Genomic DNA, 57089 nt, shown 5'->3' with positions numbered 1-57089 from the left:
TCGCGATCGTAGGAGCGCCGGGGCCCGGCCGCGCGCGGGACCTGCGGCGGCGTCGCGGGGGTCGTGGTTGTCGCGGGTGTCGCGTCAGCCGAGCTCGAGGTCGCGGGTCACCTCGACCATGGCGTCGACGACGGCGCGCACGGCCGGGCCCGGCTCGTGCCGGGTGGCGCGGTGCCGGGCGACGATCCGGCGCGTGCCGAGGCCGGCGAGGCGCGCGACCTCGACCCCCTCCGGGACGTCGCCGCCCTGCAGCGCGAGCGCCGGCAGCATGGCCACGCCCTGGTTGGCCGCGACGAGCGCGAGCGCGGTGTCGAAGTCGAAGAACGCGTGCCGCTGGCTGACGGTGGTGCCCAACGTGCGCGCCAGACGCCGCAGGGCACGGTCGGACGCCGTGTCGGCCTCCGCGCCCACCCATTGCAGGTTCGCCAGGTCGTCGAGGCGCTCGGGCATGGGCAGGCCGGCCGGGACGACGACGCACCAGGGCTCGTCGAGCAGGGGCACGTCGTGCACGCCGCGGGGCGCGGGGGAGTCCATGTCGGAGTCGCGCTCGAGGAGGATCACGTCGAGGTCGCCGGCGCGCAGCATGCGGATCGCCTCGGCCGGCTCGTGCTCGCGCACGTCCACCTCGACGCCCGGGTACTGCTCGGCGAGGTCCAGCAGCATCGGCGCCACCACGGCGCGGATCCCCGTCTGGAAGGCGCCGAGCACGACCTTGCCGCTCACCCCTTCGCCGAGGGCCGCGATCGCCTGCCGCGCCTCGAGCAGCTCGGCCTCGATGCGCTCGCCCGCCTCGGCCAGCACGCGGCCCGCCGGGGTGAGGGTGACGCCGCGCGGGCCGCGGTCGAGGACGGCGATGCCCTCCTCGGACTCGATCCGAGCGATCTGCTGGGACACCGCCGACGGGGTGACATGCAGAAGATCTGCTGCCGCGAGGACGCCTCCGGCACGGTGCACGGCAAGGAGGAAGGCAAGTCTCCGTGGGTCTGTGGCCATGTAGTGATACTAACTGCCCGTCGGAGAAGGATTTGATTGTGCTGAAGGCAGATCGTGCTGCAGAATCGTTTCGACGCCAGCCGGATCTCTCCGGTTCCCGGTTCTCGGGGCGGCGCCCACATCCCTCAGTTCCTTCCTTCGTGTGGCACACCTGTGCCGCGCCGACACCCCCGGAGGTGCCGTCATGACGATCTCCCTGCTGACCGTGATTACTGCCTTCGGGTGGATCGGCGCCATCGCCGTCGTCCTCGCCTACGGCATGGTGAGCAAGGGCCGCTGGACCGCCGACTCGCTCCCGTTCCAGCTGTCCAACTTCGCCGGCGCGGCCGTGATGCTCGTCATCGCGATCGCGAACGGCATCTGGCCGTCCGCCCTGGCGAACGTCGCCGCCGTCGTCATCGGCGCCGCGGCGATGCGCACCATCGCCCGCGCCCGCCGCGCCGAGCGTGCCGCCACCGCGCAGCTCGCCGCCGTCCGGGCGACCGGCGACCCGCGCGCCGTCGCCGTCGTCGACGGGTCCGCCGACCCGACCGCCGGCGTCCTCGTCGCCGAGCCCGCGGGCGACGCCGAGCCCGTGGCTGACGTGGCCGAGCTGCCGCGCCAGGAGCGCGTCGACCTCGCCGCCTGACGGCGAGGTCGCGGCGGTCACGACCGCCGGCGCACCACGGCCGGCACCACGGCCCACAGGCCGAGCAGCACGACGGCCGACGCGGCCCCGACGACGATCCCCGCCGTCCGACCCATGACGACGTCGAACACCAGCTCCGCCGTGCCCGCCAGCGCGATCGCGAGGAGCACGAGCCCGGCGCGCGCCATCCGGTCCCCGCCGGTGACCACCGAGCGCTTGAGGTGCTGGCGGAACAGCCCCCGGTGCAGCGCGACCGGCGCCACGAGCAGGCCCGTCGTCGCCACGCACACGAGCACCAGCGCGAGGTACACCGCGCGCTGGAAGTCGTCGAGATCTCCGAAACGGCTCTGGAACGGCAGGATCAGCAGGAACCCGGTGAGGATCTGTACGCCCGTCTGCATGACGCGCAGCTCCTGCAGCAGCTCGTTCCAGTTCCGGTCCGAGCGCTGCTCCGGCGTCTCCGGGCGACCGTGCCCCCGGTCCGGCACGCCGCCGGCGGGCTCGTCCGTCATCACGCCCCCTCCCCGTCGCCCAGCACAACGTCGACCACGACAGCGCGGTGGTCGCTGACGCCGAGGTCGACCGCCCGCGCTGCGGCCGTCGCGACCACCGGACCGTCGGCGAGCACGTGGTCGATGCGGAGCCACGGGCGCCCGCGCGGGTAGGTCGGTACGTGCACCAGCTCCCGCCAGCCCGTGCGCCGGGCCGGCAGGTCGCCGCGCGTGTTGAGGTCGCCCAGCAGCACGAGCGGGCGTGGCGCGTGCCGCAGCCGGTACCGCAGCCGGCGCAGCTGCTCCCGCTTCCACGGCTCGCTCTTCGACAGGTGCGTCGTGACGACGGTCAGCGGCCCGTCGGGGGTCGCGACGGCCGCCGCGACCGCGACGCGCGGCTCGTCCACCCCGAGCGGCGGCAGGCCGGGCAGGTTGAGCCCCGGCAGCCGCATCGGGTGCCACGCCCGCACCGGGTGGCGCAAGAGCAGCGCGACGCCGTACCCGGGCGGGGCGGGCAGCCGGCCGTCGTCGCCCGTCGTCGTGCGCGGCGCACGACGACGCCGCCATGCCGGGTCGAGCGCGCCGCGGATCGCGGGGACGAACCGGTGCTCCGCCATCCCGAGCGCCGTGGCGAGCCGGTAGGTCTGGGCCTCGCCGTCGGACCGCGCCTGGCCGTGGTCCACCTCCTGCAGCGCGACGACGTCCCCGTCGAGGTCGGCCAGCGCCGCCCCGAGGCGGTCGAGGTCCACGTGGCGCCCGTCCACCAGCGCATGCTGGACGTTCGCCGTCACCAGCCGGATCATCCGCCCTCCGTCCGCGAGGTAGTCCGGGGCCTGCCGAGGTAGTTCAGTTCTCGCCGAGGTAGTTCGAGGCACCGCGAGGTAGTGCGAGCCTCCCGCACCACGACGCGTCTCGCACCCACGGCCAGGCCGAACTACCTCGGCGAGAACTGAACTACCTCGGCAGGATGCGGACTACCTCGCGACGATTCCGACTACCTCGGGGAGGTTCGAACTACCTCGGCGTCACAGGGTGCGGTGCCAGGCGACGATGCGGTCGACGGCGCGGGAGACGACCTCGGGCGCGGCGGCGAAGGAGAGGCGGACCCAGTCGCCGCCGCCCACGGTGTCGAAGTCCGCGCCAGGGGTGATCGCGACGTCGGCCTCGGCGAGCAGCCGGCGGCAGTACGTCACGGAGTCGCCTCCGACGGCGTCACGGAAGCCGGCCACGTTCCCGTACAGGTAGAACGCGCCGTCGGCGGGCGCGACGGGGCGCCAGCCGAGCTCGTCGACCCGGTCGAGCAGGGCGGCGCGCGACGTCGCGTACCGGGCGACGTTCTCGGCCGCCGCGGCGTAGCCGGCGGGGGAGAAGGCCGCGACGCCCGCGTGCTGCGCCAGCGCGGGCGGCGAGAGGGCCACGTTGCCCGCGAGCGCGTCGACCGGGCCGACCAGCTCGTCGGGGAGCACGAGCCAGCCCAGGCGCCAACCGGTCATGGCCCAGTACTTGGAGAACGAGTTCACCACGACAGCCCCGGAGTCCGCGTACATCGCCGCGGTGGCCTGCTGTACATCAGTCGAGTACGCGATGCCGTGGTAGATCTCGTCGCTGATCAGGCGGACGTCGTGCTCTTCGCACCACCGGGCGAGCGCGGCCAGCTCGGCGGGCGGCAGCATCGTGCCGGTCGGGTTGGCGGGGGAGGCGACCACCAGGCCGTCCAGACCGCCCGCGTAGTACGCCTCCATGAGCTGGGAGACCGTGGGCTGGTACCGGGTGTCCGGTCCGCAGTCGAGCTCCACGACCTCGCACCCCAGCGCCGCGAGGATGTTCTTGTACGCCGGGTATCCGGGCCGGGCGAGCGCCACCCGGTCCCCGACGTCGAACGCGGCGAGGAAGGCGAGCAGGAACCCGCCGCTCGACCCGGTCGTCACGGCGATCCGCGCCGGGTCGACGTCGACGTCGTACCAGCGCCGGTAGTGCCCGGCGATCTCCCGGCGCAGAGCGGGCACGCCCAGCGACTCCGTGTAGCCGAGGTCCGCGGTGCGCAGCAGCTCCGCCGCCTTCTCCCGCACGACGTCGGACGCCCCGGTGGACGGCTCGCCCGCGCACAGGTTGAGCACGTCGTGCCCCGCCGCGCGGCGCTCGTTCGCCGTGGCCAGGACCTGCATGACGGCGAACGGTGGCACGTGGCTGCGGCGCGAGACCTTCATACGGCCATCATGCCGGGTCACCCTGGCCGCGGCGTCGGCCCGTCCGCGCCTAGGCTGGGGACGAGCCGACCCCGGAGGGATGACGATGTTCCGACGCCGCCGTGACGACCAGAAGGACCCGGCCCGCCGAGCCGCGCAGTACCAGGTGGACCGCGAGATCGCCGCCGTGAGCGCCGACGGGGACGACCACGGCAAGGACTACGGCACGGACGGCTCGGCCGCGGCCGCCGCGCCCCGCAAGCGGATGGACGACCGCGCCCTGTGGGTGGACACCGTCGTCGACCAGGCGATCCGGCGCGGCGAGTTCGACGACCTGCCGCTGGCGGGCAAGCCGATCCCGGGGCTGCGCGGCACGCACGACCCGGACTGGTGGCTCAAGAACCTCGTGGAGCGCGAGCAGATCACCGGCGTCCTGCCGGCGGCGCAGCTGCGCCGGGACGACGCGGAGCTCGACGAGACGCTCGACCGCGAGCCCGAGGAGGCACGCGTGCGGGCGACCGTCGAGGAGTTCAACGCCCGGGTGGTCGACGCCCGCCGGCAGCTCCTCGGCGGCCCGCCCGTGGTGACGCCCACGCGTGACGTCGAGCGCGAGGTGCAGCGGTGGCGCGAGCGCCGCCGCGCCCACGGGATCTTCTGAGGCGGCCGTGGGAGACGTCGTCGTGGTGACGGGTCCGCCGGGGTCGGGCAAATCCGCGGTCGGCGCGGCCCTGGCCGCGCAGCTCGACCCGTCGGTGCTGGTCGAGGCCGACTGGTTCTTCGGCCGGTGGCGGCGCGGCGGCATCGCACCCTGGCTCCCGGAGGCCGCCCCGCAGACCGGTCCCGCCGGCCGCGCCGCGCTCGCCGCCACCGTGGAGTACGCCCGTTCGGACGCGTGGGTCGTGTACGACGGCGTCCTGCACCCCGCCGCCGCCCGGGAGCTCGCCGCGCTCGCCCGCGATGCGGGCGCCGTGGTGCACCGCGCCGTCCTGCTGCCGCCGCTCGAGGTGTGCCTCGCGCGGGTGGCGGCACGCACCGGGCACGGCTTCGACGACCCCGCCGCCACGCGCGCCATGCACGCGGCGTTCGCGGCGGAGGGGGACGGGCCGGGCGACGAGACCCTGCGGACCACGGACGAGACGCCGGGCGCCCTCGCCGCGCGCGTGCGCGACCTGCTGCGCGGAGGCGTTCTGCGGGTGCCGGCGCCGGACCGGGCACCGGCCGGGGGAGCGCGGCCGTGAACGGCCACGCGGTGCTCCTGGACCTGCAGGGCACGGTGTACGAGGGCGACGACCTGGTCGCGGGGGCGGACGACGCCGTCGCCGCGCTGCGCGAGGCGGGGCACGCGGTCCGGTTCGTCACCAACACGGACTCGCAGGACTCGGCGTCGATCGTCGCGAGGCTGCGGGGGATGGGCCTCCGGATCGAGCCCGCCGAGCTGTTCACCCCGGTGGACGCGGCGGTCGCGCTGCTCGCCGGCCCCGAGGCCCGCGTGCACGTGCTGGCCACGGGCGCCGTACGCGACCAGCTCACCGCGCGCCTCGCCGTCGTCGGCCCGGAGGACGGCCCGACGCACGTGCTCGTCGGCGACGTGCACGACGTGCTCGACTACCCGGCCCTCGACGCCGCGTTCCGCGCGGTCCTCGGCGGCGCGGAGCTGCTGGCGCTGCAGCACGGACGCTGGTTCCTGCGCGGCGGGCGGCCCGCCCTCGACACCGGGTCGGTGGTCGCCGCCATCGAGCACGGTGCCGAGGTGGCGGCCAGGACGCTGGGCAAGCCGAGCACCGGCTTCCTGCGGCTGGCGCTCGGCACGATCAGCCCGGCGCCGGGCCCGGACCGCACGTGGGTGGTGGGCGACGACCGCTCGTCGGACGTCGCGATGGGCCGTGCCGCCGGGGTCCGCACGGTGCTGGTGCGCACGGGCAAGTTCGCGCGGCAGGCCGACGACGACTCCCTGCCGCACGCGGAGCACGTGCTCGACGACCTCACCGGGCTGCCGGACCTGCTGGGCCGGGCCTGAGCCGGCCGAGCGGGCCCGGCGGCGGGTCAGTCGACGAAGGCGAGCGCGTCGATCTCGACGAGCATCTCCTCGCGGGGCAGGCCGACCATCACGGTGGTGCGCGACGGCAGCACGGCGTCCGGGCCGAGACGCTCGGCGAGGAAGGCGCCGTAGGCGTCGTTCATGGCGGCGAAGTCGTCGCGCGTCGTGAGGTACACGCGCAGCATGACGACGTTCGCCATCGTGCCGCCGCCGGCCTGCACGATCGCCTCGACGTTCTGCAGCGTGCGCGTGGTCTGCGCGGCGACGTCGCCGGGGTAGAGGTACTCGTTGGTCGCCGGGTCGACCGGGCCCTGCCCGGAGACCTGCAGCAGGTTGCCCACACGCACCCCTTGGGAGAAGGTGTGCGCCGGGGCGGGTGCCTGGTCGGTCGTGACGGCGGTCCTCGGGGTCTGCTCAGCCATGTGCTCGTCCTTTCGCGGGGTGTGACCGGCCTCCCCTGGACCCGGCGTGCATTTGGGCGGCCGGTGCGGCATCGTCGCACCGTCGACGGGGGAACGAGGAGGGCCTGACGATGGACGGTACCGGAGCCGAGGACACCTGTCGGATCGATCGAGGGCGGGTGGCCGCGCGGGACGACGAGCGCGTCGGCTGGCGCCACAAGGCGATTCCCCCCGAGCTGTGGGGCCTGACCGTGGCCGAGGTCCGCGAGCGCCGCCCGCGGCTGTCGCAGCTGCCGACCCCGCTGCTCACGCTGTCCCGCCCGGCGCTGGACACCAACCTGCGCGTGATGGCCGACTGGTGCGCCGCGCGCGGCCTCGACCTCGCCCCGCACGGCAAGACGACGATGGCGCCGCAGCTGTGGGCGGAGCAGGTCGACGCCGGCGCGTGGGCGATCACGGTCGCGAACCCGTTCCAGCTGGGCGTCGCCCTCGAGTTCGGCGTGAGCCGCGTGATGGTGGCGAACAGCGTGATCTCGCCCCTCGCGCTCCGCTGGATCGCCGACGAGCTCGCCGCCGACCGCGACCTGCGGGTGCTGGTCTGGGCGGACGCGCCGGCCACGGTGGACCTCATGCACGACGCGCTCGCGGCGCACGTGGACGCGTCGGGCTCGCGCCCGCCGATCGACGTGCTCGTCGAGCGCGGCGGCGCCGGCGGACGCACGGGCGCCCGGGACCTCGGGACGGCGCTGGCGACGGCGGAGCGCGTGGCCGCGTCCCCGCACCTGCGCCTCGCGGGCGTCGGCGGGTACGAGGGCGCGCTCGCCCACGACTCCGACACCGGCAGCCGGGACGTGGTGCGCGGCTACCTGCGCGACATGGTCGAGGTGCACGAGCGTCTCGCGGCCGACGGCCTGTACGAGGTCGACGCCCCGGTCGTGACGGCGGGCGGCAGCGCCTACTTCGACGTCGTCGACGAGGTGCTGTCGCCCCTGGTCGCGACGGGTGCCCGCGTCGTCCTGCGCAGCGGCGCCTACGTGGTGCACGACGACGGCTTCTACCGGCACATCTCGCCCCTGGGCGAGGAGCCGCGCACCGGCGGCCCGGGGTTCCGCAGCGCGATGCACGGCTGGGTCCGCGTGAGCTCGCAGCCCGAGCCGGGGCTGGCGCTGTTCGACGCCGGCAAGCGCGACCTGCCGTTCGACGAGGGCCTGCCGGAGGTGCAGCTGCGCCGCCCGCGGGCGGCGGGCGAGGTGCCGGCCCCGGTGACCGGCGTCCAGGTCACCGCCCTCAACGACCAGCACGGCTTCCTGCGCGGGGAGGGCGCCGCCGACCTGCGCATCGGCGACGAGCTGCGCCTCGGCCTGTCGCACCCGTGCACGGCGATGGACAAGTGGGTGCTCGTGCCGGTGGTCGACGACGCCGACGCGGCCGACCCGGTCGTCGTCGACCTCGTCCGGACCTGGTTCTGAGGGGGCGGGGATGACCGCCGACTGGCTGTTCCGCGACGCCCTGGTGCTCGACGGCACGGGCGCCCCGGGCGTCGTCGCCGACGTCACCGTGGCCGACGGCCGCGTCACGGCGGTCGACGAGAGCCGCTCCGACGCCCGCGCGGGCGGGGCGCACCGGACGGTCGACGCCGCGGGACGGGCGCTGACGCCCGGCTTCATCGACATGCACGCCCACTCGGACGTGCAGATCCTGGCCAACCCGGACCACACGGCGAAGGTGAGCCAGGGCGTGACGCTCGAGGTGCTGGGCCAGGACGGGCTGTCGTTCGCGCCGGTGGACGAGCGCACCCGCACCGCGATCCGCGCGCAGATCGCGGGCTGGAACGACGACCCGCCGGGCTTCGCCTGGGACTGGGAGTCCGTGGCCGGCTACCTGGACCGCCTGGACCGCGGGATCGCGTGCCATGCCGCCTACCTGGTGCCGCAGGGCACGCTGCGCCACCTCGTCGTCGGGCCGGACGAGCGCCCGGCCACGCCCGCGGAGGTCGCGCGCATGGGCGAGCTGCTCGCCCAGGGGATGCGGGAGGGCGCGCTCGGCATGAGCAGCGGCCTCACGTACACGCCCGGCATGTACGCCGACGACGACGAGCTCGCCGCGCTGCTGCGCGTCGTCGCCGCCCACGACGGTTACTACAGCCCGCACCACCGGTCGTACGGCAAGGGCGCGCTCGAGGCGTACGCGGAGATGATCGACCTCGCCAGGGCCACGGGCTGCGCCCTGCACCTCACGCACGCCACGATGAACTTCGGGCCCAACAAGGGCCGCGCGGGCGAGCTGCTCGACCTGATCGACGGGGCGCTGGACGACGGCGTCGACGTCACGCTCGACACGTACCCGTACCTGCCCGGCTCGACGACGCTCAGCGCGATCCTGCCGAGCTGGTCGTTCTCCGGCGGCCCGGACGCGCTGCTCGCACGGCTGGCCGACGCGGCCGACCGCGAGCGGATCCTGTTCGAGCTGGAGCACGTCGGCACGGACGGCTGCCACGGCTGCGTGGCCGAGTGGGACACCATCGAGATCAGCGGCGTGCAGCACCCCGAGCTCGAGGGCCGGGTGGGGCGGACGATCGCGGCGATCGCCCGCGACGAGGGCCGCGCGCCGAGCGACGTCTTCGTCGACCAGCTCGTGGCCGACCGCCTCGGCACCACGATCCTGCAGCACGTGGGGCACGAGGAGAACGTGCGCGCGATCATGCAGCACCGCACCCATACCGGCGGCTCGGACGCGATCCTCGTGGGCGGCCGCCCGCACCCGCGCGCGTGGGGCACGTTCCCGCGCTACCTCGCGCGGTACGTGCGCGAGCTCGGTGTCCTCACGCTCGAGGACTGCGTGCACCACCTCACCGGCCGCCCGGCGGCCCGGCTGAAGCTGACGGGCCGTGGCCTGGTCCGCCCCGGCTACGCCGCGGACCTCGTGCTGCTCGACCCCGACACCGTCCAGGACACCGCCACGTTCGAGAACCCCCGCCAGCAGGCCGCGGGCATCGACCTGGTCCTGGTCGACGGCGTCGCCGTCATGGACGACGGCGCCCGTACCGACGCCCTTCCCGGCCGTGCGCTGCGGCGCACCGGGAGCGGCACCCGCTGACGTCGACGCCGGCGCGGATCCTCACCGAGGCGGACCCCGACAGGAGGAGACCGGGATGCGAACGTTGCTGCAGGCCGCGCGGGACGACGACGACACGCTCGAGCTGATCAACCAGCCGTGGTCGGAGCACGACACGCAGGTGCTGGTGGTCACCGCCATCGGCATCGCGATCGTGGTGCTGCTCATCACGATGCTGAAGATGCACGGCTTCGTCGCCCTGACCCTCGGGTCGCTGTTCGTGGCGATCGGGTCGGGGATCCCGCTCGGCGACGTCGCCGGCGTGTTCGAGACCGGCGTCGGGGACGTGCTCGGCACCGTCGGCGTGCTGGTCGTGCTCGGCGCCATGCTCGGCAAGCTGCTCGCCGACTCCGGCGGAGCCGACGAGATCGTGGACAAGATCTTCCGCGGCTCCACCGGCAGCCTGCCGTGGCGGATGGCGCTCATCGCGTTCCTCATCGGCATCCCGATGTTCTTCGAGGTCGGCCTCGTGCTGCTGATCCCCGTCATCATGCTCGCGGTGCGCCGCTCCGGTCTGCCCGCCATGCTCCTGGCCATCCCCGCCCTGGCCGGCCTGTCCGTGCTGCACGGCTTCGTGCCGCCGCACCCCGGCCCCCTGGCCGCCATCGGCAACCTCGGCGCCGACGTCGGCATCACCATGGCCCTCGGCCTGCTCATCGCCGTGCCCACCGTGATCATCGCCGGGCCCGTGTGGGGCCGGTTCGCCGCGAAGCTGGTGCCGATCGGCGCCCAGGGCGGCGGCGGAGGCATCGTCGCCGGTGACACCGGCGGCTCGGGCGAGCCGGGCACGGTCACGACGCGCAACCCCACGTTCGTGCTCACCCTCGTGACCATCCTCAGCCCCGTGATCCTGATGCTGGTGCGCGCCGGAGTCGAGGTCTGGGCCAGCCCCGACGCCTGGTTCTTCCCCTTCGTGTCGTTCATCGGCGAGCCCCTGATCGCCCTGCTCATCGCCGTCCTGCTCGCCATGATCACGTTCGGCACCAGCGTCGGGTTCTCCCTCGGCACCCTCGGCTCCAAGATGACCGAGAGCCTCAAGCCCATCGCCAGCGCCACGATGATCGTCGGCGCCGGCGGCGGCTTCAAGGCCGTCCTCGTCGAGGGCGGCACCGGCATCGCGATCGGCAAGGCCGCCGTCGCGATGAGCCTGTCGGTGCTGCTGCTCGGCTGGCTCATCGCCGTCCTGGTGCGCATCGCCACCGGGTCCGCCACCGTCGCGATCGTCACCGCCTCCGGCATCGTCGCGCCGCTCGCCACCGGCCTCACGCCCACCCACCTCGCGCTCGTCGTGCTCGCCATCGGCGCCGGCTCGCTCATCCTGTCCCACGTCAACGACGCCGGGTTCTGGCTGGTCAAGGAGTACTTCGGCATGACCGTCGGCCAGACCTTCAAGACCTGGTCCGTGATGGAGACGATCATCGCCGTCCTCGGCCTGCTCTTCACCTGGCTGCTCTGGCTGGTGGTGTAGCCGCGCCGGCCGGGTCGCGGGCGGGCGCCGCGTTCCTTACCTTCGGGGCGTGGACGACGAGACCGGCACCGCGTGGCAGCCCGACGTGCTGCCCGGCTTCGAGCAGCTCACGCTGCCCCTGGAACAGGACTTCGAGGGCGACGTCGTCGCGACGCTCGTCCGCCGCGCCCCGGAGCCCGACGGCGGTGACACGGTGCCGGACGCCGGCGTCGACGTCCTGTACGTGCACGGCTGGGTCGACTACTTCTTCCAGACCCACCTCGCGGCGTTCTGGGAGCGCCAGGGCGCCCGGTTCTACGCCCTCGACCTGCGCAAGTACGGCCGCAGCCTGCGCGAGCACCAGACGCCCGGGTTCGTCACCGCGCTCGCGACGTACGACGAGGACGTCGAGGCCGCGCTGGCCGTCCTCGGGCACGGGCCGCGCCCGTCGTCAGACCGCCGCCTGGTGCTCATGGGCCACTCCACGGGCGGGCTGGTGCTCAGCCTGTGGGTGTCGCACCGGCCGGGCCGCGCCGACGCGCTCGTGCTCAACAGCCCGTGGCTCGAGTTCCAGACGCGCAGCGTGGGCCGGTGGGTGCTGGAGCCGGGCCTGCGCGCGCAGGCCGCGCTCGCGCCGCGCAGCCACCTGGTGAACGTGGACCTCGGGTACTACGTGCGCAGCGTCTCCCACCGGTACGACGGCGCGTGGGAGATCGACCCGGCCTGGCGCCCCGACATGGGCTGGCGCGCCACCCCGGCATGGCTGTCGGCGATCTTCCAGGGGCAGGAGCGGGTGTCCCGGGGGCTCGGCATCGACATACCGGTGCTGGTGCTGCTGTCGGCGCGCTCGACGACGCCCGTGCGGTGGAGCCCGGAGATGATGACCACCGACTCGGTGCTCGAGGTGGGCGGCGTCGCGCGGCGCGTCCCCGCGCTGGGCAGCCTCGTCACCCTGGTCCGGGTCGACGGCGCCCTGCACGACGTCACGCTGTCCGCCCCCGCCGTGCGCGACGTCGTGTGGCGCGAGATCTCCCGCTGGGCCGGCGCCTACGTGCCCGGCTCGCCGCCGGTCGCCGAGCCGGAGCCGTCGGGCGCCGCGGCCTGGTGGCGCCGCACCTTCGGCCGCGGGCGCCCGTCCCGGCGGGGCGTCACAGCGCCCGCACCAGCTCCAGCTCCTCGCCCTGCTCGAGGACGAAGCGTGAACCCGACGGTGTGAAGCCGAGCTTGCGGTAGGCGGCCTGCGCGCGCGGGTTGGCGACGTGCACGCACAGCCGGGCACGCTCGACGCCGAGCCCCCGCGCCCAGTCTTGCGCGCCGTCGAACAGCCGGCCCAGCAGCCCGGCGCCCCGGTGCTCGGGCCGTACGAACACGCCCACCAGGTGCACCTGCCGCTGCGCGACCGGGCCGCCGAGCACGTCGGTCGCGCCCGGCTCCTCGACGAGCCCGGTCGTGGTGCCGACCCAGCGCCCGTCCGCGCCGACGGCGACGAACGCCGCCACCGCCTCGCTCGTCGCGTTGCCCCGCGCCCGCTCCTGCCAGAACTCGTCCGGGCGGGCCGCCGCGACGTCGTACGTCTCGAGGAACGCCACCGGCGCGGCCGGGTCCTGCAGCGCCGCCAGCCGCAGGTCGCGGGTCTCGCGCCACTCGTCCTCCCGGGCGCGTCGGACGGTGAGCGGCGGGTGCGACGTGGTCATGCGCCGATCCTTCCACCCCGCGGGCGCGGACCGCCCCGGGTCCTCAGCGGTCCAGGAACGACCGCACGTGCTCCACGACGCCGTCGGCGGCGGCCTCGACCTCGGCCAGCGTCGTCTCGAACCCGGCCTGGTCGCCGTACCAGGGGTCGTCGACGTCGAGCAGGTGCTCGTCACCGCCCGGCTCGACGACGGGCGCGGCAGGGTCGAACGAGCGGTACATGCGGATCTCGGCGAGCCCGTCCGAGCCGGCGCCGCCGTCGGCGAGCCGCCGCAGGCGGCGCGCGTGCTGCGCCGTCATGGGCAGCAGCAGGTCGTGGCCGGCGAGGTCGGCGGCGGTGACCTGGCGGGCCCGGTGGCCGTCGCCGGTCGCGTAGCCGTGCGCGGCGAGCACCTGGCGGGCGCGCCGGTCCACGGGGTTGCCGTGCTCCTCGTCGCTGACGCCGGAGGAGTCCACGACCACACGGCCGCCGAGCCCCGCGGCCTCGAGCCGGTCGCGCAGCACGATCTCGGCCATGGGGGAGCGGCAGATGTTGCCGGTGCAGACGGTCATGACGCGGTACGGGGTGGCAGGCACCGGCCCATTGTCGCCTCTCGCCGGGCCCGGTCCTCGATCCGTGCCTACCGTGGGGCATGGCGAGATGGGCGGCGGACGGGCTGGTCGCCGTGACCGGGGCGAGCGGGCGGCTCGGGTCACGACTGGCGTTCCGGCTGGCGGCGGAGGGCGCGCGGCAGCGGCTGGTCGTGCGCGACCCGGCACGCGCGCCCCGCCTCAGCGACGGGCGGGCGCTGCCGCAGGGCGAGGTGGCCGTCGCCGACGGATACCGCGACACCGCCGCGATGCGCGCGGCGTTCGACGGCGTCCGCACGGTCTTCCTCGTGAGCGCGCGCGAAGCTCCCGATCGGGTCGCGCAGCACGCCGCCATGATCGACGCCGCGGCGGCGGCGGGCGTCGAGCGCCTCGTCTACACGTCGTTCGCGGGCGCCGCCCCGGACGCGGTGTTCACGTTCGCCCGCGACCACTGGCGCACCGAGCAGCACCTGGCCGACGTCGCGGCGCGCACCGGCCTGCGCTGGACGGTGCTGCGAGACAACCTGTACCTCCACGCGCTGAGCACGTTCGTCGGGCGCGACGGCGTGATCCGCGGCCCCGCGGCGGACGGCCGGGTGGCGGCGGTGTCGCACGACGACGTGGCGGACGTCGCGACCGCCGTCATCCTCGACGAGCGGCCCGCCCGGCACGACGGCGCGACCTACGAGGTCACGGGGCCGCAGGCCCTCACGCTCGACGAGGTGGCGCGGATCCTGGGCCAGGCCGCAGGCCGCGACCTCACCTACCACCCGGAGACGGAGGAGGAGGCGTACGCCTCGCGTGCCGGGTACGGGGCGGAGCCGTTCGAGGTCGACGGGTGGGTCACGTCGTACACCGCCATCGCCGCGGGCGAGCTGGCGCACGTCTCCGACGACGTCGGCCGGCTCGTCGGCCGCCCTGCGCGCTCGCTCGCGCAGTGGCTGGACGACTATCCCGGCGAGTGGGCGCACCTGCGGCGGGCGTGAGCGCCCGGAGAACGCCGTCGTTCACCCTGAGGAAAACCCTTGGCCTCCCTGCCAGGGCGGGCGTAGCGTCGTCCGCACATGAGAAAGGAGGTGATCGGAGAAGTGAAGACTCTTCGGACCCATGAGGTGGTCGCGCGCTAGTCGCGTGCGCCCTTGAGCGTTTCGCGCTGTCGGCCTGACGACCTGATCACTCGTCGGACCGGTCGGCGCACGGGACGGGTAGCGAGTTCCTCGCGACCACCGGATCCCGCGGGTGCCGTGCCCTCGTCCAGCACGGCAGGAGGTTCGACCTCCAGCCCGCGGGCTCTTTGCTGTCCGGGCGACGTCGCCTCCCCGGCGTCGACCTGGGCGATCGTCAGACCAGCACCGCCGCACGACGCTCGCGCAGGAGGCGCCGCTCGGCCTGGGTCACGAGCTCGTCGGCGTCGGCCGCGCCCGCCACCGACCACGCCGCGGCCGAGTGCAGCGCCGGCCATACCGCGGCGTCGAACCCGGCCGACGGCGGCGCCACGTGCGCGAGGACGTGCTGCCGCAGCGCGTCGGCGGACGCCGCCGCCTGGATGTCGTCCATCGCCGGCAGGGTCGCCAGGACGGCGAACCCGTCGCCCTCCACCCGGCCCGCCTCGCACCCCGCGGGCAGCGCGGCCGAGACCCGCGCCGCGAGCTCGGACAGCACGGCGTCCCCGACGTCCTGTCCGTGGTGGGCGTTGACCGTCGCCAGGCCCCGCACGTCGAGCAGCACCAGCACGACGCGCGTCGCGCCGCCCCGCACCAGGGCGCAGCGGCGCCGCAGCGCGTACCAGGTGGCGGCGCGCCCGGGCAGGCGGGTCAACGGGTCGTGGGTGGATCGCTCGGCGAGCTCGGCCACGACGGCCCGCATGACGTCGGCCGTGCCGGCAGCGCCCCAGGCCGCCGGACCGCTCACCAGGACGTCGTCGTACCGTCGGTCCGCGGTGCGGGCCATCGCGAGCGCCGCGACGTCGGCCACCGCCGTCCCGGGGTCGACGACGAGGGGCGACCAGTCCGCCACCGCCCCGGTCGGACGCCGCTCCAGGACGGCGCGGCCGTACCCGAGACGGCCCGTGAGCGCGGCCGTCAGGCCCGCGCGGGTGACGATGCCGGTGCGGGCCGGCGCGGCGTCGTCCTGCACCGCGACCGACCCCACCTCAGGGCGCCGGAAGATCACCTCGAGCTGCCCGACGGGCATCGTGGAACCCACCACCAGCACCGGCTGCGCCAGCTCCGCGACCGAGCCGGCGCGCGTCGTCCCGCGCGGGGCGACGTGGCGGGCCAGGCGGGCGATCTCGTCGTGCACAGCGGAAGTATGGTCGCGGCCAGGCCCGTTCCCGGGCCGCCGATCAAGAGTTCGCCGAGCGTTCGCCCGGCGTTCAGCCGATCCCACGAAGCATGGGAGCGTGACCACCCGGCAGGCGCACCCTCGCCTCCCTAGAGTGGCGCGAGGTACGCGCGATTCGTGACTTTTCTGGGGGCTGCACATGCGGAGGACGGGCTCGACGACAGGCCGCAGGACGACGAGCGGACTGCTCGCCGCAGCGCTCGCGCTGGGCGGCCTGGTAGGGCTCGGGGCGCAGACCGCGACGGCGCCGTCCGCCGCGGCGGCCGAGGGCGACGTCAACCCGTTCACGTCCGCGGGCGGGTTCACCGTCTACGCGCAGCGCGACGCCTTCGTCGGGAACCAGGAGCTCGAGGGCTCCCTCGCCGCCGGCCGCAACCTCGCGCGGACCACGGCCGAGCAGTGGGCCGTGATCCACGTGGCGGCGGGCACGGCGGACTACACGATCCCCACCGTGGACGGCGACCCGGCCCGGTTGCTGATCGGGCGCTTCGACCCCGACACGTCGACGAACGTCGGCGAGGTGAACCTCACCAGTCGCGGCGCGACGACGCCGGAGAACGTCGGGACGCTCAAGATGGTGGACCGCGACCTCGGGCCGTTCGAGACGTCGGCACGCGGCGAGAGTTGGGTGCGCGTCTCGCAGCCCGGCTCGATCCCGCCGCTCATCGACGCCACCGCGCAGACCTACCCCGCCGACGCGGAGCCCCCGACGGGCGGCAACACGTCGATCTTCACCGAGCAGACCGGCAGCACGCAGGACGTCGTCGCCGGGTACATCGAGGCGGACCAGGACGCCACGATCGACGAGAGCGCGCAGTGCCTCGCCGACCTGGCGGACCCGGACGGCCAGGACGCGCACCACGTGACCGTCGCGGAGGACGACGGCGACCGCAAGGTGCTCTCCCCGCTCGCCGCGGACCGGCCCAACGTGGTGGCGTACGAGGACGTGGCGGGCGCGAGCCTGCTGCAGTTCTCCGCGGGCAGCGCCACGCCCGGCCAGGAGAACCCCCTGATCATCCGCGTGCCCGCCGGGACGACCGACGTCCACGGCCTGCGCGTCGACCCGCAGGGCCAGTACTCCCCGTACATCCTGTGGGACCTGTCGGCGGTGACCGGTGACGTGACGGTCGAGAACACCGGCGCGCGTATCGACGGCTCCGTCTACGCGCCGTTCGCCGACGTCACCGTGGACGCCGCCCCGCTGGACGGCCAGGTGATCGGCCGCGACGTGACCCTGCTGGGCGGCGAGGTGCACTCGTTCCTGTTCGCCAGCACCATTCCCTGCGGAGCGCCGCAGGGCACGTTCGAGGTCTCCAAGGAGCTCGACGGCATCACCGCCGGCGACCTGCCGGACGGCACGACGTTCCCCGTCGACTGGTCCGCCACGTCGCCGGACGGCGAGGTGCTCGGCACCGGCACGCTCGAGCTGCCGGCCGACGGCGCCCCGGTGAGCCCGCTGTCGGTGGACGGCACCACCGCGACGTTCCCCGTGGGCACCGTGGTCAGCTTCGCGGAGCAGGACCCGACCGACGTCCCCGGGTGGGAGTGGGGCGACGCCACCGTGGCCCCGGACCCGGTGACCATCACGGCCGACGGCGACGCCGTCGTCAGCGCGACGGTCACGAACACCGCGGAACGGACCGAGGGGACGTTCGAGGTCACGAAGACGGTCACCGACGGCACCGACGACCCCCTGCCTCCCGCCCCCGAGGCGGTCATCACCGTCGGCTGGACCGCGGTCGACCCGGACGACAACGAGTCCAGCGGCACCATCGACCTGGTCTCGGACGGGGCCTGGGACTTCCAGGCGCAGGGTCCGGAGGACGACGACGGGAACGAGATCACGTTCCCGGTGGGCACGGAGGTCACCCTGAGCGAGCCGGACCTTCCGGACCCGCCAGAGGGCTACACCTGGGGAGAGCCGTCGTGGAGCCCGGGCGCCACGTTCACCATCGACCGCACCGACCAGGTGGTCGCCGTCGACCTCACCAACCTGCTGGTGCCGCAGGAGCCGACGGCGTCGTTCACCGTCACCAAGGTGCTCGACGTCGACGGTCCGGTGGACCCGGAGCCGCAGTTCGCCGTCGAGTACACGTTCGACCCGCCGGGCGGGCCTCGTGAGTCCCGCACGCGGGAGATCGGCGTCGGCGACCCGGTGACGATCGACACCCTGCTCGACGGCGAGCCCATCCCCGCCGGCAGCACCGTGTGGGTGCGGGAGCCCGCCCCGACGGGCGGCGACGGCGTCGACTGGGAGGACCCGGTGCTCTCGGTCGACGGCACGCCGCTCACCGACCCGGACGAGGACGGCTTCTACCCCCTCGAGCTGGACGAGGGGCAGACGATCGCGCTCGAGGTGACGAACGTCGGGCACGTGCCCGCCGGCTCGTTCACGCTGGCCAAGGAGCTCGACGGTCCGGCCGCCGAGGACGTGCCGGACGGGCTGACGTTCGGCGTCGGCTGGACGGCCGCCTACCCGGACGGCACGACGACGGAGGGCACCACCGAGCTGTCGCCCGACGGCACGCCTGCCGGGCCGACGGACGCCGATGGCGAGGCGCTCGACTTCCCGGTGGGCACGACCGTCACCTTCGACGAGGCGGACCTGCCGGACCTGCCGGGCTGGGACTGGGGCACCCCGACGATCACGCCGTCCGAGATCACGGTGGGCGACGGCGAGACCGCGCAGGTCACCGTCACCAACTCCGCCACCGTGGAGCACGGCACGTTCGAGGTCTCGAAGGCCCTCGAGGGCGCCGACCCGGGCGACGTGAGCGCCGAGGGGTTCGAGGTCGACTGGACGGCCACCCTGCCGGACGGCAGCACCACGGACGGCGTGATCCAGGCTCCGACCGACGGGAGCCCGGCGGGCCCGGGCCGCGAGTTCCCCGTGGGCACCACCGTGCAGGTCACGGAGCAGGAGCCGTCCGACGCCGTGCTGCCGGACGGCTGGACCTGGGCCGTGCCCACCTGGTCACCCGGGAGCAGCCTCACCATCGACGAGGGCGTCGGCACGGCCACGTTCACGGTGACGAACTCCGCCGTGCCCGTCACGACGCTGCGGGTGGAGAAGCTCGTCGAGGGGGCGGACCTGCCGGACGGCACGGACTTCCCCGTCGAGTACCGCGTGGACGACGGGCCCGTCCAGCAGGGTGACCTCGTGCTCGGCGAGCCGTTCGTCGCGGACGACGTCCCGCTGGGCACCACCGTCGAGATCCGCGAGGCCGACCCGCCCGGCGTCGACGGCGCCCGATGGGGCACGCCGCGCTGGGCGATCGACGGCCAGCCCCTCGAGCCCGACGACGACGGGTGGGTGGTGATCCACGCGGACGACGAGCGGCTCAACGCCGTCACGCTCACGAACACCGCCCGTCCGACCACGCCGACCACGCCCGGGTCGGAGCTGCCGGAGACAGGGTTCGGCGGGGGCACGCTCCCGCTGCTGGCCCTCGGGCTGCTGCTCCTCGGCGTCGCCGTACGCCTCGTCGCACGGACGCTCCGGGCCTGACGGACCCGACAGGGTGAGGATCGTCCCGTGACTCCCGAGCCGGAGGCCGCGCACGACGTCGCGGCGCTGCGCCGCGGCGCCCACGAGCGCGCCGTCGCCCGGCCGCGGCGCCCGTTCGCGGGCGCCGTGGAGGACCTGGTCCGCGACGGCCTCACGCTGCGCCGGTACACGCCGGAGGGACGGCACCCGGGCGCCGCGGCCGTCTTCCTGCACGGTGGGTACGGGCTGTTCGGCGACCTCGAGCTGCAGGACGGCTGGTGCCGCCGCACCGCGGAGGCCCTGGGCGTCGTCGTGCTGTCCGTGGACTACCGGCTCGCGCCGGAGGCGACGCTCGACGACTCCGTCGCGGACGCCCTGGCCGCAGTCGACCTCCTCGCGGGCGAGGGGTTCGACAGGCTCTACCTCGACGGGGACTCCGCCGGCGGCACCGTCGCGACGCTCGCGGCCGCGCGCACCGGTCGCCGGCTGGCAGGCCTGCTGCTCACGAACCCGAACCTCGACCTGTCGCTGGAGACCTACGACGACACCCTGCCGGGCGGCCCGGGCCGGGAGCTGTCCACGGTCGCGATGCGGGTGTGGACGGGGGTCGAGCCCTCGGACGCACTGCGGCTGCACCGGTCCGCGCACGGGCTGCCCCCGACGTTCGTCGCGGTGGGCGACCGGGACTCGCTGCTCCCGGAGGCGCGGGCCCTCACGGGGTCGTGCCGGCGCGAGGGCGTACCGTGCCGGCTGGTCGAGCTGCCCGGCGCCGAGCACGGCTTCGTCGGCACCGAGCGCGCCGGCGAGGTGCTCGCCGCGGCCCGGACCTTCTTCGACCTCGGCTGAGGCGCGGCGGCCGCGTCGCCGGCGGTCAGTCCCGGCCGGGATCGGCGCCGAGCTCCGCGACCCCCACCGCGACGGCGAGGTCCTGCCACGACATGCCGGAGCCCTTGAAGACGTTCGGCCGGTCCGTCGCCCGGCGGCCGCCGCGCACGACGTCGGTCAGCGGCACCAGAGCGTCCGGGTTCAGCACGCCCTCCTCGACGGCGAGGACGACGTCTCCGCACTCGCGCATCGCGGTCGCGCGGTCCTCGACCACGACGCGCGACCGGCCCATGAGCCCGGCGTCGAGCTCGCGCCGGTCCGGCTCGTGCGAGCCGATGGCCACCACGCACGCGCCGTCGCGCACCAACGCGCCGTCGAAGAGCGGCGTGCCCGCCGACGTCGCGCAGACGACGAGGTCGGCGTCGCCGACGTCGTCCCGGCTCCCGGCGCGGGCCGGGAGACCGCGCGCGGCGAGGTCCTCGACGGCGGCCGACCGCCGCGCCGGGTCGCGACCGACGAGCGCGACGTCGTCGAGGTCGCGCACGGCCGCCATCGCCACCGCGTGCTCGACCGCCTGGGGGCCCGCGCCGAAGACGACCAGCCGGCGCGCGTCCGGCGCGGCGAGGTGATCGGCGGCGACCGCGGACGTCGCCGGCGTGCGCAGCTCGGTGAGCGCCGACCCGTCGATCAGCAGGCGCGGCGTGAGCGTGTCGGCGTCGAGCAGCAGGTAGGTCGCCTGGATGCGCGGCAGGCCGCGAGCCGGGTTGCCCGGCGCCACGGACGCGACCTTGACGCCGGCCCAGCAGCCCAGCACCGACGGCATGAGCAGCAGGTGCCCGGTGCCGGCGGGCACGGACGACCGCGCCGGGTCGGCTGCCGGGTCGAAGCCGTCGCGCAGCGCCCGCTCGACCAGCCGGCGTGCGTCGTCGGGCCGGACGCGGCGGCGCACCTCCTCGGCGGTGACGAACGTCAGGCCGGTCACGCGGCCACCGCCTCGCGGGCCTCGCGGGCCGCGATCCGCGCCCGCTCGGACCGCACGACGCGGCCCGACAGGGAGACGGCGACGAGCGCGACGAGCGCCAGGCCCACCATGTAGGCGGCGATCGGCCACCAGGCGCCGTCGAACCGCGACAGCAGCCACGTCGCGAGGAGCGGCGCGGTGCCGCCGGCCAGGGCGGCGCCGATCTGGTAGCCCAGCGTCACGCCGGTGTACCGGACCCGGGTGGTGAACGTCTCGGACATGAGCGTGCCGAGGGTCGCCGTGACGGGCGGCCACACGATCCCCAGCCCGATCACCACAGCGGCGTACACGGCCCAGTCCACCCGCAGGTCGAGGAGCAGGAAGAACGGCGCTGCGAAGAGCGCGATGAGCACGGTGCCGCCGAGGAAGACGGGCGGCCGGCCGAACCGGTCGGAGAGGCGGCCCATCGCCAGGATCGCGAACGTGCTGACGAACGCGCCGGCGCTGACGGCGTTGAGCACCACGGACTGCTGCATGCCGATCGTCCCGGTCGCGTAGCTGACGACGAACGTGGCGAAGATGTAGAACGGCCCGGTCTCCACGACCTTGGCGCCGACGGCGACCAGCACGGACCGCCAGTGGTCGCGCAGCGTGTCCTTGATGGGGAGCTTGGCCACGTTGCCGCTCTCCTTGGCCTCGCGGAAGGCGGGCGTCTCGGCGAGGCCCTTGCGGATCCACAGGCCGACGAACACGAGCACCACCGACGCGATGAACGGCAGGCGCCAGCCCCAGGACTCGAACGACTCGGACGGCAGCGAGCTGACCAGCGCGAACGCGATCGTCGAGAGCAGCATGCCGATGGTCACGCCGGTCTGCGGCACGGAGCCGAAGAAGCCGCGGCGGTGCTTCGGCGCGTACTCGTAGGCGAGCAGCAGGGCTCCGCCCCACTCGCCGCCGATCGCGAGCCCCTGGATGACCCGGCAGAGGATGAGGAGCGCCGGGGCGAGCACCCCGACCTGGGCGTACGTGGGCAGCAGGCCGATCGCGACCGTCGCCCCGCCCATCAGGGAGAGCGTGATGACCAGCGTCTTCTTGCGCCCGATCCGGTCGCCGATGTGGGAGAAGACGATGCCGCCGAAGGGCCGGATGAAGAAGGTCAGCGACAGGGACAGGTACGACAGCATCAGCGAGATCGCCGGGTCGTCGGTGGGGAAGAACTGCTTGTCGAAGATGAGGGCAGCCGCGGTGGCGTAGAGGAAGAAGTCGAACCACTCGATCGCGCTGCCGGAGAGGCTGCCCACCAGGACCCGGAGGTTCGTGGCCGGCTTGCCGATCGTGGATTGCTGCGAGGTCACGCGCCGCTCCCGTCCGGCCCGCAACGGTACGGGCCTCGAATGGCGTGCAACGTACAATTGCACCCAGGTTGAGCGCAAGGCCCATCCGATCCATGGGCGGGCCCGGACCGCGTCAGCCGGCGCCGACCGTGCCCCGGTCCGCGGGCTCCGACACGGCGTCGCCGCGCCCCGACCAGATGTCGCGCACGTGCTGCAGGTGCCGGCGCATCCACGCCTCCGCGCCCGGCGCGTCGGCGGCCGCGAGCAGGTCGAGCAGCTCGTGGTGCTCACAGATGGTCGCCGCGAGACGCCCCTCCTCGTGCAGCTTCTGCAGGCCGAGCAGCCGCGACATCCCGCGCAGTCGGCGTACCTCCTCGACCAGCCGCTCGTTGCCGGCGATCGCCAGCACCTCGGTGTGGAAGGTGGTGTCCGCGGCGACGAACGCCTGCAGCTCGCCCGCGGCGGCGGTGGCGTCGATGCGGTCGGCGAGCGGGCGCAGCGCCTCGACCTGCGCGGCGGTCGCGAGGGCGGCGACCCGGCCCACGGTGGGTACCTCGACGAGCTCCCGGATCTGCAGGATCTCCTCGAGCGCGACGTCGCCCAGCGCCACGACGCGGTAGCCGCGGTGCCGCAGCGTCTCGACGAGACCCTCGCGCGTCAGCTCCATCATCGCCTCGCGCACGGGGGTCGCCGAGACGCCCAGGCGCTGGGCCAGCGCGGGCGCCGAGTAGATCGCGCCGGGCTCGAGCTCGCCCGCCACCATCGCCTCGCGCAGCGTCACCAGGACGCGCGCTCGGATGCTGTCGGGCATGCCGAGCGACCCGAGGACCGGCGACCTCCGCCCACCACCGGCACCGTCGCTCATCTGCTCTCCCGGGTTCGACGATCAGGACCCGGCCAGGATGCCATGGTCGCGAGCTGAGCGGACGGCGTGCCGCCCGCTCCTGGACACGGGCCGGCCGGCCCGTCGGAGGGGGTCGACGGGCCGGCCGGGTCAGGGACGCCGCACCCGGCACGGCCGGGGGCGTCGAGCGGGGGATCAGGTCAGCCGAACGTCACCTCCAGGGTGCCGTCGGCGGCGAAGGACCAGTCCAGGTCGCCCGCGTAGGCGGCGCACGCGGAGCCGTTGGAGCCGGACCAGAACTGGTTGGAGCCGTCGTCGTCGCCGACGATCCGGTCGTTCGAGCCGCTGTCGCAGGACACGTTGCCGCTGAACGAGTGGCTGCCCTCGTCGAAGTTGAAGTTGCGCTCCTCGTTGCCGATGCTCACGTTGTCCGAGACCGTGATCGAGCCCGGGTTGCTGTTGTACGTGAGGCCGTGCTTGCCGTTCTCGTAGGCGATGCTGCCCGTGATCACGTGGTCGACGGGGATGTCCTCGCCGCCCAGCTTGTAGCCGTTGCGGTCACCGCTCCCGGCCTGCGAGCCGTCCGACAGGGTCCCGTTCTCGTAGGCGAGCGAGTCCTCGATCGTCACGACGCCGATCGGGCCGGTGTCGGTCTTGGCGTACAGGTCCCAGCCGTCATCGATGTTGTTGTGGGACACGCAGTCGCGGAACACGTTGCCCTCACCGACCGTCAGCTTGGCCGCGAAGCCGTCCGCGTCCTCGCCGTCGGAGTCGGCGTTGTCGTACGACTCCGAGCTGACCACCAGGTTGTCCGCCGGCCACTCCGCCTTCGGGGCCCCCGCGACCAGGCGGGCGATCTGCAGGCCGGTGTCGGCGTTGCCCCGGGTCACGACCCGCTCGATGACGTTGTCGTCGCCGCCGAGCAGGATGCCGTTGTCACCGGCGTTCTGGACGGTGATCCCGTACACGTGCCAGAAGTTGCCGCCGATGGCGAGGCCCCGGTTGGCGGAGTCCTCCGCCTGCGCGGAGAAGTCGAGCACCGGCGTCTCGCCCGGGTACGCCGACAGGAGCGTGCGCTCCGACGACGTGCCGTCGTTGCCCGGCTCGATCGTGAGCGTGTCGGCCTCGTCGTACTGGCCGCCGCGCAGGTAGATCGCACCGCCCGGCTCCACGGCGGCGATCGCCGCGGCGACCGTCGTCGGGTCGGCCTCGGTGCCTGCCGCGCCGGCCGAGCCGTCGGGCGCCGCGTAGATCACCTCGCCGCTCGGGGTGGGCGGGTCGGTCGGGTCCGGGTCGGTGGGGTCGGTCGGCGGGTCGGTGGGGTCCGTCGGGTCCGGCGAGCCCTGGCCGGCGTACGTCTCGAGCTCGGCCACCTTCGGCGTGCCGGAGGCGCTGGTGATCTCGAGGTCGAGCTTGCTCAGCGTCGTCGCGGGCAGGTTGACGACGCCCGCACGGCTACCGGTCGCGAGCACCGCACCGTTGTCGTGGTTGACGATGCGGAACGCGGTGATCGTGCCCTCCGAGCCGGCCGCCTCGACGACCTTGGCCTGCGCCACCGTCTGCGGGGTGGCCCACTTGACGGACACGCGACCCGTGGTGCTCGAGGGCGACCAGAAGGTGCTCAGGTTGCCGTCGGTCACGTTGCCGAAGCTGCTGCCCGACGCCTTGGTCGAGCCGTCCGCGCCCGCGCCGAGGCTGAGGTTGGTGCCGGCCGGCGGATCCGTGGGGTCCGTCGGCGGGTCCGTGGGCTCGGTCGGCGGGTCCGTCGGTTCAGTCGGCGGATCGGTCGGGTCCGGCGTCTGCGCCTCGCACGAGCCGTCCGAGACCTTCAGGCCGGTGTTCGCGCCCGCGGTCTCGGCGACGACGTCCGGCACGCAGTCCGCGTCGTCGAGCGAGTACGAGTAGGGGATGCTGACCGTGGTCGTCGACGTCGGGTTGGGGCCGGCGGGGTTGTTGTCCTCGCCCGGCTCCGACCACGTGACGTTGTCGAAGGTGTTCCCGGCGACCTGCCAGTACCCGGGCAGGTCGGTGTAGAACGTGCCGAGCACGTCCTTCGAGTCCTGGAAGTAGTTGTTGTCGACCTTCGCCTTGCCGCCGGCGCGGGCGTTGATCCCCGACTCGTTGATGCCGCTGTAGTGGTTGTTGTAGACGTGCGCCGTCGCACCGCGCAGCAAGGGGACGCGCGAGTCGAGGTTCTCGTAGAGGTTGTGGTGGTAGGTCACCGGGCCGTTGTCCAGGTCGCTGTCGCCCGAGCCCACGAGCCCGCCGCGGCCGGAGTTGCGCAGGATGCTGTAGGAGAGCGTCACGTACGTCGTGTCGCCCTTCATGTCGAAGAGGCCGTCGTAGCCCTCCGACTCGCCGCCCGACGCCTCGAGCGTCACGTGGTCCACCCACACGTTGGAGACTCCCGACTCCATGCCGATGGCGTCGCCCCCGTTCGACGTCGGGGAGCCCGACTTCTTCACGTTCTTCACCGTGACGTTCTGGATGATGATGTTGCTGGCCTCACGGATGTGGATGCCGAGCTGGTCGAACGTGGCGCCGTTGCCGACGCCGACGAGCGTGACGTTGCTGATCTGCTTCAGCTCGATCACACCGTCCGCGGTGTTGCAGCTGTCCCCGGAGACCTTGCTCGTGTTGCCGTGGTTGATCGTGCCCTCGACCTCGATCGTGATCGGGGTGTCGTCGGCCGCGCGGCCGCACAGGGCCTCGTGGATCTGGGTACCGGTCGTGGCCCGCACGACCTCGCCGCCCGCACCGCCCGTCGTGCCGCCGTTCTGGGTGGCGAATCCCGTGGCGCTGCCGGTCGCGGCCTGGGCGCCGGGGAGCGTCAGGGCGGTCACGCCGATCGCCGCGGCCAGGGATGTCGTCACCCCCGCCGCCAGGAGTCGTCGCGCTGCTGTGCGTCTCATCGTTGCTGCCTCACCTTCGTCGTCGAACGCGGGACTTGCAGCCGGTGCCTCGGGCCGCTCCGCGCCGGGCGGGCGTCCGCTGTCGAACCCTCGTTGGTCACGAACAGATCACAGCAACCGGTTTCTTGACCGTAAGGGACCGGTTTCCCGGTGCGCAACCCCTGGGCGGACATTGGTCGCCGCGAGCGACCGACAGGGAGTCGGGTCAGCGCCCGACGGCGGCCGACCGCAGCGCGTCACGCCGCGCCAGGCCCGCGAGCAGGTCCGCCACCTGCACGCGCGGGTCGCGGCGGGAGTCCACCTGCCGCACGCCCAGCAGCGGCGGCGGCGCCGGCGACACCCCCGCGGCGAGGCTCGCGGCCAGCACGGCGGTGCGCTGCGGCGTGAGCGCGCTCTGCTCGTCGTGCACGACGGCGGCCGACCGGCGGCCCTCGCTCCAGCGCAGTGCGGTCTCGGCGAGCGCGGGGACCAGCGGCTCGAGCGGCGGTGGCACCGCCGGGTCGCCGTCGAGCAGCCGGTCCAGGACCGCGACGACGTCCCGCCGCTCGAGGCCGGCCAGCGCTGTCACGCCGTCCCGCACGACGTCCGGGACGAGGGCGAGGAACCGGCCGACCGCAGCCGGGTCCGGCCGGCGCCGGTGCTTCAGGTGCACCATCGCGACGAACGCGGCGAGGACGTCGGCCCGCTCCCGCAGGACCGCGGCCGCGGGGCCGTGGTCGCGCCCGAGCCGCGTCCCGTCGAGGTACGACGGCTCGCCCGACAGCAGGTCGAGCATGCGGCCGGCGACGTGGTCGCGCTTGTCGACGACGTGCACCGTCGAGCGGCCCGCCAGCTCCGCGACGAACCACGCGACCGCCTCCGGCTGCCCGGGCCGCAGCAGCAGGTGGGCCTTGTGCTCCGCCGTCCGACGATGGTTGAACCGCGACCGCAGCGTGCCGAGCACGGCGGCCGCCTCCGCCTCCGACAGGTCCACCCCCGCGTGCGCGATCACCGGCGACGCCGGGTCCAGCAGGTTCGTCCCGGAGAACCCGGACTCGTCGCACGCGATCTCGACGACGTCGGGCGCACCGGCGGGCACGGTCATGGGGTCATCCTGGGCCCCGGCCCGACCCCCGTCCAGGAACCGACGTCGCACCGGCCGTCGTCGTGGAGGCCCGCCGCCACGACCGTGCCGTCGGCACGCAGGCCGAGGGTGTGGGACGAGCCCGCCGCCACGGCGACCACGTCCCGCCATCGGGCGACGTCGCACTGCCCGTGGGCGTCGTCGCCCGCGGCGAGCACCCGGCCGGACGCCGTGACCCCGACCGTGTGACGGCTGCCCGCGGCCAGCGCCACGACGTCCTCCCAGGCGTCGACGTCGCACGCCCCCGTCGCGCGGTCGCCCGTCGCGACCACGCGCCCGTCGCGCCGCAGGCCGACGGTGTGGAGGTAGCCGGCGGCGGCGTCCGTGAGGTCGCGCCACCCCTCGACGGCGCTCTGACCTCGGCGGTCGCTGCCCACCGCCAGAGCGCGGCCGTCCGCCCGGACCCCGACCGAGTGCCAGTCGCCGCACGAGATGCTCACGACCTCCCGCCACGGCCACACCTCGCACTGACCCTCGGCGGTCCGGCCGGCCGCCAGCACCGTGCCGTCCGCCAGCAGGGCGAGGGTGCGCCGCCAGCCTGCCGCGACGGCGACGACGTCGCCCCAACCGGCCACGTCGCACTGGCCGTCCCCGTTCCACCCCGTCGCCAGCACCGTGCCGTCCGCCACCAGCCCGACGGTGTGGGACCGGCCCGTGTTGGTCGCCGTGTGGACGTTCCCCGCGGCCACCGCGACGACGTCGCGCCACCCCTCCACGCGACACTCCCCGGCGCCCTCGTGCCCCGTGGCCGCGACCGTCCCGTCCGCGCGACGGGCGACCGAGTGGCGCCGCCCCGCTGCCAGCACCGAGCGCATCACTGCCTCCTGGGTGGGGGAGAACCGCGTCCTGACATGCTCCGACGCCGGATCGCCTTCGTCGGCAGCGGTCCACGAGTCTAGGACCGGTCACGCCCGGGCGCCCTGGAGGGGACGGCCGCCGGGCCGTCAGTGCCGGACGTCGTAGACGAGCTTGACCACGCCGTTCGCGTACGCCTCCGACTCACGCAACGACAGGGTGCGACGGTCGGCGCCGCGATCGCCGAAGATCGTCTTCCCGCCGGGGAGGAGGTACGGGAACATCAGCAGGTGGTAGCGGTCGACGAGGCCCGCCTCGCCCAGCCGGCGCGCGAGCGCCGCGCTGCCGTGGATGAAGATCGGCCCGCCGTCGGTCCTCTTGAGGTCGGCGACGTCCTCCGTGCTGCGCAGGATCGTCGTCGGCCCCCAGCCCTCGACCAGCTCGTCGTCGCCGATCGTCGAGGACGCGACGAACTTCGGCAGGACCTTGTAGGCCGCATGGTCGGCGGACGCGGGCCAGACGGCGGAGAACGCCTCGTAGCTGCGACGACCGAACAGGAGGGCCGTCGTCTCCTCGAGCTCCTCGACCTTCAGGGAGTACGCCTCGGGGACGAACTCGGTGTCGAAGACCCACCCGCCCCCGGGATGACCTTCGGCCGTCCCGCCGGGAGAGTCGACGGAGCCGTCGAGAGTGATGAAGCCGGTGTAGACGAGTTCGCGTGCCATGGTTCCGTTCCTGTCGGGGTGCCGTCTCGCTGCTGTCACTCCCAGGTCGAACGGGCCGGGCCCCGATCGACACCCGGAGCACCCTTCTCGTGCATCCGGCGTCAGGCCGGGACGTCGAGGCTCCCCGGGGCCTCGACGCGGTGGATGCCGAGGTCGGTGCGGCCGGGCAGCAGGTCCGGGTGCAGCGCCCTGAGGGCGGAGGGGTAGTCGCCGTCGCGCAGGCGACGGAACGGCCGGGCACGCTCGGTGTCGATCCCCGCGAGCCGTTCCTGCAGCCGGCTCACCTCGCGGGCCGCGCCCTTGGCGTCCAGGGTGTCGGCGTCGTGCACGACGTGCAGGTCGAGGGCCTCGATGCCGACGTACCAGAGCGCGCCGTGGGTGAGCGGGAACAGCAGGGAATCGAGGTCCCCGCTGATGCCGCGGGGCCCCAGCGTCCGCTCGTCCTCGCCCACGGTGACGACGACGAGCGCCTTGCGCCGGGTGAGGCCGCCGTCGCCGTACCGTCGCGGCAGCCCGTGCGCGGGATCGAGCTCGGTGTCGTAGGCGAAACCGTCCGTGAAGGTGCGGTCCAGCCATCCCTTGAGGATCGCCGGCGGCCCGTACCACCACAGCGGGAACTGGAGCACGAGCAGCTCCGCGCGGGCGATCTTCTCGTGCTCCGCCCGCACGTCCGGCGACGTCTGGCCGCGGGCGTAGGCCTCGCCGGCGAGCGCGGCCAGGTTGCCGGGGCGGTCCGCGAGGTCGCCCAGGTCCCGCGCACCGAGCACGGGGTCGAAGCCCAGCGCGTAGAGGTCCGAGGTCGCGACGTCGTGGTCACGGGACAGCGCCTCGACGCCGGCGCGGAACAGGTGGCCGTTGAGGGAGTCGGGGCGCGGGTGCGCGAGGACCCACAGGGCGGATCCCGGGGTGGGCGGCTGGTCGACGGTCATCGAGTACCTCCGAGGTGACGGGAGCGGTGCGGAGCCCGCCGGGTGCGTCGTGCCAGGCGGGTGCTCCGCGGTACGGGACGAGTCCACACCCCGTGAGCGAGACGACGAATGGTCGGAACGCTGGAATGGATACGTCATCGTCTAATCTCGGAGAGGTGGACACGCTGACGGAAGTGCTCGACAACCTCCGCGCCTCGGGCGCCCTCATCGGGCAGAACGTGCTCACCGCGCCGTGGTCGGTCTGCGTCGAGGCCGGCTCCACGATCACCGTCGTGTCGATGCTCCGGGGCGAAGGGTGGGTCCTGCACGACGACGCCGACCCGATCCACCTGGGCACCCGGGACCTCGCGGTGCTCACCGGGCACGGGAGCGCCGTCGTGGCCAGCGACCGCGAGGGCGGGGGCGACCCCACCTGCGCCCTGACCGCGGACGGCGTCCGCGACGACGCGTCGGGGCGTCTCCTGGAGCAGGAGCGTCTCGGCCTCGGCGGGGAGGGCGACACATCACCACTGGTCGCCGGGCACGCGATGCTGGCCGGCGCCTTCCGGGCCTCGGGCCGCATCGCCGAGCGCCTGCTCGGCGCGCTGCCGCCGGTGCTCGTGGTCCCCCGCGCGCAGCAGAGAGGGCGCGCGCTGGACCTGCTCGAGAGCGAGCTCGAGCACCAGGAGCCCGGACAGCAGGCCGTGCTCGACCGGCTGCTGGACATCCTGCTGATCGGGGCACTGCGGGACTGGTTCGCCCTGCCCCACACCCCCGCCCCCGCCTGGTACGCAGCCGCCGGCGACCCCGTGGTCGGCCCTGCGCTCAGGGCACTGCACGCCGACCCGGCGCAGGAGTGGACCGTCGAGTCGCTCGCGCGCCGGGCGCAGGTCTCGCGGGCGACGTTCGCCCGCCGCTTCGCCGACGCGATGGGGGAGCCGCCCATCTCCTACCTCGCCGGCTGGAGGTTGTGCCTGGCGGCAGACCTCCTGCAGGAAGGCGACGACACCCTCGAGTCCATCGCACGGCAGGTGGGTTACTCGAACTCCTACGCGCTCAGCGCCGCGTTCACCCGGGAGTACGGGGTGCGCCCGAGCCGCTACCGCGCCCAGGCTCGATCTGGTGCCCGGCATCCCCTGGCGTCGTGAGCCGCCCGCCGGAACGCATGAAGTCCCGGCCAGGAGACCCTGACCGAGACACCCTGATCGGCCCTCGAGGCACACCTTCAGCCGTCGGGCATCAGTCGGTACTCATGGCGTCGGCTGGGTGGTCCAGCACTCGCCGGTCGGGGGTGGGTGGGGTCGAGCGCGTAGCGCGTGGTCAGACGGCGGAGGTGTGCGACGAGCTCCGGCGGGCCGGTGACGTCGAAGTCCGCGTCGAGCAGTCCCAGGTACGCGCCGAGCGTCTCCACGGTGTCGGCTCCGGTGTCCAGCACGCACGTGTGCTCGTCGACGCGTTCGACGACGCCCACCGCCGGGCTGATCCGTTCGCCCACGACCTCGGCGGGGGCGTGCACGGTGACCCGCGCCCGGTACCGCCAGGCGGCGGCGGAGACCCGGCTCGACACGTACGCCGCGACGTCGTCGGGCAGCTCGCGCGGGGCGAACCGCGGGCCGGTAGGGATGCGCGGCCGGATCCGGTCGACACGGAAGATCCGCCATTCGTCCCGGTCCAGGTCCCACGCGAAGAGGTACCAGCGGCGGCCCCAGCTCACCAGCCGGTACGGCTCGACGGCGCGCAGGGTGGCCGCGCCGGAGTGGTCCGCGTAGTCGAACCGGAGCCGCTCGCGGTCGCGGCAGACGGCGGCGAGCGCCGTCAGGACCTCCGTGTCGACGGTCGGTCCCGTGTCGTCGCGGGGCACAGGCACCGTATAGGTCTGCAGCGTGCTGACCCTGCGGCGCAACCGGGAGGGCAGCACCTGCTCCAGCTTGGCCAGAGCCCGGAGCGACGACTCCTCGATTCCCGCGATGGCGCCGCCCGTCGCCGTACGGAGTCCGACGGTGACCGCTACCGCCTCGTCGTCGTCGAGCAGCAGCGGCGGCAGGTCAGCACCGGCGCCGAGACGGTAGCCGCCCACGTTCCCGCGCGTGGCCACGACCGGGTAGCCGAGGTCGCGCAGGCGCTGGACGTCGGTGCGCACCGTCCTCCCGCTCACCCCGAGCCGCTGGGCCAGCTCGGCACCGGTCCAGTCGCGCGGGAGCTGGAGGAGCGAGAGCAGACGCAAGAGCCGCGCAGAGGTTTTCAACATGGCCCAAGATTCGCACGCCATGAGGAAGCAACTCTTCCTCATAAGCGCCCAGAGTTGGATACATGGACATCAACGAGTACCGCATCGACATCCCCCAGGCCGACCTCGACGACCTGGACCAGCGCCTCTCCCGCGTGCGCTGGACCAACGAGCTGCCCGACGGCGGCGGCGACTACGGCGTATCGCTCGAGTACCTGCAGGGCCTGGTCCGGCGCTGGCGCGAGGAGTACGACTGGCGCGCCTGGGAGACGCGGCTCAACCGGTACCCACAGTTCACCACGACCATCGACGGGCAGAACGTGCACTTCATGCACGTCCGCTCCCCCGAGCCGGATGCGACCCCCCTGCTGCTGACGCACGGCTGGCCGACGACGGTCGTCGAGTACCTGGACGTGATCGACCGCCTGAGCGACCCGCGGGCTCACGGCGGCGAACCGGCCGACGCGTTCCACCTGGTGATCCCGTCGGTGCCCGGCTTCGGCTTCTCGGGCCACACCACCGACCGGGGCTGGAGCCGGTACCGGATCGCGAAGGCATGGGCCGAGCTGATGCACCGCCTCGGGTACGAGCAGTACGGCGCGCACGGCAACGACGGCGGCTCCCTCATCTCGCCCGAGGTCGGACGCTGCGACCCCGACCACGTGCTCGGGGTGCACGTGACCCAGGTCTTCTCGTTCCCGTCCGGCGATCCCGCCGAGCTGGAGAACCTGTCGCCGGAGGACCAGAAGAACGTCGAGTTCCTGGCGTGGTGGCTGGAGAACGGCGGTGCGTACGACAAGCTGCAGTCGACCGCCCCGCAGACCCTCTCGCACGCGCTCGCGGACTCGCCGGTGGGACAGCTCGGCTGGAACGCGCAGCTGCTCGGCCCGAACCTCGACCCCGACTACGTGCTCACGAACACGATGATCTACTGGCTCACCAACACGGCGGCGTCGTCCGCACGCCTCTACTACGAGGACTTCCACGCCACGGACAAGCCGACCGAGCCGACCACCGTGCCGCTGGGGCTGGCCAACTTCGCCTGGGACTTCCACTCGATCCGCGCGTTCGCCGAGCGGGACCACAAGAACATCGTGTCGTGGAACGTCTACGACACCGGTTCCCACTTCGCGGCGCACGACGCGCCCGACCTGCTGGTCGGCGATATCCGCGGATTCTTCCGCAGGCTGCGCTGAGCGCGGGTTCCCGGCCCACCGGGAGGACCTGACTCCCTGCGCCCCTTGAGCTCGTGCTGCCCGAGGACGTCCCCACCGAGATCGCACAGGACTCCGACTGAGGGGTGTCGGAGGGTACGGGAAGGCGGCTCCACGGGGTCTGGTCGACGGACGCGGACTTGTACAACGCGCTGTTGCACAGCTGTTCTGAAGACGTGACCGCTGGTCGGTCGCGTCGAAACCCGCGCCCGGGGGCGTACGCCCAGGGAGCGCGTCGTGGCAGCCGTCGACCTCAGAAACGACGAAAGTCCCGACCGAGGTGACCTCGGTCGGGACTTTCCGCCATCTGGGTCCCCGAGAAACCGGGAACCCCTTCACGTGCGCGAGGGGGGAGTTGAACCCCCACGCCCTTTCGGGCACACGGACCTGAACCGTGCGCGTCTGCCTATTCCGCCACTCGCGCGTGCCGCAGAAGATTAGCACGGCGCAAGGGCTGCCCCCCAATCGCTGTCGTGAGCCAGGCGGGACGCCCCGGGAGCGCTGTCCCGCCGCAGGTGACAGGGTGGCGGCCGTCACCGTGACGTGACCTGCCGGTTCCGCTTCTGCGCCGAGCGTTCGCAGGAAATCCACACCGCGCGGAGGAGTGGTGCTGCGGCGCTGCCTACGATCTAGATAGTCTGCCCGCGGACGTGTCGGGCATAGGGAAGGAGGTGGCATGGGCGCCCTGGATCGCTTCGAGAAGAGCGTGGAGCGCGTGATGAACAACGCGTTCGCGAAGGTGGGTCGCAACAGCGAGATCAAGCCGGTCGAGCTGGCGAGTCGCCTGCGACGCGAGGTCGACGACCGCGCTGCCGTCGTCGGGCGCGACCGTACGGTCGTGCCGAACGAGTTCACGATCGAGCTGTCGTCGGCCGACTTCTCCCAGATCGACGCCTGGGGCGCGGAGACGATGGCCGACGAGCTCGCGACGAACCTCACCGAGTACGCGGCCTCGCAGCACTACGCCTTCGTGGGCCCTGTCAGCGTGTCGTTCGAGGAGCACGAGGACCTGTCGGGCGGCCGCTTCCAGCTGCGCTCCGCGACGGTGCGCGGCAACGTCGCCCCGGCCACGTCGGCGGCGCCGTCCACGCGCCACCCCCTCATCGACATCGACGGTCAGCGGTACCTGCTCACCGGCCCCGTCACGGTCATCGGCCGCGACGCCGAGGCCGACATCGTCGTGGACGACCCGGGCGTCTCCCGCCGCCATCTGGAGATCCGCGTGACGCCGGAGGGCGTCGTCGCGACCGACCTCGGCTCCACGAACGGCCTGTTCGTCGAGGGCCACCAGGTGCCCGCGGCCACCCTGCTCGACGGCAACACCCTGACCATCGGCCGTACCCGCATCATGTTCTGGACCGGCAGTGCCTCGGGCCAGCAGAACGAAGGCTGGTGATCTCCCCAGGATGAGTGAGCTGACGATCACCCTGCTGCGGCTGGGCTACCTGGTGCTGCTCTGGGTGTTCGTGCTCTCCGCGATCGCGGTGCTGCGCCGCGACCTGTCGCCCCGCGGCGCCCCGCGCGCCTCCCGCGCGGAGCGTCGTCGCGCCGAGGCGGCACCGGCTACCGCCGGCGCGTCCGCAGGAGCCGCGGCGGCTCCCGCACCGGCCCGCCGCTCCGGACCCACGCGCCTGGTCGTGACCTCCGGCCCCCTGACCGGCACCACGCTCCCGCTGTCCACGGCGTCGATCCTCATCGGTCGCTCGCCGGGCTGCACCCTCGTGCTCGACGACGACTACTCGTCGTCGCGGCACGCCCGCATCTTCCCGCAGGGCGACCAGTGGTACGTGGAGGACCTCGGGTCGACGAACGGCACCTTCATCGGGGACACCCAGGTGTCGGGACCGCAGCCGCTGGCGCCGGGTGTCGGTGTCCGGATCGGCCAGTCCGTCGTCGAGCTCCAGGGGTGACCGCTCCGTGACCCTCACCCTGCGCTATGCCGCGCGGTCCGACGTCGGGCTCGTGCGCTCCAACAACCAGGACTCCGCGTATGCCGGGCCACACCTCCTGGTCGTCGCCGACGGCATGGGCGGGCACGCGGGCGGCGACGTCGCGTCGCGGCTCGCGATCGCCGCGCTCGCGCCGCTCGACCGCACCGAGCACGGCCCCGAGGAGGCCCTGTCCGAGCTCGAGCACACCGTGGAGCGCGCCCGGCAGGACCTGGTGCGCGTCAGCGACGCGGATCCCGAGCTGGTCGGCATGGGCACCACCGTGACCGCCCTGCTGCACACGGGCACCACGCTGGTGATGGCCCACCTCGGCGACTCGCGCGCCTATCTGCTGCGCGACGGCCGCCTCACGCAGGTCACGGTGGACCACACGTTCGTCCAGCACCTCGTCGACACCGGCCGCATCTCGCCGGAGGAGGCCGAGCACCACCCGCAGCGCAACGTCGTCATGCGGGTGCTGGGCGACTTCGACGTCGACCTCACGCCCGACATGTCGGTCCGCGAGGCCCGGGCGGGCGACCGCTGGCTGCTGTGCTCCGACGGCCTGTCCGGCTTCGTCTCGACCGAGCAGATCACCGAGGTGCTCGCCGAGACGCCGTCGCCCGACGACGCGGCCGACCTGCTGATCACGCTGTCCATGACGGCCGGCAGCACCGACAACATCACGGTGATCGTCGCCGACGTCGTGGAGGACGACGCCGCACCCGCGGCCGAGGAGGTCGCGAGCGCGCCGGCGGACCTGGTCGAGGGCGCCACGATGCCGCAGGTCGTGGGCGCTGCCGCGACGGGCGAACTCCCCGCGGTCCTCGCGACCCCCGCCGAGGACCCGGGCGACGACCCGGCGTCGGCGGACGGGAGCGCGGCAGCCGCAGGCGGCGACGACGAGGACGACGAGGACGACGACGCCCGGCCCGAGCGCAAGCGCCACCCGTGGATCACGCTGCTCGTGGTGCTCGTGGTGCTCGGCGGCGTCGGGTACGGCCTGTGGCGCGCCTACGGCTGGACGCAGCAGCAGTACTACGTCGGTGTGGCCGACGGCGAGGTCGCCGTGTTCCAGGGCATCCCGGCCAGCGCCGGCCCCCTCACCCTCTCCACCCCGGTGGAGCTCACCGGCACGCCGGTCTCCGACCTGCCGGACTACTGGTCGGAGCGCCTCGACGGGTCCATCCGGGCGTCGTCGGAGGCCGAGGCTCGCGAGCGCGCGGACCGGCTCATCGCCGAGGCCGCCCCCGAGCCGACGCCGTCCCCCACCCCCTCCGCGAGCCCCAAGAGCACGCCCTCCGCCACACCGTCGAAGGACACGGCGACGAAGAAGCCCGCCGACACCGAGCAGGCCGCCGACACCGAGGCCGGCGGGGGGTCGAAGGGGTGAGCGCCGCCGTCGAGGCTCCTGCCGGGCGCACGGTCGAGCCGACCGAGCGCCGGCCCGCTCGCCTGGCCGAGCTGTTCCTGCTGATCCTCGCCCTGGCCGCCGGCATCACCGCGTTCGCGATGGTCGGCCGGAGCGTCACCGGCGAGCTCCCGTCCGACTTCTGGCCGGTCAGCCTGCTCCTGACGGGCATCGGCGTCGCCGCGCACGTCGTGCTCCGGCTCCGCGCGCCCTGGGCAGACCAGGTGATCCTGCCGGCGGTGGTGCTCCTCAACGGGCTCGGCCTGGCGATGATCCTGCGCCTGCAGCTGGCCGACACGAAGGGCGCCGACGCCTGGTCCCAGATGATGTACACCGCGCTGGGCGCGGGCATCGCGATCCTCATCATCTGGTTCCTGCGGGACCACCGGTGGATCCGCCGGCTCACGTACACGGCGATGCTGGTGGGCCTCGGGCTCGTCGTGCTGCCGCTGCTGCCCGTCATCGGACGGGAGATCAACGGCGCCCGCATCTGGGTCAACATCGCGGGCTTCTCACTGCAGCCCGCCGAGTTCGCCAAGATCGCGTTCGCGATCTTCTTCGCCGGCTACCTCGTGACCAACCGGGACACGCTGGCGCTGGCCGGCAAGAAGGTGCTCGGCCTCCAGCTGCCCCGCATCCGCGACCTCGGCCCGATCATCATCGTGTGGGCCGCGTCCCTCGCCGTCCTCGTCTTCGAGCGCGACCTCGGCACGTCGCTGCTGTTCTTCGGGCTGTTCGTCGCGATGCTCTACCTCGCCACCGAACGGTTCAGCTGGGTGCTCATCGGCCTCGTGCTGTTCGCGGCGGGCGCCCTGGTCGCCGCGAGCGTGTTCCCGCACGTCGGCGCGCGCATGGACGTGTGGCTGCACCCGTTCGACAACGAGCTGTACAACGCGGTCGGCGGGTCGTACCAGATCGTGCAGGGCACGTTCGCGCTGGCGGCGGGCGGCCTGTTCGGCACGGGCTGGGGCGAGGGCTACCCGTACCTCGTGCCGTACGCCTTCTCCGACTTCATCTACTCGTCGCTGGGCGAGGAGCTCGGCCTCACCGGCCTGCTCGCCATCCTGCTGACGTACCTGCTCATCGTGCAGCGCGGCCTGCGCACCGCGATCGCCGTGCGCGACGGCTTCGGCAAGCTGCTGGCCGGCGGTCTCGCGTTCGTCATGGCGCTGCAGCTCTTCGTCGTCGTCGGCGGCATCACGCGCATCATCCCGCTCACCGGCCTGACACTGCCGTTCATGGCGCAGGGCGGGTCGTCGCTGCTCGCCAACTGGATCGTCATCGCGCTGCTGCTGCGGGTCTCCGACAACGCCCGGCGCCCGTCGGCACTGCCGATGCGCGGCACCGTCGCGCAGGGCGGAGGCGCGATGCACGACCCCATCGTGGTCGGCGCGCACGACGGGACGACGCCGGGCGGCGGCGTCCCCGTCCGACGATCGGCCGCGGACGCGCCGTCGCGCGGCTCGACGCCGTCGCACCCCACCGAGGCGATCAGCGGCCCGCTCGACCCGCGCCGCGACGATCCCCGAGGAACGACTGGAGGTGAGCACCTGTGAACACGACCCTGCGCCGGCTCGCGAGCGTCGTCATGGTCATGTTCCTGGCGCTCATGGTGTCGACCACGTGGATCCAGTTCTTCCACGCCGACGAGCTGAACAGCGACACCCGCAACATCCGCTCGATCTACGCCGAGTACGGCCGCGCCCGCGGCCCGATCGTCGTGGGCGGCGAGGCGGTGGCCCTGTCCAAGCCCGTCGACGACGAGTTCGGCTACCAGCGCGAGTACACGAACGGGAAGCTGTACTCACCCCTGACCGGCTTCTTCTCGCTCGCGAACGGCACCACCCGCATCGAGAACACGGAGAACGACTTCCTCAACGGGCAGGCCGACGCCCTGTGGGTGGACCGCCTGCAGAACCTGCTCACCGGGCGGGACCCGGAGGGCTCCTCCGTGGAGCTCACCATCGACCCGAAGGCGCAGCAGGCGGCCTGGGACGCCCTCGGCGACCAGCGCGGCGCCGCCGTCGCCCTCGACCCCAAGACGGGCGCGATCCTCGCCCTGGTCTCCAAGCCGTCGTTCGACCCCAACGACCTGGCGTCGCACTCCACCAAGGAGGCAGGAGAGGCCTACACGAACCTGCTCAACGACGACAGCAAGCCGCTGAACAGCCGCGCCACGAACTGGACCTACCCCCCGGGCTCGACGTTCAAGCTGGTGACGGCGGCCGCGGCGCTCGAGAGCGGCGACTACGACGCCGACACCTCCATCGACGCGCCCGACACCTACCAGCCGCCGGGCACCGACCGGAGCATCGGCAACTACGGCGGCACGTCCTGCTCGTCGTCGGGGCAGATGAGCCTGGCCGACGCGCTGCGCATCTCCTGCAACACCGCGTTCGCGGAGCTGGGGGTGGACCTCGGCAGCGACGCCCTGTACGAGCAGGCGAACGCGTTCGGGTGGAACGAGCCCTTCCAGGTCCCGTTCAACACCGACGCGAGCATCTTCCCCGAGCCGAGCGACGCGTTCGCCCCGGCGTTCGTGGCCCAGGCAGCCATCGGGCAGTGGGACGTGCGGGAGACGCCGCTGCAGGTCGCCGTGACCACGGCCGCGATCGCGAACGGCGGCGAGGTCATGCAGCCGTACTCGGTAGACACGGTCCGCGACCCGCAGCTCGAGGTGGTGCGCGAGACGTCGCCCACGAGCGTCCGCCGCGCGATCTCGCAGGAGACGGCGAACCAGCTCACCGACATGATGATCGGCGTCGTGGAGGACGGCTCGGGCAGGTCGGCGCAGATCTCCGGCGTGACGGTGGCGGGCAAGACCGGCACCGCGCAGCACGGCGAGGGTGCGCCTCCGCACGTGTGGTTCACCGGGTTCGCGCCGGCGGAGGACCCGCAGGTGGCGGTCGCCGTCGTCGTCGAGAACGGCGGCACGGTGGGCACGTCCGAGGCCACGGGCGGCGCCGTGGCCGCACCCATCGCGAAGGCCGTCATGGAAGCGGTGCTGAACGGATGAGGCCGAACACGGGGCTCGCGCTCGGCGAGCGGTACCGCCTCACGCGCCGGATCGCCATCGGCGGTATGGGCGAGGTCTGGGTGGCCGACGACGGGTACCTGGGCCGCGAGGTCGCCGTGAAGGTGCTCCGCGAGGAGTACACCGGCAACGAGGACTTCCTGCGCCGCCTGCGCACGGAGGCGCGCAACAGCGCGGCCCTGTCGCACCCGAACATCGCGCAGATGTACGACTACGGCGAGCAGGACGGCGCGGGCTTCCTCGTCATGGAGCTGGTGCTGGGCGAGCCGCTGGCCGACCTGCTGGAGCGCGAGCCCGTCGTCGCGCCTCGCAAGCTGCTCCCGATCCTCGCCGCCACGGCGCGGGGCCTGCACCACGCGCACCTGGCCAAGGTGGTTCACCGCGACGTCAAGCCGGGGAACATCCTGCTGGAGCACGGCGGCAATGTGAAGATCACCGACTTCGGCGTCTCCCTCGCCGCGAACCAGGCCCCGATGACGGCCACCGGCATGGTCATGGGCACGGCCCAGTACCTGTCGCCCGAGCAGGCGGTGGGGCAGGCCGCGACGGCGGCGTCCGACCTCTACGCGCTCGGCGTCGTCGCCTACGAGGCCACCGCGGGCAAGCGCCCCTTCACGGGCTCGACGCCGGTCGACATCGCGGTCGCGCACGTCAACGCGCCCGTCCCGCCGCTGCCCACGCACGTGCACCCGGGCCTCGCCGAGGTCATCGGGCGCATGCTCGAGAAGGACCCGGCGCGACGCCCCGAGTCGGCCGCCTCCCTCGCCGGAGAGCTGGAGTCGCTCGCCCGCGAGATCGCGGAGGACCCGCTCGGCGCCCGGTCGCGGTCCGCCCGCCGGGTCGCGGCGGCACGCCAGGGCGCCCGACCCGCGCGGGCCGTCCCCGCCCACGCCGCTCCCGCGCCGCCGCGCCCCGCCGGCCCTGCCACGCCGGCGTCGGCCGCGATGCCCGTCGCCTGGGCGTCCGTGACGCCGCCCGCCGACGAGCGTGCGGCGGCCGCCGAGCCCGCGCCGGCGACGCCGGAGGACGAGCTCACGCCGCAGACGCCCGTCGACGGCACCGCCGCCGGCCGGTCCTACCCCCTGCGCCGCGACGTCCACGCCGGCGGCCACGACGCGCGCCGCCCCGCGGTGCGCAAGGCCCAGCCCGGTCCGGCCGGCACGCGCAGCCGCTCGGCGGCCCGCTCCGCCCCGGAGGCGAAGCAGGGCGGGCGCCGGACGTCGACGTCCACGGGCCAGCGCTTCGGCCCGCTCGGGCGGCTCTCCTGGCCCCTGCTCGCACTGCTCGGCCTGCTCGTCGTGCTGCTGCTCGCCACCGTCGTGCAGGCTATGGCGGCCGACGCCGAGGGTCAGGCCGGTCAGGCCGCGGCGTTCCTGGCGGGGCCGGTCCTCGCGCTCTCCCGCTCCTCCCGCACGGGTGCGCCTCCCTCCTCTGGGATGATGCTCCGAGACACGCCGCGCGCCCCGCGCACGGCCATGACCGAGAAGGACTTCTGAGTGGTGGACAACACGCCCCGGGTACTCGCGGGCCGTTACGAGGTCGGTGAGCTCATCGGCCGCGGCGGCATGGCCGAGGTGCACATCGGGCACGACACGCGTCTGGGTCGCACCGTCGCGATCAAGGTGCTGCGGTCCGACCTCGCACGCGACCCGTCCTTCCTGGCACGGTTCCGTCGGGAGGCGCAGTCGGCCGCCGCGCTGAACCACCCCGCCATCGTCGCGGTCTACGACACCGGCGAGGACACGCACACGGACACGCAGGGCGCGTCCGTGCACGTGCCGTTCATCGTCATGGAGTACGTCGAGGGCCACACCGTCCGCGACATCCTCCAGGACGGCGCGGCGGTGCCGATCGAGGAGGCCATCGAGATCACGGCGGGCATCCTCAGCGCCCTCGAGTACTCGCACCAGGCCGGCATCGTGCACCGGGACATCAAGCCCGCCAACGTGATGATCACGCCCACCGGCGCGGTGAAGGTGATGGACTTCGGCATCGCGCGCGCCATGGCGGACTCCGCTGCGACGATGACGCAGACGCACGCCGTCATCGGCACGGCCCAGTACCTGTCGCCCGAGCAGGCCCGCGGCGAGACCGTGGACGCGCGCAGCGACCTGTACTCCACCGGCTGCGTGCTGTTCGAGCTGCTCACCGGGCGCCCGCCGTTCATGGGCGACTCCCCGGTCGCGGTCGCCTACCAGCACGTCGGTCAGGCGCCGCAGCGCCCCAGCGAGCTCGCGTCGGACGTGCCCGAGGTGCTCGACCGCATCGTGCTCAAAGCCCTCACCAAGGACCGCGACGCGCGCTACTCGACGGCCGCGGAGTTCCGCGCCGACCTCGACAACGCGCTCCGCGGCGGGGACGTCACGGCGCCCCTCGTCGGCGCGGCCATGGCCGGTGCCGCGGCGACCCAGGTCATGAGCCCGGGCAACGGCACCCAGGTGATGGACCCCGCGAGCACGTCCCAGTGGGGCACCACCGGGGTCCAGGGCGCCAACGGTGCCGAGCCGGACGACGAGAAGAAGAGCCGCAAGGGGCTCATGTGGACGCTCATCGCGGTGGGCGCCGTCGCGCTGGCCGCGATCATCACGTTCGTCGTCATGAACGGCGCCGAGGCCAAGACCACCGTGCCCGAGCTCCAGGCCAACGTCACCCCCGCCGAGGCGGAGCGGGACATCAAGGCCGCGGGGCTCGTCTACGAGCAGGCGACGGACACCGAGTCCACCGAGCCGGAGAACACCTTCCTCGGGCAGAACCCGAAGGGCGGCGCCGAGGTGGAGCGCGGTTCCACCGTCACGGTCACGTTCTCCGCCGGCCCGGACACCGTCGCCGTCCCCGAGCTCGCCGGACTCACGCAGGACGAGGCCGAGGCGAAGCTCCAGGAGGCGGGCCTCGAGCTCGGCGACGTGTCGCAGGCGGACAGCAGGAGCGTGGAGCAGGACCACGTGATCGAGTCCAAGCCTGCGGAGGGCCAGGCGGCGAGCGAGGGCGACTCCGTCGCCATCGTGACGTCGACCGGCCGGGTCAAGCTGCCGGACCTCGTGGGCATGACCGAGGACAAGGCCAAGGAGACGATCACCGACCTCAACCTCAGCTCGTCCACCAGCACGGAGGAGAGCGACGAGAAGGCCGGCACCGTCATCCGGCAGAGCCCGGAGCCCGGTTCCGTCACCCAGCGGAGCGAGGTCTCGATCGTCATCGCCAAGGAGAAGGCGCCCGAGATGACGACGGTGCCGGACGTCGTGGGCAGGAGCGCCGAGGAGGCGCAGACCCTCATGGGTGACTCCCAGATCGTCCCCGACACGACGTTCGCCCCGTCCGCCGACGTCCCCGTCGGGTTCGTGGTCTCGCAGGAGAAGCCGGGCGGCACCGAGGTCGAGGTGAGCTCGCACGTCGGCATCGTGGTGTCCACCGGCCCGGAGGCCGGGGCGACACCGACGGACGAACCGACGCCGACGGACGAGCCGACCGACGGCGAGACGGACGACGCCGGCGACCCGCTCGGCATCCTCGGCGGCGAGGGGTAGCAGCGGCGCCCCGCCGGTGCCGACGGGCTCGACCGACGCCGGTCAGCCCTGGTGCACCAGCGGCGCCATGCCGCGCGACCGCGCGACCGCGCCGTCGTCGCCGCACACGGCGAGCCAGTTGGCCAGCAGCCGGTGCCCGCCCTCGGTCAGCACCGACTCCGGGTGGAACTGCACGCCGTGCAGCGGTAGCTCACGGTGCTGCAGGCCCATGACGACGCCGCGCGCCGTCGCGCCGGTCACCTCGAGCTCGGCGGGCACGCTCTCGGGCAGCACGGCCAGCGAGTGGTAGCGCGTCGCCGTGAAGGGCGACGCCAGGCCCTCGAGCACGCCGTCGCCGTCGTGCTCCACGAGGCTCGTCTTGCCGTGCATGAGCTCGGGGGCGTGCGCCACGGTGGCGCCGTAGACCTCCGCGAGGGCCTGGTGGCCCAGGCAGACGCCGAGCATGGGTGTGCGGGAGCGGGCGCAGGCGCGGATGACGTCCTCCGACGAACCGGCCTCCTTGGGCGTACCCGGGCCGGGGGAGACCAGCACGCCGTCGAAGGGGGCGCCGTCCGCGCCGTGGAAGACGCCGTCGGCGTCGGGCTCGGGCACGGCGTCGTTGCGCACGACGACGGTGCGCGCCCCGAGCTGGTCCAGGTAGCCGACGATCGTGTAGACGAACGAGTCGTAGTTGTCGACCACGAGGATGCGCGGGCGGTCGGTGGACGTGGTGGCCGCGGGGGAGGTCATGGCTGTCTCGCTTCGGGGTGGTGGTCAGGAGGTAGGCGGGGCGGTAGGGCGGCGCCATCGCCGGCGCCCGGCGCTCCTGGGGTGCGCGCCGCTCACGAGAACACGTCCGTGCCGTCGGGGACCGTCGCGTACCGCATCTCCGAGCTGCCGGTGTAGGCGGGCAGCTCGAGACCGCCTGCTGCCTTGACCGACCACCCGAGGGCCACCCAGTCCACGTACTGCTGGTAGATCGCGACGCCCGGGTCGGCGTCGAGGGAAGCGCGGAGCTCGTCCGGGTCGCCGACGGCCTCGATGACGTATGGCGGCGAGAAGACCTTGCCGTGCAGCAGCAGGATGTTGCCGGAGCAGCGGAACGCCGACGTCGCGGTGACGCGCTCGCCCTGCAGCGTCATCGCCTCGGCGCCGCCCGCCCACAGGGCGTTGATGACGTGCTGCACGTCCTGCTGGTGGACGACGAGGTCGTCCGGGCGGACGCCGGAGATGGACTGGCTGGACGCCGGGGCGTCGTCGAGCGCCACCCGCACGCCGGGCCCCGAGACGGGCGCGGCGCCGGTCACGACCGACTCGTCGGCGACCAGGTCGGCGCTCCGCGTGGGCAGGTCGGTGCCGGCCTCCTTGCCGAGGTCGTCGATCTCCGCCTCGAGCTCGTTCATCCGGTCGGTGAGGTCGGCGACCCGGTCGGACTCCGTGGTGACGAGCTCCGCCAGGTCCTGCGGGTCGCGTCCGTCCTGGGTGTCGGCGAGCTGCGCGCTGGCGGTGAACAGGAGACCGGACGCGGCGAGGACGCACGCGACGGTCGTGCTCGTGCGCAGTCGGCGGTTCATCGGCACACCCCTGTCGGCTTGCTGCTGTCCTTCTCGAGCCTGCTGACGACTACGCTAGTCGACAGAATCGCCGACGGCGGCGGGCATCCGGCCCGCGGCCGCCATATCGCCCGTCCGGACAGGAGCCATCCCCGTGCCCGAGTCGAAGTCCCGCAAGAAGAAGAGCGCGCCTGCCGAGCAGGCCGCCGTCCCCGCGAAGGCGAAGGCCCAGGGCAACCCCCGCTGGCTGGTGCCGACGATGCTCGCGCTCATGCTGGTGGGTCTCGCGTGGATCGTCCTGTACTACCTGACGGCGCCCGGCCTGGGCCTGCCGATCCCGGCGCTCGGCGGCTGGAACCTCGCCGTCGGCTTCGTGCTGATCATCGCCGGCTTCGGCCTCACCACCCGCTGGCGCTGACGGCGGCCCTACTTCCACCCGTGTAGTTCGTTCCACATCTGTGGGTAACCCTGTGGACAACCGTGCGGACGGGCAGGATCAGAGCCAGCCGACGGACGCGTACTTCCACAGGGTCGCGCCGACGAGGACGACGGCGACCGCGGCCGGCAGGGCCCAGGCGACCAGGGCCTGACGCTCGCGGGGGGCGGCGGCGAAGCCGGCGCCCATCGCCAGCCCGACCACCAGGCCCCCGAGGTGCGCCTGCCACGCGATACCCGGGAAGAGGAACGGGATCGCCATGTTGATGGCGATCAGCACGACGATCTGGCCGGCGTTGCGGCCCATCCGGCGCAGCGCCGGGATGATGGCCCCGAAGAGGCCGAAGACGGCGCCCGAGGCGCCGACCACGGCGGTGTTCCACCCGCCGTCGACGGTCGGGGTGGCGAGCAGCAGGTAGCCCACCGAGCCGCCGATCGCGGACAGCACGTAGAGCGCGACGAAGCGCGCCCGGCCGAACGCCTGCTCGAGGAACGGGCCCACGAGCCACAGCGCGTACATGTTGAACAGGATGTGCAGCACGCTCGTGGAGTGCAGGAACGCCGCGGTCAGGAACCGCCACGGCTCGTCCAGCCCGACCGAGGGAGCGAACGCCCACCGCTGCGTCCACTCGCCGCCCGTGACGAGCTGCAGCACCCAGCTCACCACGCAGAGGCCGATGACCGTCAGCGTGACGACCGGACGGCCACCCCGCACGGTCCCGCCGAACATCGTCCGCGCACTCGGCACCGCCCGCGCGGCCTGGTTGACGCAGTCGACGCACTGGATCCCGACGGCGGCGGGGCGCTGGCACTCCGGGCACGTGGGGCGACCGCAGCGCTGGCAGCGCACGTAGGACACGCGATCGGGGTGCCGCGGGCACACCGGCGGCCCCCCGGCAGGCTGCCCGGGCTGCGGTGCGGGTGGGGGTGTCGAGATGGGTCGGCCCTCCGGGGCTCGGCAGCGCGGTCGGGGTCAAGACTCTCGGCGCGGTCGCGTTCACGCGCCCCTGGGGCGCTCCGCTTCGGGAGGGATACGACTGCGACGAGGTTCTCGACCCCGACCGCTCGACCTGGTGTCGGTCGGACCTCGGTCAGTCCTCGATGGTGATGCTGTTGATGACGATGTCCTGGACGGGCCGGTCGCCGGGGCGGGTCGGCGTGTTGCCGATCGTGTCGACGGCGGCGCGCGACTCGTCGTCCGCCACCTTGCCGAAGATCGTGTGCTTGCCGTTCAACCACGGGGTCGCGCCGGTCGTGATGAAGAACTGCGAGCCGTTGGTGCCCTCGACGGCGCCCGTGACGGGGTTCCGACGCTTGCCGGCGTTCGCCATCGCGAGGATGTACTTGCCGTCGAAGGCGAGCTCCGGGTGGATCTCGTCGTCGAAGGTGTAGCCGGGGCCGCCGGTGCCGGTGCCCAGCGGGTCCCCGCCCTGGATCATGAAGTTGTCGATGACGCGGTGGAAGATCACACCGTCATACAGGGGGTCGTTGCGCTCGGCGCCCGTGGCCGGGTCCGTCCACGTCGTGGTGCCCTGGGCCAGACCGACGAAGTTCGCGACGGTCTTGGGCGCGTGGTTCGGCAGCAGCTCGATACGGATGTCACCGGCGGAGGTGTGGAGGGTTGCGAACATGCCCTCATCCTCTCACTCTCCCCCTCACCATCCATCTCCTCGACCCTCACGGCGCGGCCCGCGCGTACCGCTGCAGGCCAGGGCACCTGGTGGCACAGTGGGTCCATGGTGCGAAAGAACGTGGGCGACAACGCCAAGGACCAGGCCGAGAAGCTCTCCGCCAAGGTGAGCGAGAAGATCAACGAGCTCGACACCGAGAAGCTCAAGGGTTCCGCGACGGAGGCCGCCGCCGTGCTGGTCGACGTCGGTGCCCGGGCTGCCGGCGGGGCCAAGGAGGCCGCCACCCAGGCCAAGGACTGGGCGGAACCGCGGATGGACACGTTCCTCGAGTGGCTCGTGCCGCGCGCCGAGAAGGCGTGGCGGGAGAGCGTGCTCGCGGCGGCGCCGCGCGTCGAGAAGGCAGCCGACAAGGCAGGCCCCTTCGTCGACACGGCGCACGACAAGATCGTGGACGACTACCTGCCGCGCGTCGTGACGGCGTTCAACGACGCCGCGACCCGTGCCGGGGCAGCGGCCGGTGCGGCCGGCGTCCTGGCGGCCGACGCCGCGCGTGACGCGGCGGAGAAGGCCGGTCGGGCGGGCAAGAAGGCCGCGAAGCAGGCAGCCAAGGAGGCGGCGAAGGCCCAGGCCGCCGCGGAGAAGGCCGCCAAGGAGGCCGAGAAGTCAGGCAAGGGCAAGGGACTCCTCTGGTTCCTCGCGCTCGCCGGTGCCGCCGCGGCCGGGTACGCCTTCTGGCGCCGTGCCCAGCCGCAGAACGACCCGTGGGCCGAGCCGTGGGAGCAGCAGTCCGGCCCGGACTACGATTCCGCGGCCCGCGACGCACGGCACGCCGTCGGCGACGCGGCAGAGGCGGTGGGCGAGGCGGCGGGACACGCCGTCGCGAAGGGCCGCGAGGCCGCCGAGCGGGCCACCGAGAAGGCCGCCGAGCTCGGCGAGGAGGTCACCGGAGCGGTCGACAAGGCCAAGGACCGGGCGACCGACGCCGCCAAGAAGGCCGCCGGCCGCACGCGCTCCGCCGCCCGGAAGACGGAGGAGGCGGCGAGCGACGCCGCCGACGACGCCAAGGACGCCGGGGACGGCGACAAGGCCTGACCGCCTGCCCTCCGAGGTAGCAGCGCACCGCGCGAAGGCCCCTGTCCCGATGGGACGGGGGTCTTCGCCGTACGGGCGCGGATGTCAGGCGTCGCGCATGCCCTGGAACGCGCGGGATCTCGACGCGGTCTTGACGCGCCCGCAGGGGACGACAAGACCCCGCATGCCCGGAGGCGTGCGAGGTCTTCGGTGGTGGAGCCAAGGGGACTCGAACCCCTAACCCCCTGCTTGCAAAGCAGGTGCGCTACCAATTGCGCCATGGCCCCTGGCGGCCTCGTCAGACGGGCCGGACGGTCTCAGTCGATGGTGTCGGTGACCTCGGACCACAGGTCCCGGTCGGCCGAGTCCTCGTTGAGACGGCGCCAGACCAGGTAGCCCGCGCCGAGCGCGAGCAGGAGGACGAACAGCTTCTTCATCTTCTGCCTCCTCGTCACGGCACGAGGCCGTGCGTCTCGGGCCCTGGCCTGGTGGCCTGGAGTGGGGCTAGGAGGACTTGAACCTCCGACCTCTTCCTTATCAGGGAAGCGCTCTAACCGTCTGAGCTATAGCCCCGAGCGCGCCCCCACGAGGGAGCGCGTGCAGCACGGAACATTACCGTACGCGTAGGCCCGTTCCCAAACTGGGAGCGGCGTCACGCGGTGTGACGTCGATCCCGGTCGGGACGGGGGTCACTCGTCCGTCAGCGTGAGGTGCACACCGCCGACGAGCGCGGCCGTGATGTTGTACAGGATGGCCATGATCGTGGTGAGTGCGGTCAGCAGCACCACGTTGACGATGGCGATCAGCACGGACAGCGACACGACGCGGTCGAACTGCACGAACTGCATGAGGTTGACGGCCTGCGGCCCGATCGTGTCGCTCAGGAACGTCTGCATGGTGGCGAACGTGCCCATGTCGTTGAGCACGTACCAGACGACCATCGTCGCGACGACGGTGATGAAGCCGATCGCGACCGACAGCAGGAACGCGAGCTTCATGATCGACCACGGGTCGACACGCGAGACCGACAGCCGCACCCGACGCGGCCCGACCCCGGGCTGCGCCGTCCCGACCATCGGCCCCGCCGTCGCGGCGGCGGGCGCGGCCGTCCCGTGCACGCCGCCGGCGGAGTAGTGCATCTCCGGGCGCGGCTCGGCGGGCACGGACTTCGCGGCCCCCTTCGGCCTCGCGGGGGTGTCCGCGGCGTCCTGCCCCTTGGCCGGCGCCTCGGGCATGACCGACTGGACCTTCTTGGCCGCGCTGCGGGCGGCGGCGAGAGCGGCTGCGGCCGCCTTCACGGCACCCTCCTTCACGGGGGACGCGCCCTGGGTCGCCGCGCCGCCCGTAGCGACCGCGGGAGCAGCCGCGGACGACGACGCCGGGGCGACGGTCGGCGGGGCGGGCGGTGCCGGTACCTGCCCGAGGTGGACGGCGCCCGTCCCTGCCTGGGTGGGCACCGGGTTCCGGCGGTGGGTCGCCTCGTCGATCTCCGCCTCCCGAACGGGAGGCACCGACGACGCCCTGGTCGACGCGCTGTTCTCCGTCATCAGTCCTCGTCCCCGCTCGTGGTCTGCTCGTCGGCGGCCTGCTCGCCCACGCTAACCGACGCGTCGCCGGTTGCCTCGTCGACGTCCCGGCGCTCGACGTTACGGGCGACGGCGATGATGCGGTCCCCGCGGTCAGGCTTCGCGAACGTGACGCCCTGCGTGGTGCGGCCGGTGAGGTTCACCTCCGCGACCGCCGAGCGCACGATCTTGCCACGCTCCATGATGACCAGCACCTCGTCGTCCGCCTCCGTCACCAAGGCCCCCACGAGGTCTCCACGAGCCTCGACCAGGTTGGCGACCTTGATCCCGTAGCCGGCACGGCCCTGGACGCGGTACTCGGTGATCGCCGTGCGCTTCGCGAAGCCGCCCTCGGTCACGACGAACAGGTCCGTGCCCGGGGTGACGACGTCGGCGTTGAGCAGCTCGTCCTCCTCCCGGAACTTCATGCCGGTGACACCGGACGTCGCGCGCCCCATCGGCCGCAGGGTGTCGTCGTCGGCGGGGAACCGGATCGACTGGCCCTTGCGGGACACGAGGATGAGGTGGTCGTCCGCGTTCACGAGGCGCGCCGCGACGAGCTCGTCGGGCTTGCCCTCGTCGTCCTCGCGCAGGTTGATCGCGATGAGGCCGCCCGAGCGCGGCGAGTTGTACTCGCCCAGGCGGGTCTTCTTCACGAGCCCGCGGCGGGTGGCGAGCACCAGGTAGTCGGCAGCCTCGTAGTCCGGCAGGTCGAGCACCTGGGCGATGTGCTCGCCCGGCTGGAACGCCAGCATGTTCGCCACGTGCTGGCCCTTGGCGTCGCGGCCGCCCTCGGGCAGCTCGTAGCCCTTGGCGCGGTACACGCGACCGAGGTTCGTGAAGAACAGCAGCCAGTGGTGCGTCGTCGTGACGAAGAAGTGCTCGACGATGTCGTCCTCGCGCAGGGCGGCGCCGCGCACGCCCTTGCCGCCGCGGCGCTGGGCCCGGTAGCTGTCCGAGCGCGTGCGCTTGGCGTACCCGCCGCGCGTGATCGTGACGACGACCTCCTCCTCGGGGATGAGGTCCTCCACCGACATGTCGCCGTCGAACGGCAGCACGGTGGTGCGGCGCTCGTCGCCGTAGCGTGCGACGATGTCGTCGAGCTCGTCCTGCACGATCGTCCGCTGGCGTTCGGGCTTGGCGAGGATGTCCTTGTAGTCCTCGATCTCCCGCTGCAGGACGTCGTGCTCGTCGATGATCCGCTGGCGCTCGAGGGCCGCGAGCCGGCGCAGCTGCAGCGCGAGGATCGCGTTCGCCTGCTGCTCGTCGACGTCGAGCAGCTCCATCAGGCCGGTGCGCGCCTGCTCGGCGTCGGGCGAGCGGCGGATCAGGGCGATGACCTCGTCCAGCGCGTCGAGCGCCTTGAGGTACCCGCGCAGGATGTGGATCTGGCGCTCGGCCTCTGCCAGCAGGTACTCGGTACGCCGGTGGACGACCTCGATCTGGTGCGTGGTCCAGTGCCGCACGAAGGCGTCGAGGCTCAGGGTTCGCGGCACGTCGTCGACGAGGGCCACCATGTTCGCACCGAAGCTGAACTGCAGCGGCGTGTGCTTGTACAGGTTGTTCAGCACGACCTTGGCGATCGCGTCGCGCTTGAGCACGATGACGAGGCGCTGGCCGGTGCGGCCCGAGGTCTCGTCGCGGATGTCCGCGATGCCCGCGAGCTTGCCGTCGTTGACGAGGTCGGCGACCTTGCTGGCGAGGTTGTCCGGGTTGACCTGGTAGGGCAGCTCGGTGATGACGAGGCAGATCCGGTTCTGGATCTCCTCGACGTTCACGACGGCGCGCATCGTGATGGAGCCGCGACCGGTCCGGTACGCCTCCTCGATGCCCTTGGTGCCGAGGATCGTGGCGCCGGTGGGGAAGTCGGGGCCCTTGATGCGCTGCATGAGCGCGGCGAGGAGCTCCTCACGCGATGCCTCGGGGTTCGCGAGGTGCCAGCGCACGCCCTCCGCGACCTCGCGCAGGTTGTGCGGCGGGATGTTCGTCGCCATGCCCACGGCGATGCCTGCGGAGCCGTTGACCAGGAGGTTCGGGAAGCGCGCGGGCAGGACGACGGGCTCCTGCGTGCGGCCGTCGTAGTTGTCCTGGAAGTCGACCGTGTTCTTGTCGATGTCCCGGACCATCTCCATGGCCAGCGGAGCCATCCGGCACTCGGTGTACCGCGGGGCGGCAGCCGGGTCGTTGCCGGGCGAGCCGAAGTTGCCCTGGCCGGCGACGAGCGGGTACCGCAGCACCCAGTCCTGCACGAGGCGGACGAGGGTGTCGTAGATCGCCGTGTCACCGTGCGGGTGGAACTTGCCCATGACGTCGCCCACGACGCGCGAGCACTTCGAGAACGCGCGGTCGGGCCGGTAGCCGCCGTCGTACATCGCGTACAGCACGCGGCGGTGCACCGGCTTGAGGCCGTCGCGCACGTCCGGGAGCGCACGCCCGACGATGACGCTCATCGCGTAGTCGAGGTAGCTGCGCTGCATCTCCAGCTGCAGGTCCACCTGGTCGATGCGGCCGTGCTGCACCGCGACCGTGCCGTCGGTCGTGTCGATCGCCTCGTCGTCCGGGGCGCCGTCCGTCATGTCGGGGCCGGGGGTCTCGTCCGTCACCGTCTACCTTCTTCCTGTCCTGCGCCGCCAGGGCGCGGGTTCCGTCGTCCTCGAGATCATGGTTCGGCTGGCGTACAACGGCATACGCACGTGTTGTACGACGCCGTCGTCAGCCGCTAGATGTCGAGGAAGCGGACGTCCTTGGCGTTGCGCTGGATGAAGCTGCGGCGGGACTCGACGTCCTCGCCCATGAGCACCGAGAAGATCTCGTCGGCCGCGGCCGCGTCGTCCATGGTCACCTGCAGCAGCGTGCGGTGCTCCGGGTCCATCGTGGTGTCCCAGAGCTCGGTGTAGTCCATCTCGCCCAGGCCCTTGTAGCGCTGGATGCCGTTCTCCTTGGGGATCCGCTTGCCGGCGGCGAGCCCTTCCTTGAGGAAGGCGTCCCGCTCGCGGTCCGAGTACACGTAGTCGTGCGGGGAGTTCGACCACTTGAGCCGGTACAGCGGCGGCTGCGCCAGGTAGACGTGGCCGTGCTCGATGAGCGGGCGCATGTACCGGAAGAGCAATGTGAGCAGCAGGGTGCAGATGTGCTGCCCGTCGACGTCGGCGTCGGCCATGAGCACGATCTTGTGGTACCGGAGCTTCGAGAGGTCGAAGTCCTCGCCGATGCCGGTGCCGAACGCCGTGATCAGGGACTGGATCTCCTGGTTGGAGAGCGCCTTGTCCAGGCGGGCCCGCTCGACGTTGAGGATCTTGCCGCGCAGCGGCAGGATCGCCTGGTTGTGCGGGTCACGACCACGGACGGCAGAGCCGCCGGCCGAGTCGCCCTCGACGATGTAGACCTCGCAGTCCTCGGCGCGATTCGACTGGCAGTCCTTGAGCTTGCCCGGCATGCCGCCCGAGCTGAGGATCCCCTTGCGACGCGTGGCCTCGCGCGCCTTACGGGCGGCGATGCGCGCCTGTGACGCCTGGATGGCCTTGCGGATCACGTCGCGGGCCTCGGTCGGGTGCGCGTCGAACCAGTCCACAAGCTTCTCGCGCACGACGCGCTGCACGAAGGTCTTCGCCTCGGTGTTGCCGAGCTTCGTCTTCGTCTGGCCCTCGAACTGGGGCTCGCCGAGCTTGACGGAGATGACGGCGGTGAGGCCCTCGCGGATGTCGTCGCCCGTGAGGTTGTCGTCCTTCTCCTTGATGATCTGCTTGTCGCGCGCATAGCTGTTCACCAGGGTGGTGAGCGCCGCACGGAAGCCCTCCTCGTGCGTGCCGCCCTCGGTGGTCGAGATCGTGTTCGCGAACGTGTGCACCGACTCGCTGTACGCGCTCGTCCACTGCATCGCGATCTCCACGGAGATCTGGCGCTCGGTGTCCTCCGCCTCGACGTCGATGATCTCGGGGTGGACGAGCTCGGACTTCTTGGCCGCGTTGATGTGGGCGACGTAGTCCGTCAGGCCGTGGTCGTAGCGGTACGTGACCGTGCGCACGGGGTTGGCGTCCTCGACGTCGGCGGCGCCGTCGGCCGCGGTGACGTCCCCGGTCCGGCCTTCCGGCGCCTGCCCGGCCACCTCGTCGTCCGCCACCGCGTGACCGGCGCGCTCGTCGCGCAGCGTGATCTGCAGCCCCTTGTTGAGGAAGGCGTACTGCTGGAAGCGCGATCGCAGGGTCTCGAAGTCGTAATCGGTGGTCTCGAAGATCGAGTCGTCCGCCCAGAAGGTCTGCGTGGTCCCGGTGGCCTCCCCCTCGGCGAGCGGCTCCAGCCGCTGCACCTCGGTGACCGGCTCGCCGCCGTCGTGGTACTCCTGCTGCCAGTGGTAGCCGTCGCGCTTCACCTGGGACACGAAGCGGGTCGACAGCGCGTTGACCACGGACATGCCGACGCCGTGCAGGCCGCCGGAGACGGTGTACCCGCCGCCGCCGAACTTGCCGCCCGCATGCAGGATGGTCATGACGACCTCGAGCGTGGGCTTGCCCTCGGTGGGGTGCATCGCGACGGGGATGCCGCGGCCGTTGTCGCGGACGCGGACGCCACCGTCCGCAAGCAGCGTCACGTCCACGCTGTCGGCGTGCCCGGCAAGGGCCTCGTCCACAGAGTTGTCCACAATCTCGTAGACCAGGTGGTGCAGGCCCCGCTCGCCCGTGGAGCCGATGTACATGCCCGGGCGCTTGCGGACGGCCTCGAGGCCCTCCAGGACGGTGATGTTGCCGGCGTCGTACCCGTTCCCCGGTTCGGCTGCTCCGTTGGCTCCGTTGGCGACAGTGTCGGGACGGGGGGTGTCGGTTCGGTCTGCCACAGGCGGAGCTGCTCCTCGGTCGTCGTGCACGCGCCGACGCTTCGTGCTGTGTGCAGGCGGCGCGGCTCTCAGGTTCCGGGCGCGCACTCGACCGAGCCGTGCAAGAGGTCGGAACACGACCCGGAATGACCGTCTCAGTCTACCTGCCAGAGGCAAGGAAATGGCGGATTGACGCCGCTGGAGCGAAGTTCCGCACACCTTGTCCACAGGCCGGGGACAGCGCTGTCTCCCCACCCTTGTCCACAGAGTTTTCCCCAGCCTTGTCCACATCATCGGCCGATCGCGCGCCTCGTACCGATGTGTCCGGCTTTTGTGCTCTGACTGTTATCAACGACTCTCCCCCTTTGCCCCAAAAACTGGTGTACTACACGACGATTCCCCGTACTGCACCTCGACCGGCGCGCGCTCGTGCACCGATCACCACCGAAGGGACAACCCCACAGTGAAGAGGACCTTGGCGGGCGTCGCAGCGACGACGCTCGCCGTCGGAGGGATGCTCGTCGCCACCGCGGCGCCGGCCTCCGCCCACACGCCCCGCACGTCGGCCACCTGTGACACGCTCACCGTGAACCTGCAGGCCTATGCCGACGGCCGGGACGGCCGGACCAACACCGTGACGGTGAAGGTCGACGACGAGACCGTGGTCGAGGAGTCCTTCGGGACCTGGTACCACAACGACAAGATCGACATCGCCGGCAGCTCCCGGTGGACCGTGGAGGTCGACGCCTGGGACGGCCGCGACGGCACCGAGTACGACTGGTCCGACGGCGGCAGCACCGAGCCCTGCGCGACCCCGGAGACCACCGACGTCCAGGTGGGCATCTACCTGTACCCGAAGCTCGACAAGAACAAGCCTGCTGCCTGGGAGAACTCCGGGGAGCAGCAGCTGCTCGGCACCACGCCGCTCACTCTTCCCGAGGACGAGCTCACCAACGACGAGCACTGGTACACCGAGCTCCCGCAGACTGACGCCCTCGACGACATCGACCTGTGCACCGGGTGGGGCATCCAGCAGGACCTGGTACGCGGCGGGGCCGACGACTACACGATGCCCGAGACGATCACGTACCCCGACGGGTCCTCCATGGACGGGCACCTCGTCGACTGGCAGCACCAGGAGCTGAGCGACTTCGGCATCGAGCTGCCCTCCGCCGAGGACTGCGCCACGCCCACCGAGCCCGAGGTCCCCGAGCCCCAGGTCGTGGTGCCCCAGGCGCCGGCGGCGGTCGAGGTCTGCGGCGCGGACGCGTCCGACGTCATCCTCCCCGCCGACAGCGAGGACGTCACGTACCTCAGCACCGAGCAGGGCGTCCTCGCGGTGCCCGGCGAGGGCCGCACGTTCGGCGACGACCTCGCCGGCTACACCCGCACCGAGGGCGGCGACGTGGTCTTCCCGATCGCGGAGCTGGTCCCGTCCGCCGAGGACTGCGCGCTGATCCCCGGTGACATCGGCGCGGTGTGCGTGGGCGACACCCCGCACCTGGAGTACGGCGTCGCGCTGCCCGAGGGCATCGAGGTCGACGACGACACGCCGTTGACCATCACGTTCCTCCACCCGGACGGCGGGGAGAACTTCGTCGCCGAGGACCAGCCGCTCGAGGGTTCGCTGCTGTGGCCGGGTGCCTCCGACACCGCGCCGAAGCAGTGGCCGGGCTGGGAGCAGCAGGACGACGGCGCCTACGTCGAGACGGACGGGAACTACGCCTGGACGCGTGACGGCGTGCAGGTCCTGTTCGAGGTGAACCCGCAGTACTCGACCGTGGTCGACTACCCGCCGGCCTCGTCCGAGTGCGCCAACCCGATCGGTGTGGGCGGCGCGGACGTGGAGGTCGTCGCGGACGACGCCGCCGTGCCGCCGGCCGAGGCCGCGCCGGCCGAGGAGCTCCCGCAGACGGGTGCGACGGTGGGTGTCATCGCCGGGATCGCCGCACTGCTGCTCGTGGCCGGTGGCGTCCTCTTCTGGCTGCGTCGTCGCATCCAGCACTGACGCACCGAGCACGACACGCCCTGAGCACGGCGACGGGCCCGACCGCACCGCGGTCGGGCCCGTCGCCGTCTCGTGCCAGCCGCACCGAACCGGTCCGCGGGAGCGGGCTCAGCCGAAGGTGTCGCGCGGGCCCGGGCCGCGCACCGAGCGTCGCCCACGCCGGAAGCCGGGCCCGGCCGGGCCCAGCACCGTGACCTGCTCGACGACGCCCTCGCCGATCTCCTCCTCGAGGCGTCGCAGCAGAGTCGGCACCAGCAGGCGCACCTGGGTGGCCCACGCCGTCGAGTCGGCGCGGACGACGAGGACCTTCTGCTCGAACGTCTCGGGCTGGCAGTGGTCGGCCACCTGGGCGCCCACCACCTCCCGCCACCGGCCGATCACGCCGCCGACGGAGACGTCCGCGGTCCACCCCTTGTCGCGCATGAGGCGTCCCAGGACCTCCGACAGCAACTGCGGGTCGCGCGCCCCCGGCCCCTGCCCCGACAGCCGCGGCTCCGCGAGCGGGGAGCGCCGGGCGGGGGAGCCCGGGCGCAGGCCCTTGGCCCGCGCCGCGGCCTTGGCGCGGTTCAGGGCCTCGCGCGCGACGGCGGACGGCGGCGTCAGCTCCGTGCGGTCCTTGACCGGCCGGGGATCCTCCGCGGCGCCCTGCGATCGACCCGCGCTCCCGTTGTCGTCGTCGCCGAGGAGCTCGCCCGCGTCTCCCTCGTCGTCACCCCGCACGACGCACCTGCCCGGGCGTCACCTCGAACCGGGCGCCGAGCAGGCTGGGCGGGACGTCGTCCGGCACCGCGGCCGTGACCAGCACCTGGCGAGCAGGGGCGACGAGCTCCGCCAGCCGCGCCCGACGTCGCACGTCCAGCTCCGCGAAGACGTCGTCGAGGA

At 73.1% G+C, this 57089-nt stretch carries 50 protein-coding genes and 3 tRNA genes (1 of these 53 cut by a window edge); 23 read left to right on the top strand and 30 right to left on the bottom strand.

The features are described 5' to 3' along the window. Positions 1–84: 84 nt before the first annotated feature. Complete coding sequence (locus B5Y66_RS10545; protein WP_079574192.1) at positions 85–993, bottom strand: LysR family transcriptional regulator; 909 nt, start codon at positions 991–993, stop codon at positions 85–87. A 184-nt stretch (positions 994–1177) separates the two neighbouring features. Between B5Y66_RS10545 and B5Y66_RS10540 the strand changes: the two genes are divergently transcribed. Beyond that, positions 1178–1621: a CBU_0592 family membrane protein gene (locus B5Y66_RS10540; protein ID WP_176168839.1), complete on the top strand. Its 444-nt coding sequence runs from the start codon at positions 1178–1180 to the stop codon at positions 1619–1621. A gap of 17 nt (positions 1622–1638) precedes the next feature. Here the strand turns inward: B5Y66_RS10540 and B5Y66_RS10535 are convergent, their stop codons facing one another. From B5Y66_RS10535 to B5Y66_RS10525, 3 genes are all read right to left on the bottom strand, one after another. Continuing rightward, positions 1639–2133 (bottom strand): DUF6328 family protein, encoded by a 495-nt coding sequence (locus B5Y66_RS10535; protein ID WP_079574190.1) that lies wholly within the window; start codon positions 2131–2133, stop codon positions 1639–1641. Then, positions 2133–2903: an endonuclease/exonuclease/phosphatase family protein gene (locus B5Y66_RS10530; RefSeq protein WP_245807045.1), complete on the bottom strand. Its 771-nt coding sequence runs from the start codon at positions 2901–2903 to the stop codon at positions 2133–2135. Before B5Y66_RS10530 ends, B5Y66_RS10535 begins: the two co-directional genes overlap by 1 nt. Positions 2904–3137: 234 nt before the next feature. Then, positions 3138–4319, bottom strand: coding sequence for an aminotransferase class I/II-fold pyridoxal phosphate-dependent enzyme (locus tag B5Y66_RS10525; protein WP_079574188.1), 1182 nt, complete (start codon positions 4317–4319; stop codon positions 3138–3140). Between the two features lie 79 nt (positions 4320–4398). Here B5Y66_RS10525 and B5Y66_RS10520 point away from each other — a divergent pair, with 79 nt between their 5' ends. Genes B5Y66_RS10520 through B5Y66_RS10510 form a run of 3 tightly spaced genes read left to right on the top strand, consistent with a single transcriptional unit; the run spans position 4399 to position 6315 of the window. Continuing rightward, positions 4399–4956, top strand: coding sequence for a DnaJ family domain-containing protein (locus B5Y66_RS10520; RefSeq protein WP_245807044.1), 558 nt, complete (start codon positions 4399–4401; stop codon positions 4954–4956). 7 nt (positions 4957–4963) lie between these two features. Next, positions 4964–5536, top strand: coding sequence for an AAA family ATPase (locus B5Y66_RS10515; RefSeq protein ID WP_176168838.1), 573 nt, complete (start codon positions 4964–4966; stop codon positions 5534–5536). Continuing rightward, complete coding sequence (locus B5Y66_RS10510; RefSeq protein WP_079574184.1) at positions 5533–6315, top strand: HAD-IIA family hydrolase; 783 nt, start codon at positions 5533–5535, stop codon at positions 6313–6315. Before B5Y66_RS10515 ends, B5Y66_RS10510 begins: the two co-directional genes overlap by 4 nt. Positions 6316–6341: 26 nt before the next feature. Here B5Y66_RS10510 and B5Y66_RS10505 read toward each other — a convergent pair whose 3' ends face one another. Further along, positions 6342–6758, bottom strand: a complete 417-nt coding sequence (locus B5Y66_RS10505; protein WP_079574182.1) for a RidA family protein — start codon at positions 6756–6758, stop codon at positions 6342–6344. Between the two features lie 110 nt (positions 6759–6868). Here B5Y66_RS10505 and B5Y66_RS10500 point away from each other — a divergent pair, with 110 nt between their 5' ends. Genes B5Y66_RS10500 through B5Y66_RS10485 form a run of 4 tightly spaced genes read left to right on the top strand, consistent with a single transcriptional unit; the run spans position 6869 to position 12514 of the window. Further along, positions 6869–8206 carry a type III PLP-dependent enzyme domain-containing protein gene (locus tag B5Y66_RS10500; protein ID WP_139820829.1) on the top strand — a complete coding sequence of 446 codons (1338 nt, stop codon included), beginning with the start codon at positions 6869–6871 and terminating at the stop codon, positions 8204–8206. 10 nt (positions 8207–8216) lie between these two features. Continuing rightward, positions 8217–9833: an N-acyl-D-amino-acid deacylase family protein gene (locus B5Y66_RS10495; RefSeq protein WP_079574178.1), complete on the top strand. Its 1617-nt coding sequence runs from the start codon at positions 8217–8219 to the stop codon at positions 9831–9833. A 55-nt stretch (positions 9834–9888) separates the two neighbouring features. After that, on the top strand, positions 9889–11319 hold the full coding sequence (locus tag B5Y66_RS10490) for a GntT/GntP/DsdX family permease (protein ID WP_079574175.1): 1431 nt from the start codon (positions 9889–9891) through the stop codon (positions 11317–11319). 49 nt (positions 11320–11368) lie between these two features. Continuing rightward, entirely contained in the window at positions 11369–12514 is a 1146-nt protein-coding gene (locus tag B5Y66_RS10485; RefSeq protein ID WP_079574173.1) for an alpha/beta hydrolase, read from the top strand. Here B5Y66_RS10485 and B5Y66_RS10480 read toward each other — a convergent pair. Together B5Y66_RS10480 and B5Y66_RS10475 are read right to left on the bottom strand one after the other, a co-directional pair. Further along, on the bottom strand, positions 12447–12992 hold the full coding sequence (locus tag B5Y66_RS10480; RefSeq protein ID WP_079574171.1) for a GNAT family N-acetyltransferase: 546 nt from the start codon (positions 12990–12992) through the stop codon (positions 12447–12449). The two genes, B5Y66_RS10485 and B5Y66_RS10480, sit on opposite strands and share 68 nt — an antisense overlap. Before the next feature lie 43 nt (positions 12993–13035). Continuing rightward, the gene (locus B5Y66_RS10475; protein ID WP_079574492.1) at positions 13036–13542 is read right to left on the bottom strand and encodes a low molecular weight protein-tyrosine-phosphatase; all 507 of its coding nucleotides are present in this window, start codon (positions 13540–13542) and stop codon (positions 13036–13038) included. An 80-nt stretch (positions 13543–13622) separates the two neighbouring features. Between B5Y66_RS10475 and B5Y66_RS10470 the strand changes: the two genes are divergently transcribed. Continuing rightward, on the top strand, positions 13623–14546 hold the full coding sequence (locus tag B5Y66_RS10470) for an SDR family oxidoreductase (RefSeq protein ID WP_079574169.1): 924 nt from the start codon (positions 13623–13625) through the stop codon (positions 14544–14546). 355 nt (positions 14547–14901) lie between these two features. On the opposite strand, the gene B5Y66_RS10465 is transcribed toward B5Y66_RS10470, so the two are convergent. After that, on the bottom strand, positions 14902–15861 hold the full coding sequence (locus B5Y66_RS10465; protein WP_139820828.1) for a sensor domain-containing diguanylate cyclase: 960 nt from the start codon (positions 15859–15861) through the stop codon (positions 14902–14904). A 181-nt stretch (positions 15862–16042) separates the two neighbouring features. Between B5Y66_RS10465 and B5Y66_RS10460 the strand changes: the two genes are divergently transcribed. Next, positions 16043–19411 (top strand): DUF5979 domain-containing protein, encoded by a 3369-nt coding sequence (locus B5Y66_RS10460; RefSeq protein ID WP_079574165.1) that lies wholly within the window; start codon positions 16043–16045, stop codon positions 19409–19411. A 27-nt stretch (positions 19412–19438) separates the two neighbouring features. Then, positions 19439–20236: an alpha/beta hydrolase gene (locus B5Y66_RS10455; RefSeq protein ID WP_079574163.1), complete on the top strand. Its 798-nt coding sequence runs from the start codon at positions 19439–19441 to the stop codon at positions 20234–20236. Positions 20237–20261: 25 nt separating this feature from the next. Here B5Y66_RS10455 and B5Y66_RS10450 read toward each other — a convergent pair whose 3' ends face one another. The 8 genes from B5Y66_RS10450 to B5Y66_RS10415 form a co-directional block, all read right to left on the bottom strand. Beyond that, a complete protein-coding gene (locus B5Y66_RS10450) occupies positions 20262–21197 on the bottom strand; it encodes an ornithine cyclodeaminase family protein (protein ID WP_079574161.1) in 936 nt (311 codons plus the stop codon). Beyond that, a complete protein-coding gene (locus B5Y66_RS10445) occupies positions 21194–22531 on the bottom strand; it encodes an MFS transporter (protein WP_079574160.1) in 1338 nt (445 codons plus the stop codon). Before B5Y66_RS10445 ends, B5Y66_RS10450 begins: the two co-directional genes overlap by 4 nt. Before the next feature lie 112 nt (positions 22532–22643). Further along, positions 22644–23321 (bottom strand): GntR family transcriptional regulator, encoded by a 678-nt coding sequence (locus tag B5Y66_RS10440; RefSeq protein WP_217700774.1) that lies wholly within the window; start codon positions 23319–23321, stop codon positions 22644–22646. Between the two features lie 233 nt (positions 23322–23554). Beyond that, positions 23555–26266: a pectate lyase family protein gene (locus B5Y66_RS10435; RefSeq protein ID WP_079574157.1), complete on the bottom strand. Its 2712-nt coding sequence runs from the start codon at positions 26264–26266 to the stop codon at positions 23555–23557. A gap of 205 nt (positions 26267–26471) precedes the next feature. After that, positions 26472–27350, bottom strand: a complete 879-nt coding sequence (locus tag B5Y66_RS10430) for a hypothetical protein (protein WP_079574155.1) — start codon at positions 27348–27350, stop codon at positions 26472–26474. Then, positions 27347–28204, bottom strand: a complete 858-nt coding sequence (locus B5Y66_RS10425; RefSeq protein WP_079574153.1) for an RCC1 domain-containing protein — start codon at positions 28202–28204, stop codon at positions 27347–27349. Before B5Y66_RS10425 ends, B5Y66_RS10430 begins: the two co-directional genes overlap by 4 nt. 129 nt (positions 28205–28333) lie before the next feature. After that, entirely contained in the window at positions 28334–28909 is a 576-nt protein-coding gene (locus B5Y66_RS10420) for a dihydrofolate reductase family protein (protein ID WP_079574151.1), read from the bottom strand. A 101-nt stretch (positions 28910–29010) separates the two neighbouring features. Further along, the gene (locus B5Y66_RS10415) at positions 29011–29838 is read right to left on the bottom strand and encodes an NAD(P)H-dependent oxidoreductase (protein ID WP_079574149.1); all 828 of its coding nucleotides are present in this window, start codon (positions 29836–29838) and stop codon (positions 29011–29013) included. A gap of 155 nt (positions 29839–29993) precedes the next feature. Between B5Y66_RS10415 and B5Y66_RS10410 the strand changes: the two genes are divergently transcribed. Further along, positions 29994–30965, top strand: coding sequence for an AraC family transcriptional regulator (locus tag B5Y66_RS10410; protein WP_079574147.1), 972 nt, complete (start codon positions 29994–29996; stop codon positions 30963–30965). Between the two features lie 77 nt (positions 30966–31042). On the opposite strand, the gene B5Y66_RS10405 is transcribed toward B5Y66_RS10410, so the two are convergent. Next, positions 31043–32065: a helix-turn-helix transcriptional regulator gene (locus tag B5Y66_RS10405; protein WP_079574145.1), complete on the bottom strand. Its 1023-nt coding sequence runs from the start codon at positions 32063–32065 to the stop codon at positions 31043–31045. A 62-nt stretch (positions 32066–32127) separates the two neighbouring features. On the opposite strand from B5Y66_RS10405, the gene B5Y66_RS10400 reads away from it, so the two are divergent. Beyond that, entirely contained in the window at positions 32128–33240 is a 1113-nt protein-coding gene (locus tag B5Y66_RS10400; protein WP_079574143.1) for an epoxide hydrolase family protein, read from the top strand. Between the two features lie 358 nt (positions 33241–33598). Here B5Y66_RS10400 and B5Y66_RS10395 read toward each other — a convergent pair. After that, positions 33599–33682: transfer RNA gene (locus tag B5Y66_RS10395), tRNA-Leu, on the bottom strand. 252 nt (positions 33683–33934) lie between these two features. Between B5Y66_RS10395 and B5Y66_RS10390 the strand changes: the two genes are divergently transcribed. The 7 genes from B5Y66_RS10390 to pknB are packed head-to-tail and all read left to right on the top strand — an operon-like array spanning position 33935 to position 43155. Beyond that, the gene (locus B5Y66_RS10390; protein WP_079574141.1) at positions 33935–34654 is read left to right on the top strand and encodes an FhaA domain-containing protein; all 720 of its coding nucleotides are present in this window, start codon (positions 33935–33937) and stop codon (positions 34652–34654) included. 10 nt (positions 34655–34664) lie between these two features. After that, positions 34665–35168 (top strand): FHA domain-containing protein FhaB/FipA, encoded by a 504-nt coding sequence (locus B5Y66_RS10385; RefSeq protein ID WP_079574139.1) that lies wholly within the window; start codon positions 34665–34667, stop codon positions 35166–35168. Between the two features lie 7 nt (positions 35169–35175). After that, on the top strand, positions 35176–36579 hold the full coding sequence (locus B5Y66_RS10380; protein WP_079574137.1) for a Stp1/IreP family PP2C-type Ser/Thr phosphatase: 1404 nt from the start codon (positions 35176–35178) through the stop codon (positions 36577–36579). Next, a complete protein-coding gene (locus B5Y66_RS10375) occupies positions 36576–38153 on the top strand; it encodes an FtsW/RodA/SpoVE family cell cycle protein (RefSeq protein WP_139820827.1) in 1578 nt (525 codons plus the stop codon). The genes B5Y66_RS10380 and B5Y66_RS10375 overlap by 4 nt, the downstream gene beginning before the upstream one ends. Further along, positions 38150–39613, top strand: a complete 1464-nt coding sequence (locus B5Y66_RS10370; RefSeq protein WP_079574135.1) for a peptidoglycan D,D-transpeptidase FtsI family protein — start codon at positions 38150–38152, stop codon at positions 39611–39613. The genes B5Y66_RS10375 and B5Y66_RS10370 overlap by 4 nt, the downstream gene beginning before the upstream one ends. Continuing rightward, entirely contained in the window at positions 39610–41127 is a 1518-nt protein-coding gene (locus tag B5Y66_RS23135) for a serine/threonine-protein kinase (RefSeq protein ID WP_079574133.1), read from the top strand. Before B5Y66_RS10370 ends, B5Y66_RS23135 begins: the two co-directional genes overlap by 4 nt. Next, positions 41128–43155, top strand: a complete 2028-nt coding sequence (gene pknB / locus B5Y66_RS10360) for a Stk1 family PASTA domain-containing Ser/Thr kinase (RefSeq protein WP_245807042.1) — start codon at positions 41128–41130, stop codon at positions 43153–43155. Positions 43156–43197: 42 nt separating this feature from the next. On the opposite strand, the gene B5Y66_RS10355 is transcribed toward pknB, so the two are convergent. Both B5Y66_RS10355 and B5Y66_RS10350 read right to left on the bottom strand, forming a co-directional pair. Continuing rightward, positions 43198–43884 carry an aminodeoxychorismate/anthranilate synthase component II gene (locus B5Y66_RS10355; protein WP_079574131.1) on the bottom strand — a complete coding sequence of 229 codons (687 nt, stop codon included), beginning with the start codon at positions 43882–43884 and terminating at the stop codon, positions 43198–43200. 92 nt (positions 43885–43976) lie between these two features. Further along, positions 43977–44708 (bottom strand): DUF881 domain-containing protein, encoded by a 732-nt coding sequence (locus B5Y66_RS10350; protein WP_079574129.1) that lies wholly within the window; start codon positions 44706–44708, stop codon positions 43977–43979. 133 nt (positions 44709–44841) lie between these two features. Between B5Y66_RS10350 and B5Y66_RS10345 the strand changes: the two genes are divergently transcribed. Next, complete coding sequence (locus tag B5Y66_RS10345; RefSeq protein ID WP_079574127.1) at positions 44842–45105, top strand: cell division protein CrgA; 264 nt, start codon at positions 44842–44844, stop codon at positions 45103–45105. A gap of 78 nt (positions 45106–45183) precedes the next feature. Here the strand turns inward: B5Y66_RS10345 and B5Y66_RS10340 are convergent, their stop codons facing one another. Then, the gene (locus B5Y66_RS10340) at positions 45184–45981 is read right to left on the bottom strand and encodes a rhomboid family intramembrane serine protease (RefSeq protein ID WP_245807041.1); all 798 of its coding nucleotides are present in this window, start codon (positions 45979–45981) and stop codon (positions 45184–45186) included. A gap of 232 nt (positions 45982–46213) precedes the next feature. Beyond that, a complete protein-coding gene (locus B5Y66_RS10335) occupies positions 46214–46753 on the bottom strand; it encodes a peptidylprolyl isomerase (RefSeq protein WP_079574124.1) in 540 nt (179 codons plus the stop codon). 105 nt (positions 46754–46858) lie between these two features. Here B5Y66_RS10335 and B5Y66_RS22515 point away from each other — a divergent pair, with 105 nt between their 5' ends. Further along, on the top strand, positions 46859–47845 hold the full coding sequence (locus B5Y66_RS22515; RefSeq protein ID WP_245807040.1) for a hypothetical protein: 987 nt from the start codon (positions 46859–46861) through the stop codon (positions 47843–47845). Positions 47846–48035: 190 nt separating this feature from the next. Here the strand turns inward: B5Y66_RS22515 and B5Y66_RS10325 are convergent. The 6 genes from B5Y66_RS10325 to gyrB all read right to left on the bottom strand — a co-directional run bounded on the left by B5Y66_RS10325 (position 48036) and on the right by gyrB (position 54220). Continuing rightward, positions 48036–48111: transfer RNA gene (locus tag B5Y66_RS10325), tRNA-Ala, on the bottom strand. Between the two features lie 30 nt (positions 48112–48141). Further along, entirely contained in the window at positions 48142–48261 is a 120-nt protein-coding gene (locus B5Y66_RS22710) for a DLW-39 family protein (RefSeq protein ID WP_217700772.1), read from the bottom strand. A 62-nt stretch (positions 48262–48323) separates the two neighbouring features. After that, a tRNA-Ile gene (locus tag B5Y66_RS10320) sits at positions 48324–48397 on the bottom strand. A gap of 116 nt (positions 48398–48513) precedes the next feature. Next, positions 48514–49371, bottom strand: a complete 858-nt coding sequence (locus B5Y66_RS22915; protein WP_079574122.1) for a DUF3566 domain-containing protein — start codon at positions 49369–49371, stop codon at positions 48514–48516. Beyond that, positions 49371–51992: a DNA gyrase subunit A gene (gene gyrA, locus B5Y66_RS10310; RefSeq protein ID WP_407656380.1), complete on the bottom strand. Its 2622-nt coding sequence runs from the start codon at positions 51990–51992 to the stop codon at positions 49371–49373. Before gyrA ends, B5Y66_RS22915 begins: the two co-directional genes overlap by 1 nt. 116 nt (positions 51993–52108) lie before the next feature. Then, complete coding sequence (gene gyrB / locus B5Y66_RS10305) at positions 52109–54220, bottom strand: DNA topoisomerase (ATP-hydrolyzing) subunit B (RefSeq protein WP_079574120.1); 2112 nt, start codon at positions 54218–54220, stop codon at positions 52109–52111. A 454-nt stretch (positions 54221–54674) separates the two neighbouring features. On the opposite strand from gyrB, the gene B5Y66_RS10300 reads away from it, so the two are divergent. Beyond that, positions 54675–56207 carry an LPXTG cell wall anchor domain-containing protein gene (locus B5Y66_RS10300; protein WP_139820826.1) on the top strand — a complete coding sequence of 511 codons (1533 nt, stop codon included), beginning with the start codon at positions 54675–54677 and terminating at the stop codon, positions 56205–56207. 108 nt (positions 56208–56315) lie between these two features. On the opposite strand, the gene B5Y66_RS10295 is transcribed toward B5Y66_RS10300, so the two are convergent. Together B5Y66_RS10295 and recF are read right to left on the bottom strand one after the other, a co-directional pair. After that, on the bottom strand, positions 56316–56810 hold the full coding sequence (locus B5Y66_RS10295; protein ID WP_079574479.1) for a DUF721 domain-containing protein: 495 nt from the start codon (positions 56808–56810) through the stop codon (positions 56316–56318). A 106-nt stretch (positions 56811–56916) separates the two neighbouring features. Next, positions 56917–57089 carry the 3' end of a DNA replication/repair protein RecF gene (gene recF / locus B5Y66_RS10290; protein ID WP_079574116.1) on the bottom strand. It continues 1018 nt past the right edge of the window, so the window shows 173 of its 1191 coding nt (coding positions 1019–1191); the start codon falls outside the window, past its right edge; its stop codon occupies positions 56917–56919.

The organism is Krasilnikoviella flava (assembly GCF_900167525.1).
Taxonomy (GTDB): Bacteria; Actinomycetota; Actinomycetes; order Actinomycetales; family Cellulomonadaceae; genus Isoptericola; species Isoptericola flavus.
Note: the sequence above shows the minus strand (reverse complement) of the source record. Positions and strands in the feature narration are given on the sequence as shown.

Bases quoted from the DNA above. Each gene is read 5' to 3' on its own strand.
- B5Y66_RS10405 (WP_079574145.1), bottom strand. From the start codon at position 32,065: ATGTTGAAAACCTCTGCGCGGCTCTTGCGTCTGCTCTCGCTCCTCCAG.
- B5Y66_RS10540 (WP_176168839.1), top strand. From the start codon at position 1,178: ATGACGATCTCCCTGCTGACCGTGATTACTGCCTTCGGGTGGATCGGC.
- B5Y66_RS10495 (WP_079574178.1), top strand. From the start codon at position 8,217: ATGACCGCCGACTGGCTGTTCCGCGACGCCCTGGTGCTCGACGGCACG.
- B5Y66_RS10475 (WP_079574492.1), bottom strand. From the start codon at position 13,542: ATGACCGTCTGCACCGGCAACATCTGCCGCTCCCCCATGGCCGAGATC.
- B5Y66_RS10335 (WP_079574124.1), bottom strand. From the start codon at position 46,753: ATGTTCGCAACCCTCCACACCTCCGCCGGTGACATCCGTATCGAGCTG.
- B5Y66_RS10520 (WP_245807044.1), top strand. From the start codon at position 4,399: ATGACGATGTTCCGACGCCGCCGTGACGACCAGAAGGACCCGGCCCGC.
- B5Y66_RS10350 (WP_079574129.1), bottom strand. From the start codon at position 44,708: ATGAACCGCCGACTGCGCACGAGCACGACCGTCGCGTGCGTCCTCGCC.
- B5Y66_RS10535 (WP_079574190.1), bottom strand. From the start codon at position 2,133: ATGACGGACGAGCCCGCCGGCGGCGTGCCGGACCGGGGGCACGGTCGC.
- B5Y66_RS10460 (WP_079574165.1), top strand. From the start codon at position 16,043: ATGCGGAGGACGGGCTCGACGACAGGCCGCAGGACGACGAGCGGACTG.
- B5Y66_RS10480 (WP_079574171.1), bottom strand. From the start codon at position 12,992: ATGACCACGTCGCACCCGCCGCTCACCGTCCGACGCGCCCGGGAGGAC.
- B5Y66_RS10400 (WP_079574143.1), top strand. From the start codon at position 32,128: ATGGACATCAACGAGTACCGCATCGACATCCCCCAGGCCGACCTCGAC.
- B5Y66_RS10390 (WP_079574141.1), top strand. From the start codon at position 33,935: ATGGGCGCCCTGGATCGCTTCGAGAAGAGCGTGGAGCGCGTGATGAAC.
- B5Y66_RS22515 (WP_245807040.1), top strand. From the start codon at position 46,859: ATGGTGCGAAAGAACGTGGGCGACAACGCCAAGGACCAGGCCGAGAAG.
- B5Y66_RS22915 (WP_079574122.1), bottom strand. From the start codon at position 49,371: ATGACGGAGAACAGCGCGTCGACCAGGGCGTCGTCGGTGCCTCCCGTT.
- B5Y66_RS10440 (WP_217700774.1), bottom strand. From the start codon at position 23,321: ATGCCCGACAGCATCCGAGCGCGCGTCCTGGTGACGCTGCGCGAGGCG.
- B5Y66_RS10355 (WP_079574131.1), bottom strand. From the start codon at position 43,884: ATGACCTCCCCCGCGGCCACCACGTCCACCGACCGCCCGCGCATCCTC.
- B5Y66_RS10420 (WP_079574151.1), bottom strand. From the start codon at position 28,909: ATGGCACGCGAACTCGTCTACACCGGCTTCATCACTCTCGACGGCTCC.
- B5Y66_RS10505 (WP_079574182.1), bottom strand. From the start codon at position 6,758: ATGGCTGAGCAGACCCCGAGGACCGCCGTCACGACCGACCAGGCACCC.
- B5Y66_RS10490 (WP_079574175.1), top strand. From the start codon at position 9,889: ATGCGAACGTTGCTGCAGGCCGCGCGGGACGACGACGACACGCTCGAG.
- B5Y66_RS10525 (WP_079574188.1), bottom strand. From the start codon at position 4,319: ATGAAGGTCTCGCGCCGCAGCCACGTGCCACCGTTCGCCGTCATGCAG.
- B5Y66_RS10425 (WP_079574153.1), bottom strand. From the start codon at position 28,204: ATGCGCTCGGTGCTGGCAGCGGGGCGGCGCCACTCGGTCGCCCGTCGC.
- B5Y66_RS10545 (WP_079574192.1), bottom strand. From the start codon at position 993: ATGGCCACAGACCCACGGAGACTTGCCTTCCTCCTTGCCGTGCACCGT.
- B5Y66_RS10500 (WP_139820829.1), top strand. From the start codon at position 6,869: ATGGACGGTACCGGAGCCGAGGACACCTGTCGGATCGATCGAGGGCGG.
- B5Y66_RS23135 (WP_079574133.1), top strand. From the start codon at position 39,610: ATGAGGCCGAACACGGGGCTCGCGCTCGGCGAGCGGTACCGCCTCACG.
- B5Y66_RS10385 (WP_079574139.1), top strand. From the start codon at position 34,665: ATGAGTGAGCTGACGATCACCCTGCTGCGGCTGGGCTACCTGGTGCTG.
- B5Y66_RS10430 (WP_079574155.1), bottom strand. From the start codon at position 27,350: ATGACCGTGCCCGCCGGTGCGCCCGACGTCGTCGAGATCGCGTGCGAC.
- B5Y66_RS10415 (WP_079574149.1), bottom strand. From the start codon at position 29,838: ATGACCGTCGACCAGCCGCCCACCCCGGGATCCGCCCTGTGGGTCCTC.
- B5Y66_RS10470 (WP_079574169.1), top strand. From the start codon at position 13,623: ATGGCGAGATGGGCGGCGGACGGGCTGGTCGCCGTGACCGGGGCGAGC.
- B5Y66_RS10435 (WP_079574157.1), bottom strand. From the start codon at position 26,266: ATGAGACGCACAGCAGCGCGACGACTCCTGGCGGCGGGGGTGACGACA.
- B5Y66_RS22710 (WP_217700772.1), bottom strand. From the start codon at position 48,261: ATGAAGAAGCTGTTCGTCCTCCTGCTCGCGCTCGGCGCGGGCTACCTG.